Source organism: Mucilaginibacter sp. CAU 1740, from assembly GCF_039839285.1.
Taxonomy (GTDB): domain Bacteria; phylum Bacteroidota; class Bacteroidia; order Sphingobacteriales; family Sphingobacteriaceae; genus Mucilaginibacter.
Genome location: NZ_JBDOQS010000003.1, coordinates 576,713 through 634,383, shown reverse-complemented (window position 1 = coordinate 634,383; position 57,671 = coordinate 576,713). Strand labels below are relative to the sequence as shown.

At 42.7% G+C, this 57,671-nt stretch carries 55 protein-coding genes (2 of these 55 running past the window's edge); 23 read left to right on the top strand and 32 right to left on the bottom strand.

The features are described from left to right. On the bottom strand, positions 1-1,229 hold the 5' portion of the coding sequence (locus AAFN85_RS10240; RefSeq protein ID WP_347527101.1) for a DNA mismatch repair protein MutS. The gene continues 580 nt to the left of window position 1, outside the view; 1,229 of the gene's 1,809 nt are visible here — the first part of the coding sequence; its start codon is at positions 1,227-1,229; its stop codon lies beyond the left edge, outside the window. Between the two features lie 64 nt (positions 1,230-1,293). On the opposite strand from AAFN85_RS10240, the gene rlmH reads away from it, so the two are divergent. From rlmH to AAFN85_RS10210, 6 genes are all read left to right on the top strand, one after another. Further along, entirely contained in the window at positions 1,294-1,767 is a 474-nt protein-coding gene (gene rlmH, locus AAFN85_RS10235; RefSeq protein WP_347527100.1) for a 23S rRNA (pseudouridine(1915)-N(3))-methyltransferase RlmH, read from the top strand. Positions 1,768-1,955: 188 nt separating this feature from the next. Next, on the top strand, positions 1,956-2,900 hold the full coding sequence (locus tag AAFN85_RS10230; RefSeq protein WP_347527099.1) for a cation diffusion facilitator family transporter: 945 nt from the start codon (positions 1,956-1,958) through the stop codon (positions 2,898-2,900). A gap of 58 nt (positions 2,901-2,958) precedes the next feature. Then, positions 2,959-3,243, top strand: a complete 285-nt coding sequence (locus AAFN85_RS10225; protein WP_347527098.1) for a hypothetical protein — start codon at positions 2,959-2,961, stop codon at positions 3,241-3,243. Then, a complete protein-coding gene (locus tag AAFN85_RS10220) occupies positions 3,243-3,524 on the top strand; it encodes a hypothetical protein (protein ID WP_347527097.1) in 282 nt (93 codons plus the stop codon). The genes AAFN85_RS10225 and AAFN85_RS10220 overlap by 1 nt, the downstream gene beginning before the upstream one ends. Before the next feature lie 64 nt (positions 3,525-3,588). Next, complete coding sequence (locus tag AAFN85_RS10215) at positions 3,589-3,996, top strand: Dabb family protein (protein ID WP_347527095.1); 408 nt, start codon at positions 3,589-3,591, stop codon at positions 3,994-3,996. Between the two features lie 87 nt (positions 3,997-4,083). Continuing rightward, on the top strand, positions 4,084-4,800 hold the full coding sequence (locus AAFN85_RS10210) for a hypothetical protein (RefSeq protein ID WP_347527093.1): 717 nt from the start codon (positions 4,084-4,086) through the stop codon (positions 4,798-4,800). Between the two features lie 65 nt (positions 4,801-4,865). On the opposite strand, the gene AAFN85_RS10205 is transcribed toward AAFN85_RS10210, so the two are convergent. From AAFN85_RS10205 to AAFN85_RS10190, 4 genes are all read right to left on the bottom strand, one after another. Further along, positions 4,866-5,372, bottom strand: coding sequence for a DUF5606 domain-containing protein (locus AAFN85_RS10205; RefSeq protein WP_347527092.1), 507 nt, complete (start codon positions 5,370-5,372; stop codon positions 4,866-4,868). A gap of 79 nt (positions 5,373-5,451) precedes the next feature. Next, positions 5,452-5,889 (bottom strand): peptidylprolyl isomerase, encoded by a 438-nt coding sequence (locus tag AAFN85_RS10200; RefSeq protein ID WP_347527091.1) that lies wholly within the window; start codon positions 5,887-5,889, stop codon positions 5,452-5,454. Positions 5,890-6,058: 169 nt separating this feature from the next. Then, on the bottom strand, positions 6,059-8,422 hold the full coding sequence (locus tag AAFN85_RS10195; protein WP_347527090.1) for a TonB-dependent receptor: 2,364 nt from the start codon (positions 8,420-8,422) through the stop codon (positions 6,059-6,061). A gap of 166 nt (positions 8,423-8,588) precedes the next feature. Further along, the gene (locus tag AAFN85_RS10190; protein ID WP_347527089.1) at positions 8,589-9,497 is read right to left on the bottom strand and encodes a serine hydrolase; all 909 of its coding nucleotides are present in this window, start codon (positions 9,495-9,497) and stop codon (positions 8,589-8,591) included. 94 nt (positions 9,498-9,591) lie between these two features. On the opposite strand from AAFN85_RS10190, the gene AAFN85_RS10185 reads away from it, so the two are divergent. Genes AAFN85_RS10185 through AAFN85_RS10160 form a run of 6 tightly spaced genes read left to right on the top strand, consistent with a single transcriptional unit; the run spans position 9,592 to position 14,671 of the window. After that, complete coding sequence (locus AAFN85_RS10185; protein ID WP_347527088.1) at positions 9,592-10,047, top strand: hypothetical protein; 456 nt, start codon at positions 9,592-9,594, stop codon at positions 10,045-10,047. 56 nt (positions 10,048-10,103) lie between these two features. After that, positions 10,104-10,331: a hypothetical protein gene (locus AAFN85_RS10180; RefSeq protein ID WP_347527087.1), complete on the top strand. Its 228-nt coding sequence runs from the start codon at positions 10,104-10,106 to the stop codon at positions 10,329-10,331. After that, positions 10,316-10,711, top strand: a complete 396-nt coding sequence (locus AAFN85_RS10175; RefSeq protein WP_347527086.1) for a type II toxin-antitoxin system VapC family toxin — start codon at positions 10,316-10,318, stop codon at positions 10,709-10,711. The genes AAFN85_RS10180 and AAFN85_RS10175 overlap by 16 nt, the downstream gene beginning before the upstream one ends. 15 nt (positions 10,712-10,726) lie before the next feature. Continuing rightward, entirely contained in the window at positions 10,727-11,770 is a 1,044-nt protein-coding gene (lpxK, locus tag AAFN85_RS10170; protein ID WP_347527085.1) for a tetraacyldisaccharide 4'-kinase, read from the top strand. Further along, a complete protein-coding gene (locus tag AAFN85_RS10165) occupies positions 11,754-12,569 on the top strand; it encodes a purine-nucleoside phosphorylase (protein ID WP_347527084.1) in 816 nt (271 codons plus the stop codon). The genes lpxK and AAFN85_RS10165 overlap by 17 nt, the downstream gene beginning before the upstream one ends. Then, entirely contained in the window at positions 12,569-14,671 is a 2,103-nt protein-coding gene (locus AAFN85_RS10160; RefSeq protein WP_347527083.1) for a putative porin, read from the top strand. Before AAFN85_RS10165 ends, AAFN85_RS10160 begins: the two co-directional genes overlap by 1 nt. A gap of 115 nt (positions 14,672-14,786) precedes the next feature. Here AAFN85_RS10160 and AAFN85_RS10155 read toward each other — a convergent pair whose 3' ends face one another. Beyond that, positions 14,787-15,968 (bottom strand): asparagine synthetase B, encoded by a 1,182-nt coding sequence (locus tag AAFN85_RS10155; RefSeq protein ID WP_347527122.1) that lies wholly within the window; start codon positions 15,966-15,968, stop codon positions 14,787-14,789. A gap of 257 nt (positions 15,969-16,225) precedes the next feature. Between AAFN85_RS10155 and AAFN85_RS10150 the strand changes: the two genes are divergently transcribed. The 4 genes from AAFN85_RS10150 (at position 16,226) to AAFN85_RS10135 (ending at position 20,500) form a co-directional block, all read left to right on the top strand. Continuing rightward, positions 16,226-16,753: a hypothetical protein gene (locus AAFN85_RS10150; protein ID WP_347527082.1), complete on the top strand. Its 528-nt coding sequence runs from the start codon at positions 16,226-16,228 to the stop codon at positions 16,751-16,753. A 152-nt stretch (positions 16,754-16,905) separates the two neighbouring features. Next, positions 16,906-17,649: a 3-oxoacyl-[acyl-carrier-protein] reductase gene (gene fabG / locus AAFN85_RS10145; RefSeq protein WP_112575821.1), complete on the top strand. Its 744-nt coding sequence runs from the start codon at positions 16,906-16,908 to the stop codon at positions 17,647-17,649. 237 nt (positions 17,650-17,886) lie between these two features. Further along, positions 17,887-19,968, top strand: coding sequence for a hypothetical protein (locus AAFN85_RS10140; protein ID WP_347527081.1), 2,082 nt, complete (start codon positions 17,887-17,889; stop codon positions 19,966-19,968). Positions 19,969-20,077: 109 nt separating this feature from the next. Beyond that, positions 20,078-20,500, top strand: a complete 423-nt coding sequence (locus AAFN85_RS10135) for a DUF559 domain-containing protein (RefSeq protein ID WP_347527080.1) — start codon at positions 20,078-20,080, stop codon at positions 20,498-20,500. A 79-nt stretch (positions 20,501-20,579) separates the two neighbouring features. Here AAFN85_RS10135 and AAFN85_RS10130 read toward each other — a convergent pair whose 3' ends face one another. The 8 genes from AAFN85_RS10130 to AAFN85_RS10095 all read right to left on the bottom strand — a co-directional run bounded on the left by AAFN85_RS10130 (position 20,580) and on the right by AAFN85_RS10095 (position 28,596). Next, positions 20,580-20,906, bottom strand: a complete 327-nt coding sequence (locus tag AAFN85_RS10130; RefSeq protein WP_347527079.1) for a septum formation initiator family protein — start codon at positions 20,904-20,906, stop codon at positions 20,580-20,582. Between the two features lie 161 nt (positions 20,907-21,067). Next, the gene (locus tag AAFN85_RS10125) at positions 21,068-22,435 is read right to left on the bottom strand and encodes a DEAD/DEAH box helicase (protein WP_347527077.1); all 1,368 of its coding nucleotides are present in this window, start codon (positions 22,433-22,435) and stop codon (positions 21,068-21,070) included. A gap of 265 nt (positions 22,436-22,700) precedes the next feature. Further along, positions 22,701-23,243 carry a signal peptidase II gene (lspA, locus tag AAFN85_RS10120; RefSeq protein ID WP_347527076.1) on the bottom strand — a complete coding sequence of 181 codons (543 nt, stop codon included), beginning with the start codon at positions 23,241-23,243 and terminating at the stop codon, positions 22,701-22,703. Positions 23,244-23,527: 284 nt separating this feature from the next. Continuing rightward, the gene (gene eno, locus AAFN85_RS10115) at positions 23,528-24,823 is read right to left on the bottom strand and encodes a phosphopyruvate hydratase (protein WP_347527074.1); all 1,296 of its coding nucleotides are present in this window, start codon (positions 24,821-24,823) and stop codon (positions 23,528-23,530) included. A 381-nt stretch (positions 24,824-25,204) separates the two neighbouring features. Next, a complete protein-coding gene (locus AAFN85_RS10110; RefSeq protein ID WP_347527073.1) occupies positions 25,205-25,942 on the bottom strand; it encodes a DUF2490 domain-containing protein in 738 nt (245 codons plus the stop codon). 107 nt (positions 25,943-26,049) lie between these two features. Beyond that, complete coding sequence (locus tag AAFN85_RS10105) at positions 26,050-27,174, bottom strand: ABC transporter permease (RefSeq protein WP_347527072.1); 1,125 nt, start codon at positions 27,172-27,174, stop codon at positions 26,050-26,052. A gap of 111 nt (positions 27,175-27,285) precedes the next feature. Next, positions 27,286-28,050: an ABC transporter ATP-binding protein gene (locus AAFN85_RS10100; RefSeq protein WP_347527070.1), complete on the bottom strand. Its 765-nt coding sequence runs from the start codon at positions 28,048-28,050 to the stop codon at positions 27,286-27,288. 339 nt (positions 28,051-28,389) lie between these two features. Beyond that, a complete protein-coding gene (locus AAFN85_RS10095) occupies positions 28,390-28,596 on the bottom strand; it encodes a DUF2945 domain-containing protein (RefSeq protein ID WP_347527069.1) in 207 nt (68 codons plus the stop codon). A 440-nt stretch (positions 28,597-29,036) separates the two neighbouring features. Between AAFN85_RS10095 and AAFN85_RS10090 the strand changes: the two genes are divergently transcribed. Further along, positions 29,037-30,632: a hypothetical protein gene (locus tag AAFN85_RS10090; RefSeq protein ID WP_347527067.1), complete on the top strand. Its 1,596-nt coding sequence runs from the start codon at positions 29,037-29,039 to the stop codon at positions 30,630-30,632. A 39-nt stretch (positions 30,633-30,671) separates the two neighbouring features. After that, positions 30,672-31,148: a T6SS immunity protein Tdi1 domain-containing protein gene (locus AAFN85_RS10085; RefSeq protein WP_347527066.1), complete on the top strand. Its 477-nt coding sequence runs from the start codon at positions 30,672-30,674 to the stop codon at positions 31,146-31,148. A 63-nt stretch (positions 31,149-31,211) separates the two neighbouring features. On the opposite strand, the gene AAFN85_RS10080 is transcribed toward AAFN85_RS10085, so the two are convergent. The 4 genes from AAFN85_RS10080 to AAFN85_RS10065 all read right to left on the bottom strand — a co-directional run bounded on the left by AAFN85_RS10080 (position 31,212) and on the right by AAFN85_RS10065 (position 35,703). Further along, positions 31,212-32,795, bottom strand: coding sequence for a CotH kinase family protein (locus tag AAFN85_RS10080; protein WP_347527064.1), 1,584 nt, complete (start codon positions 32,793-32,795; stop codon positions 31,212-31,214). Between the two features lie 823 nt (positions 32,796-33,618). Beyond that, the gene (locus tag AAFN85_RS10075; protein WP_347527063.1) at positions 33,619-34,332 is read right to left on the bottom strand and encodes an SIP domain-containing protein; all 714 of its coding nucleotides are present in this window, start codon (positions 34,330-34,332) and stop codon (positions 33,619-33,621) included. Between the two features lie 77 nt (positions 34,333-34,409). Beyond that, a complete protein-coding gene (locus tag AAFN85_RS10070; RefSeq protein ID WP_347527062.1) occupies positions 34,410-35,261 on the bottom strand; it encodes a helix-turn-helix domain-containing protein in 852 nt (283 codons plus the stop codon). A gap of 64 nt (positions 35,262-35,325) precedes the next feature. Continuing rightward, positions 35,326-35,703, bottom strand: coding sequence for a DUF6686 family protein (locus tag AAFN85_RS10065; RefSeq protein ID WP_347527061.1), 378 nt, complete (start codon positions 35,701-35,703; stop codon positions 35,326-35,328). A 499-nt stretch (positions 35,704-36,202) separates the two neighbouring features. On the opposite strand from AAFN85_RS10065, the gene AAFN85_RS10060 reads away from it, so the two are divergent. Beyond that, positions 36,203-38,740, top strand: coding sequence for a hypothetical protein (locus tag AAFN85_RS10060; RefSeq protein ID WP_347527060.1), 2,538 nt, complete (start codon positions 36,203-36,205; stop codon positions 38,738-38,740). A gap of 18 nt (positions 38,741-38,758) precedes the next feature. Here AAFN85_RS10060 and AAFN85_RS10055 read toward each other — a convergent pair whose 3' ends face one another. Further along, complete coding sequence (locus AAFN85_RS10055) at positions 38,759-39,280, bottom strand: DUF892 family protein (protein WP_347527059.1); 522 nt, start codon at positions 39,278-39,280, stop codon at positions 38,759-38,761. A 652-nt stretch (positions 39,281-39,932) separates the two neighbouring features. Here AAFN85_RS10055 and AAFN85_RS10050 point away from each other — a divergent pair. Both AAFN85_RS10050 and AAFN85_RS10045 read left to right on the top strand, forming a co-directional pair. Further along, positions 39,933-40,487, top strand: coding sequence for a hypothetical protein (locus AAFN85_RS10050; RefSeq protein WP_347527058.1), 555 nt, complete (start codon positions 39,933-39,935; stop codon positions 40,485-40,487). 139 nt (positions 40,488-40,626) lie between these two features. Next, positions 40,627-42,813: a TonB-dependent receptor gene (locus tag AAFN85_RS10045; protein WP_347527057.1), complete on the top strand. Its 2,187-nt coding sequence runs from the start codon at positions 40,627-40,629 to the stop codon at positions 42,811-42,813. 229 nt (positions 42,814-43,042) lie between these two features. On the opposite strand, the gene AAFN85_RS10040 is transcribed toward AAFN85_RS10045, so the two are convergent. Further along, positions 43,043-43,411 carry a response regulator gene (locus tag AAFN85_RS10040; protein WP_347527056.1) on the bottom strand — a complete coding sequence of 123 codons (369 nt, stop codon included), beginning with the start codon at positions 43,409-43,411 and terminating at the stop codon, positions 43,043-43,045. A 123-nt stretch (positions 43,412-43,534) separates the two neighbouring features. After that, positions 43,535-44,110 (bottom strand): thymidine kinase, encoded by a 576-nt coding sequence (locus tag AAFN85_RS10035; protein ID WP_347527055.1) that lies wholly within the window; start codon positions 44,108-44,110, stop codon positions 43,535-43,537. 72 nt (positions 44,111-44,182) lie between these two features. Between AAFN85_RS10035 and AAFN85_RS10030 the strand changes: the two genes are divergently transcribed. Next, positions 44,183-45,250 carry a hypothetical protein gene (locus tag AAFN85_RS10030; protein ID WP_347527054.1) on the top strand — a complete coding sequence of 356 codons (1,068 nt, stop codon included), beginning with the start codon at positions 44,183-44,185 and terminating at the stop codon, positions 45,248-45,250. A gap of 283 nt (positions 45,251-45,533) precedes the next feature. On the opposite strand, the gene rodA is transcribed toward AAFN85_RS10030, so the two are convergent. From rodA to AAFN85_RS09985, 9 genes are all read right to left on the bottom strand, one after another. Beyond that, positions 45,534-46,802, bottom strand: a complete 1,269-nt coding sequence (gene rodA, locus AAFN85_RS10025; RefSeq protein WP_347527053.1) for a rod shape-determining protein RodA — start codon at positions 46,800-46,802, stop codon at positions 45,534-45,536. Further along, positions 46,799-48,835 carry a penicillin-binding protein 2 gene (mrdA, locus tag AAFN85_RS10020; protein WP_347527052.1) on the bottom strand — a complete coding sequence of 679 codons (2,037 nt, stop codon included), beginning with the start codon at positions 48,833-48,835 and terminating at the stop codon, positions 46,799-46,801. Before mrdA ends, rodA begins: the two co-directional genes overlap by 4 nt. Then, positions 48,832-49,350 carry a rod shape-determining protein MreD gene (locus AAFN85_RS10015; protein ID WP_347527051.1) on the bottom strand — a complete coding sequence of 173 codons (519 nt, stop codon included), beginning with the start codon at positions 49,348-49,350 and terminating at the stop codon, positions 48,832-48,834. Before AAFN85_RS10015 ends, mrdA begins: the two co-directional genes overlap by 4 nt. Beyond that, the gene (gene mreC, locus AAFN85_RS10010) at positions 49,343-50,176 is read right to left on the bottom strand and encodes a rod shape-determining protein MreC (RefSeq protein WP_347527050.1); all 834 of its coding nucleotides are present in this window, start codon (positions 50,174-50,176) and stop codon (positions 49,343-49,345) included. Before mreC ends, AAFN85_RS10015 begins: the two co-directional genes overlap by 8 nt. A 119-nt stretch (positions 50,177-50,295) precedes the next feature. After that, entirely contained in the window at positions 50,296-51,318 is a 1,023-nt protein-coding gene (locus AAFN85_RS10005; RefSeq protein WP_109606865.1) for a rod shape-determining protein, read from the bottom strand. Between the two features lie 228 nt (positions 51,319-51,546). Beyond that, a complete protein-coding gene (gene purH, locus AAFN85_RS10000; RefSeq protein ID WP_347527049.1) occupies positions 51,547-53,073 on the bottom strand; it encodes a bifunctional phosphoribosylaminoimidazolecarboxamide formyltransferase/IMP cyclohydrolase in 1,527 nt (508 codons plus the stop codon). Positions 53,074-53,376: 303 nt separating this feature from the next. Further along, a complete protein-coding gene (locus AAFN85_RS09995; protein ID WP_347527048.1) occupies positions 53,377-53,724 on the bottom strand; it encodes a hypothetical protein in 348 nt (115 codons plus the stop codon). A 54-nt stretch (positions 53,725-53,778) separates the two neighbouring features. Further along, on the bottom strand, positions 53,779-54,357 hold the full coding sequence (gene purN, locus AAFN85_RS09990) for a phosphoribosylglycinamide formyltransferase (protein ID WP_347527047.1): 579 nt from the start codon (positions 54,355-54,357) through the stop codon (positions 53,779-53,781). 113 nt (positions 54,358-54,470) lie between these two features. Then, positions 54,471-54,980, bottom strand: coding sequence for a hypothetical protein (locus AAFN85_RS09985; RefSeq protein WP_347527046.1), 510 nt, complete (start codon positions 54,978-54,980; stop codon positions 54,471-54,473). Positions 54,981-55,072: 92 nt separating this feature from the next. Between AAFN85_RS09985 and yiaK the strand changes: the two genes are divergently transcribed. Further along, positions 55,073-56,068 (top strand): 3-dehydro-L-gulonate 2-dehydrogenase, encoded by a 996-nt coding sequence (yiaK, locus tag AAFN85_RS09980; protein WP_347527044.1) that lies wholly within the window; start codon positions 55,073-55,075, stop codon positions 56,066-56,068. On the opposite strand, the gene AAFN85_RS09975 is transcribed toward yiaK, so the two are convergent. Together AAFN85_RS09975 and panB are read right to left on the bottom strand one after the other, a co-directional pair. After that, positions 56,069-56,797 (bottom strand): RluA family pseudouridine synthase, encoded by a 729-nt coding sequence (locus AAFN85_RS09975; RefSeq protein WP_347527042.1) that lies wholly within the window; start codon positions 56,795-56,797, stop codon positions 56,069-56,071. Between the two features lie 90 nt (positions 56,798-56,887). Further along, positions 56,888-57,671: the 3' portion of a 3-methyl-2-oxobutanoate hydroxymethyltransferase gene (panB, locus tag AAFN85_RS09970; protein WP_347527041.1), read on the bottom strand. 32 nt of this gene lie beyond the right edge of the window; the window shows 784 of its 816 coding nt (coding positions 33-816); its start codon lies beyond the right edge, outside the window; the stop codon is at positions 56,888-56,890.

The following is a 57,671-nucleotide window of genomic DNA, read 5'->3' as shown; positions in this document are numbered from 1 at the left end:
TTGGCAGCATTAATAAGCGGGTGGGCAATAGCTTTAGCGCTTAAAGTATAGCCCTCGCGATCATCAATAGCCGGAAAATACCATTCGGGATAATTGATAGCGAGGCTGCTCAGGCTCATTAACGCTTCTAACTCTGCAATTACATCGAAGGCGGTTTCGAGACTCTCCTGGTTTTGGCGCTTCCAGTTTTCGATGGCGATGATCTGGCGGATATCCCATAAAAAAAACAGGTTAAGGGCAAAGCCAACTATCAGGTTGAGGTGATAATTGAGCTTGTTAATAAGCTCTGCAAGTTCTTTTATTTTGGCCGATGTTTTATTGGTTTTTAGTTCTTGTGCCAGCGAGTTATTATAAGCCGCTTGCCACTGCTCATCTTCAATGCTTTTAAATGCTTCGGCATAATTGGTTAAGGTGCTGCCTATTTTTCCAGCAATTAGGTCGGCCTTGCGAATGTAGGTCGCTTTTGAAAATACGAGGCCCATATTGGCAAGCCCAACAAATATAGCAGCGAGTTTTGCAGGGGAATAAAAGTAAGCTACTATAAGCAAGCCGGTAAATAGGTAGGGCGCAATTTTAGTGTAAGTGTTCAGCCATTTCTCGCCGGGCATATCCAGCGGGATGCGCAGGTATTTAAACAGGTTTTTAAGCTGATCAGTATCCTGTTTAATGGCGAACACCAAACGTGTTTGGAGGTCGAGCTTCCAGTCGTTTTTAGTAGCTATTTCTTTTACCGCCTCCTGGCGCTGTAGTACGGTAGGCTTGTTTGCAGGGGCGTTAAGCCAGGCCGCCAGTTTATCATTTCCCGGTGTAGTTGCTGTACGATTGATAAGCTGATATAGGGAGGCTTTGCCGTAAATATCCAGATCGGAGGTATAGAAATGTTTTTCATCCGCATATCGGGCACCATCGTTATAAATATTAGCGTGGGTTTGGATGCTGGCTATCTCGTTTTCATTTACGCGCTGCAGGTCATCGTAATATTGTTTTTGCTTTTCAAAGCGGCTTTGGTGTGCCACCAACCGGGCAAAGGCAAGCACAAGCAAAACAAAAGCTACGGCTATAATACTGAAATCATCGTTATGGATGCCAATTGCGATACTTATTGCCATCAAGGCGAAAATGCCCAGGCGAAAAAAGGAATAAGTATTGGCCAGGTTTTTATATTTTGCGACTTCGGCTGCTGCCGCGCTTGCGCGTTGGGTGTAATCGGTTATAATTGGTTGTTCCATTTGCAGATAAAAATCAACCTAAATAAACACATATATTTTAAATAAACGTTTATTTGTTTGAGATATGAAGATCACGTTCCTTACCGTTGGCAAAACCGAAAATGCCTACCTGAAAGAAGGCATAGATAAGTATGTAAAACGCCTTAAACATTACACCAAGCTGGAGCTTGCTGAGATACCCGAACTTAAAAACACCAAAGCGCTAAGCCCCGAGCAGCAAAAAGCCAAAGAGGCCGAACTGATCCTGAAAAAAATTACCCCGCTTGATTTTGTGATACTGATGGATGAGAAGGGGAGCGAGTTTACCTCCACCCAGTTTGCTGCTTACATTAATAAAAAGGAGGTAACCACATCGGCTAATCTCATTTTTATTATCGGTGGCCCTTATGGTTTTGATCCTTCAGTTTATCAGAGGGCAAATGATAAGATATCTTTATCAAAGATGACATTTTCGCACCAAATGGTAAGGTTGTTTTTTGTGGAGCAGCTATACAGGGCTTATACGATTATGAAGGGTGAGCCGTATCATCATGAATAACCGTTGATTTGTTTGATTACGTTGATTTCGCTGATTTCTGAACCGGGATTTGAGGGGATTTACAGGATTTTTAAAATCCCATAAATCAAATAAATCCCCCCAAATCCCGGTTCGGACAAAATGAACAATCCATGAATCTACACATTCCCACATCCGCATATCTGCACATCTTTCCCTACCTTTGCTAAATGTCAGCAGGTCACGATCATTCACACTCACATTCGCACGGGCATGGACACCATCACCATGATCATGCGCCCAAGTTAGATCATTTAAATTCGGCTTTTATTTGGGGTATTGTGCTTAACTCGGTATTTGTGGTTGTTGAGGCCGCTACGGGTTTCTTTACACACTCGTTATCACTGTTAACTGATGCCGGCCATAACCTGAGCGATGTTGCTTCGTTGGCGCTTGCTTTGCTGGCTTTCAAATTATCTAAAGTAAATGCTAACAGCCAGTACACCTACGGCTATAAACGCTCAACCATTATCGTTTCGTTTTTTAACGCGGTGATATTGTTTGTAGCGGTGGGCTTCATCATTTATGAGGCGGTAATGCGCTTTATGAATCCGGAAGTGGTATCGGGTGGTACCATGGCCTGGGTTGCTTTTATCGGCATTGCCATTAATGGTTTTACCGCCTGGTTATTTGTAAAAGATAAAGATACCGACCTGAATGTGAAAGGTGCTTACCTGCACATGGCTGTTGATGCCATTGTTTCGCTGGGGGTAGTGATATCTGGTGTTATTATCTATTTTACTAAGCTATATTGGATTGATAGTGTAGTGAGCCTCATCATCGGCTTCGTGATCCTACGAGGAACCTGGGGTCTATTAACTGCCAGTTTACGTTTAGAAATGGATGGCGTACCCGCCGAAATGGATGTTGAAAAGATCCGTGCCGAATTGATGAAATGCGACGGCGTGATCAATGCGCACCATATCCACGTTTGGGCTTTAAGTACCACCGAAAACGCGCTCACCGCCCACCTGCTCATCAAACCCGAGGCAATGGCTAAATTTGATGATATTAAACATGACCTGCGTCACCGCATGGAGCATCTTGAAATTACCCATTGCACTTTCGAACCTGAGTTTACGGAAGAAGAATGCAAGCAGCCGGAGTGTTTGTAAGCCCGTATTTTATTAGATAGCTTGATATGCTTATATTTATGGTACACAATTACCTTAAATGAGCAAAGCCAAAACCTTAAATGTACTTTTTATCATCACCATTCTGGAGGTGGTGGGTATGATAGCCTGGCCCATTATATTAGGCTGGGGGCAGTTGCTTGGTCCGGCAGGGATACTTTTAGCCGTGATATTTGCTGTTCCGTTTGTTTATTACATTCTTTTTGCCGCATACCTGACGCGTTATTACTCAAAGCGTAAACCCGAAGATCAGAACATTGGGTTGGTGGTGTTTTTGAATGTTTTGCCGATTATTTTTTTGGTTTATATTTTGGATATCTTTTAATGATAGACAACGCACAGATTGCTTCAAGGCTGCTGGTACGTTATTGGTTTGAATTTGACCTAAGCGTTGCCAGTAAAGATATTCCACCTGGCATCAGTATGGGCTGTGGAATAACAGCTTTTAATTATGATGATGCGCTGCTTATTTTAAGCATCACCATTTTTAAAGGGAAACAGATGCCACCAATAAAAAGGATTATTGAAAACGTTGATATATCAAAGTTAGATGAGGGACATGTTTTGCCCAATATCGTTAATCCTCCAGTAAACAGAGGCGTTTGATATCCCCAAGGCTATAGTTTTCTTTAATAATTCTCACTATCTTAATGGCCAATTATTTCCTTTTATGAAATCAACCCGAAGAAAATTTATAGCAACTTCCGCTGCTTTAGCCGCGGGCACCGTTTCCGCATCGGCAATATCATTAAACGCGCAAAAAGAAGAATGGCCTGTAATTCACCACGTGTTTTTCTGGCTTAAAAATCCTGGTTCGGTTGAAGACCGCGATAAACTGGTGGCCGGTGTTAAAACCCTTGCTAAAATTGAAACCGTGCGTAAACTACGGGTAGGCGTTGTAGCCAGTACCGAAAAGCGTGATGTAGTTGATAACTCATGGGCAGTATCCGAGTTGATGTTTTTTAGCGATCTGGCAGGACAGGCTACCTACCAAACGCATCCCATCCACCTTGAGTTTATAAAAAACTGCAGCCATCTGTGGGAAAAGGTTATTGTTTATGATGCTGTAGATGCTTAAGCGTTAACAGAATCTTAATCAACTATGGCCAAACCAATCATTAATGTTTTGGGTTAATTAATACAGTTAACCAAAACATTAAATGATATGAAAGTTAAACACCTGGCAATCTGCTTTGCCGTTTCAAGCTTCACATTACATTTAAGCGCTGCTGTTAAAGCTAAAGATGGCGGTGCTAATCACAAACCCATACCGGCTGCCCCTGCTATTGAAGGCTGGTATTTCCGAGCCGTAAGCGGCTACCCTGCAGCCATCTCGTTCGAGCCTGTTGTGCTATTTAAAAACGGTGAATATTTTGACGTTGGCGATGAACCGCTCGAAACATTAAATGTATCTGCCGCCAAAAGCAGCCGACCAAAAGCCTGGGGAACATGGAAAAAAACAGGTGCAACCTTCACCCTAACCAATAGCGACGGCAAACCGCACGATTATAAATTAGGCGCGGGTAACTGGTTTCCGGCATATGCTTACACAGGCGCTATCAAACTTAAAAAAGGTTACGAAAAAGTAAGTGGAGGCGATTACGGTAACGGCACCAACGCCCTGGTAATAAAAAAGATCAATTTTATTGATGATACCCACTTTACCGAAGGATCAAACGGCGGCGTGATGACACCCGGTGCAACCGCTTGGAAAAAGACTGCCAACGGCGGCACCTATAAAATATCCGGCAACACCATCGAACTGAATTACGGAACTAAGGTGATCAAAAAATCATTCGCATTGGGAGCAACCGGTTCGCCCGCGCATGCTACAAATACCATGATATTTATTGGGGGAGATGCTTACACGGATACGGAATAGGGGTATTATTTAGAATATTATACCAATAACGTTTGTTTAAAGAGGGAGTCCACAAAAAAAGCCGATTATTCGGCTTTTTTTGTGGTTTTTTTAGCTTTTGCTTTTGGGGCGGCAGGTTCCGTTTCCGGCTCCACTGCCACTGCTTCTGCAACCGGCTCTTCTGCTGCGGGCGCTGGTGCCTGTGTTGGATCGGCCTCGTCAAAAAGTGGCAGCGGTTTCAGGATGTTGAACCAGGTGATCACTTTTTTAATATCAGATGAGTAAACTTTCTCTTCATCATGATCGGGTGCTACTTCGTAAAAGAAGGTGCGTAATGCTTTTCCGTCGGCTTTAACATCCGGCACGTTAGCTGCTGATTTTATGCGCTCTAATACATCGGTTAACCTGATGTCGTCATCAACGCCAAAAATGGTGATCTCGGCCAAGGCAGCTAATTTAGCTGTTGAAAGATTGGCGATCAGTTTGGTTTTTTGAGCGTCTAAACTTTCCAGTACGTAACCGGTTTTGTTTTGCGCTAATGCTCTCCATAAACCCGGTTTGCCCGATACGGATACTATTCCCTGTAAATTCATATTTTATGTTGATTGGGTTGATTGGGTGAGTGGTTAGGTGGTTAAAACCATTCAACCACTCACATGATCAACCATTCACTTAGTCTTCTATAACTTCGATGCCTAAAATTTTGTCGCCCTGACGGATAGCGTCAACAACGTCAACGTTCTCGATCACTTTACCAAACACGGTGTGGTTACGGTCAAGGTGAGCGGTGTTTGTACGGTTGTGGCAAATAAAGAATTGTGAGCTACCAGTGTTACGACCTGCGTGTGCCATTGAAAGCACGCCACGGTCATGATATTGGTTGTTGCCTGTAAGTTCGCAATCAATTTTGTAACCTGCACCACCGGCACCAGTACCAGTTGGATCACCACCCTGAACCATGAAATTAGGGATAACGCGGTGGAAGATCACATTATCATAAAAGTTTGATTTTGCTAATTTTTTAAAGTTAGCAACGGTATTTGGGGCATCCTGATCGTAAAACTCAACGGTCATGTCGCCTTTTTCGGTTTTGATAATTGCTTTGCTCATTTTATTTGTTTTTTATGAAAACAGACGGCAAAGGTAATAATTACATGTGAAAGCGGTAAAGTACTGATTGTAAAAAAAATCGAGATAAAAACTAATCACGTTTTAATAACAACGCCTGCGTAAACCGAAGGCTTACACAGGCGTTGAAAAATTGAAAAATATCTTATAATTAAAATGAAGTACTTAACGATACGCCATAAGTGCGCGGGTTGCCTAAGTGCGTTGCGCCAAAATCATAGGCATAATCAATATATTTTTTATTGGTGATATTGCTCTCCCAGAAAAACAAACCGAACCTTTTGGTGCTAACGCCAACACGCGCATTGAACTTACTATAGTGCTTTTGCTCAATTTGATTGGCCAGGTCAAAGTATTGGTCGCCAAGGTAACGCCATTCGCCACGGGCAATCAGTTTGGTTTTTAGCGGGCCACCAAGATCATAGCCATATTGCAAGGCCAGCATGCTGGTGATGTTAGGGGTGTAAATTTGCTTATTGCCTTTTAAGTTTACTTCTTCGCCATTGCTGCCTACAACTAAGGTTGTGTAACGTGCATGGGTGTAGCCAAAATTGTAATCAACTTCAAGGCCTTTAACCGGGGTGGCGTTAATTTCGGCTTCAACACCTTTGCTGCTTAGTTTTCCGGCGTTCTTGGTGATGGTGACAGCATCGGGCAATACCAAGGTTGGCACCTGAGCATCGGTTACGCGGGTGTAAAACGCGGTTAAGTTTACGCGCAGGCGGTTATCCAGGAAATCATTCTTCGAACCGATCTCGTAGTTGTTGCTATACTCCGGCTTGAACGAATACAATGGAGGAGACGATACAGGATCAGAACCCAACTCGGTAATACCACCTGCACGGAAACCGCGGCTGTACGATGCATACAGATTATTATGTGCCGATACATGATAGGCTAAACTAAACTTAGGGGTAAAAGCTTTGTAATGCGCGGTTGATGAGGTATCTGAACGGGTAACAATAGCATCGGCACCATCGGGCTGAAACTCGCCCAGGATGCTTTCTTTTTTGTGTTCGTAATCGTAGCGTAAACCGGCGGTGATATCAAACTGCTGGGTTACGGCTAAAGTTGCCTGGCCGTACCAGGCTATGCCATAGTTTCTGTCGGTATTGGTGTTGATGCTGGTGAAGTTTGTCATAGGTGAGCCAACCGCGGCGGCATCCGCGCCAAAGTAAGTTCCCTGGCGGTTAGGGGCATAGTGGTAAAAATTATAAGCGCCTGCAGCCCATTTCAGTTTTGAGGTTGATGAAGCAGGCGAAGTAAACCTGAACTCCTGGATTGTAGTTTTTACTTTGTTCCATTTGCCGCCATAATTGTTTACGATAGATACAGCATCGATAGGTGAAAAATCGCCATCGATAGGTGTGGTGTAATAGCGGTTATTTACCTGGTAAGATGTTTGATAGGTGAAATTAAAATATCTGCCACTGTAGTTAGCCGTTAATGACGATTGAAAAGTATTATCGATCATTTTGGTGGTAGCGTTCTGGTTAACCTGGAAAGGATGCTCCAAAGCATCATCCGGTGAGCCCGCCAGTGTAAACGCGCCGTTATTGCGGTTGTTGTAATTTTTTACGTTGAGGGTAAATGCCAGTTTTGAGGTAGCCAAAAACTTAAGGTAATAGTTACCTAAAAAGTAGTGCTGTTTATCAAAATGGGTGTTATTAAAAGTATTGGTATAAAAACCGTTGAAGCCAGAGTAGATGCCTGCCACACCGAGGTACAATTTATCTTTTACCAGTGGTGCTTTAATACCTAAAGTATAACGCTGTTGGTTATAGTTACCGATATCGATACCCGCGAAACCACTAACGGTATTTGACGGCTGCTTAGTGATCACATTGATAACACCGCCGGTAGCATTACGACCATACAACGTTCCCTGCGGACCGCGTAATACCTCAATCCTGTCAACATCTAAAAGCGCCGGGATATAAGTATCCAAACCATACTGGTTAACACCATCTACGTAAGTTGCCACGGCAGGATCGTACGAGGTAGTAACAATACCGCGCATACCGGTAACCGTGCGACCATCGCCCGGTGCACCCGAGTTTAAGTTAGGTACAATGGCTGTCAGATCTTTCAGATCCCAAAGGCGATAATCCTGAATTTGTTTGGCCGATAATGTGGAGATGCTGAAAGGCACACGTTGGGCTTGTTCCTCAACTTTTTGGGCAGATACGGTAACTTCATCAAGCTGATTGCCGGCATCATTAAGCTGAAAAGTTATAGGGCGGGCGGTGCCTATCATGTTTACGGGAACATTTTTAGCTGCATAACCCACCGCGCTGATATGCAGGGTGTATTTACCGGTGCTGATATGCTTTAAAGTAAAATTGCCGTTTTTATCGGCGCTGGTACTGTAGTTAGTATTAAGCAGGTAAACCGTTGCCCCGGCTATAGGCTGACCGTGGGCATCAGTAACAGTGCCGGGCAAATCGCCGGTGGTTTGGCTTTGGGCCGTAAGGGCGGTGATGAATAAAAGTAAAAAAGTAAATAATTTACGCATAAATAGGTGTGTTAGGATGTGTAAGTTCTACACATTGTAATCGATTGCCCAATAATAATAAATGCTTGTCAATTAACCTCTACAGCTGTGCAAATAATGAGAAGAAATCGTTTACTGCTTCACACCTCAAAGGTATCAGCTGTCCACCTTTAATGGAACGAGTTATCTACTCGTTCAACATAAATTTATCCACCCCTTCAGCTGGTTCCCATTTATCGCCCGGCTCAAAATAATGCCATAGTAAGGCCGAGATCTTTTTAATAAGCAAGCCGGCTTCATTGTTAGCTGTCCAGCTTGTATCCGTGTTATGATTGGTAATTATAGAAAACACATAGTCGCCATGTGGCGCGTTAACCAACACCGTTTCCGAGCGTGATTCATCAACAGCGCCTTGCTTGGATATAGTATGCACGTATGGAGGGATTTGCGATAACGCGTGCTCATCCCAATAAATGCGGCCCATGTTGCGGTACATCCTTTCGCTGGCGGCGGCGCTTACGGCTTTCCCCTGACGGATCAGGGTGAACAATCGGCACATTTCGCGTGGAGTAGTCACTCCCCAGCCATAAATTTTACGGATCGCCTCCCGACCTGCAACACGCGAGTTCACCCGCATTACTTTAAAGCCATTTTGATCGAGCCAATTGTTGATATATTCACCACCCACCAATTTTTGGAGCCATAAGCTGGCGGTATTATCGCTCATAGTGATCATCAGCATAGCTACTTTGCTTAGCTGTACGGTGTCTTTATCTTTAAACGAGCCTAAAATATCTTCGCCGGCATATAGCAGTGAATCACGATAAACCAGTTTTTGGTTGTACTTCAAATCACCCTTTTCGATTTTGTCCATTACGCCGCATTGGATGCTCACTTTGATCATGCTGGCTGTTGGGAATAGGGTATCAGCATTAATTTCAGCCGTTTTTCCCGTCTTTAGGTTTTGCACATAGATGCCAACCTGGCCACGGAAACCTTTAACAGCATCCTGCAGCCTGGTGGTAAGTTTTTGATTTGTTTGGGCAAAAACGGCGGATGTTACTAAAAGCGGCAAAAAAATGAGCATTCGTTTCATGTAATGAATCATATTGAATGAAAATAAACAATTTAAATTGAAAGGCGACCTTAGGCCATTCAATTAGGTAATCAGCTTCATATATTTGTTGTTCATGAACCAATTTGTTGATATCACCAATCGAAGAGTATTGTATAGAATGCTGTTGATGCTTGACCCATTAGCCCAGCCGCTTTGGGGCAAAATGAAACCCCAGCAAATGATAGAACACTTGATTACCGAAGTACAGTACACCAACGGAACCAAAATACCAACCTGGGATGGGCCAAACGAAAATACTGAAGCACGCAAGCAAAGAGGCATTTATACCGATGTGGAAATACCCCACAATATTTATTTGGAAGATCTGCCGGATACCCTGACCTATCCCGACCTGGAAACGGCCATCAACCAGCTAATGAAAGAGCTGGAGACATTCGACAGGTATTTTAACACCAATGATGTTAAGGTGATCCATGGCGGTTTCGGTCCGTTAGATTATTACGAATGGATCATTTGGCATGGTAAGCATTTTACGCACCATTTAAAGCAGTTTGGGGTGATTATGTGATTAGGCTTATAAGCTTGTGATATTGAAAAACTGATTAAAATTTAGTAAATTTGATTATGCAAGTTCAGGTAGATATAGGGTTTGATAATTTGGTTAAGATTGTAAAACAGCTTCCCAAAGATGAGCTTATGCGATTTAAGAACGAATTGGATAAGGAACTTGTTGAGGATACTGAATTGAAAGATCTTAAAGCTTTTTTATTGCAAGCGCCGGTATTTTCTGACGAGCAAATAGCTATTATAGAACAGACCCGCGAAGAGATTAATAAATGGCGGACAAAATAGTATTGGTCGATACATCAATCCTTATCGATTTTTTCAGAAAATCTAATAAGCAAAATTCAAAATTGGTTTATTTAATAGATGAAGGATATAAATTTTGTATTTGTTCTATAACTGAGTATGAACTTTATACCGGGGCTGGAGAGTCGCAAGTTGCTTACTGGAAAGCTTTTCTTGAAAAAGTTAATGTGTTAAGCTTTGATAGTAATGCAAGTGAAAAAGCGATTGCTATAAATAAGTCTCTAAAAATCAAAAGAAAGCAAATAGCCATTGCCGACCTTTTTATTGCCGCTATCGCAGTTAGCAATAATCTCCCTATAGCAACCCTGAACTTAAAGCATTTTGACAGGATCGATGAGCTATCTTTGCTTGATTTTAAATAATCATAGCCAACCCCTATGAAATACCTTCGCCGGCTTTTACTCCCTTTTTCCCTGCTTTACGGCCTTGTTGTGCTTATCCGCAACTGGTTTTACGATAGGGGAATATTTAAAAGCACCGGCTTCGATATGCCCATCATCGTAGTAGGTAATCTGGATGTAGGCGGCGCAGGCAAAAGCCCTATGACTGAGTATCTAATTCGGTTATTAAAATCGTCATACAAAATAGCCACCCTTAGCCGGGGCTACGGCCGTGTAACAAAAGGATTCGTAATGGCATCGGAACAAAGCAAAGCTTCAGATATTGGCGACGAACCTGCACAGTTTAAACACAAGTTTCCGGATATTGATGTAGCCGTTTGCGAAAAACGTGTAGAAGGTGTTGAGCGCATCAAAGATGATCATGACGTTATTATTTTAGATGATGCCTACCAGCACCGCGCGCTTAAACCGGGGCTAAGCGTTTTACTGTTTGATTACAGCCGGGTAAATGAACCTCATTGGTTGCTACCGGCCGGTAATTTACGCGAACCTTTTGCCGGGCGCAAACGGGCCGATGTTATCATTATCAGTAAATGCCCTTCAACACTTACCGATTTGGAACAGGGTAGGGTTATCAAGCGTATCAAACCATACCCGCATCAGTCGCTATTTTTTACATCGATAACTTACCTGCCACTGCAAAATATGGCGGGGCAAGCGGTTGCTGATACTATTGATGCCGAAACTACTGTATTCCTTTTAACAGGTATTGCCAATCCTACACCTTTGTTAGCGCACCTGAAAAAGCAAACGCAACACATTGTACATCATAATTATCCGGATCATCACCGGTTTAGCTTAAAAAATATCAGTAAACTTGCCGATGAATTTGAGGCCTGTTCCGCACAAAAAAAAGTGATCATCACAACAGAAAAGGATGCGCAGCGTTTAGGGGAACAGGACTTGCTTGCCGAGGTTAAAAAACTACCCGTTTGGGTGTTGCCCATAGGTATCAGTTTTTTAAACAATGGCCAACAACAATTTGACATACTCATACAAAACTATGTTAGACAATATTGAAAGCACCGCCAGGTACATTAAAAACCGTATTGGCGATTTTGAACCCGAAGTGGGTATAATTTTAGGTACCGGCCTTGGTGGCCTGGTAAAGGAAATTGAGGTTGAAAAACAACTGATGTATTCCAATATCCCTGATTTTCCGATCTCTACCTTAGAGTTTCACTCTGGTAAACTGATATTCGGTACATTGGCTGGTAAAAAAGTGGTTGCTATGCAAGGCCGTTTGCACTATTACGAAGGTTACAATATGCAGCAGATCACCTTCCCGGTTAGGGTGATGAAATACCTGGGCATTAAAACACTTTATGTATCAAACGCCAGCGGATCATTAAACCCTGAATTTAAAAAAGGTGCCTTGATGATCATTGAAGATCATATTAACCTGCAGCCGCAAAACCCGCTGATCGGGCGTAATTACGAAGAGCTTGGTCCGCGGTTTCCGGATATGAGCGAGCCTTACCGTCATGATATGATAGAAAAAGGTTTGGCCATAGCGCAAAAGAATAATATTACCTGCCATAAAGGCGTTTACGTTGCGGTAACCGGCCCTAATTTAGAAACCCGTGCCGAATACAAGTATCTGCGCATTATAGGCGGCGACGCGGTAGGCATGAGCACTGTGCCCGAAGTGATAGTAGCCAACCACATGGGCATCCCGGTATTTGCTATTTCGGTTTTAACAGACGAGGGTTTCCCTGAAGTATTGAAGCCCATAACGCTTGAAGAGATCATTGCTATTGCGCAGGAAGCCGAACCAAAAATGACACTGATACTTAAAGAACTGATAGCCGGTAATTAATGCGCCAAACGCTCAAATACTTTTTTTTATTGCTGATGTGCCTTTCGGTGCAGTCCGCGTTCGCGCAATATGGTAACCGTACTAATCCACGTAACCTGCCTACACGTGATACCAGCACACGCCGCCAGGAAAAGGCATTAACAGACGATCAGTTATTGGATAGCCTTCGCCGTAAGGAAGAGAATAAAAAGGATTCGGTTGTTTTCAGTTCTAAATTTGTGCGGATCACTAACGAGCGTTTACTGAACGACAGCACGCAGATGTTTCCGCTGGATACCGGCATAACCAATTTCGAAATTTACAGTCCGGTGGTTAACCCGTACAACCCGAGGATCCATTTAGGTAGCGTAGGTTTGGCCCAACGCCCACTGTTGTTCGAGCCTAATAAAATTATTGGCTTTGACATAGGCATGCACTCGCTGGATGCTTATATATTGCAACCGCAGGATATTAATTATTACAATACAAGGGTACCTTATTCAAAGCTTACGCTTTATAATACATTTGGTAGTTCGGCAGTGCAGTTGTTTAATATAGTCCATACCCAAAACATCAAACCCAATTGGAATATAGGTTTTAACCTTAATTTTAATGGGTCGAAGGGTTTTTACAGCTATAATAACGTACTTGGCCAAAATGTGAGCGGACTTAATGCTGCCATTTTTACCTGGTACGAATCAAAAAGCAAGCGGTATAACCTTTTGGCCAGCCTGCTTTTCAATAATGTTAAAGCGCCCGAAACGGGTGGTATCCTCAACGATTCGGTATTTACAGCATCTGTTGTCAGTAACTCTTTCTCGAAAGACAGGGCACAGGTGCGCCTGCCATATAGTTACGAAAACTGGAACGATAAAGGGCTTTACCTTAAACAGTTTTATTACTTAGGCAGGATAGATAGCTTGAATAAAGGAAAAGCCGATTCAAAAATTCTGCCTACGCAGCGTGTATCCCATACCCTGCATATCCAAAACAGCAGGTACCTGTACAAACAAAGCGGTGTGGATACCTACAACGTATTTCCCGATTACTTTTACAGCAGTAACCGATCGCGCGATTCGACGGTGGTAACGCATATCCAGAACGAGTTTTCGTATAGTTTTTATCTCCGCAGTAAATCGGTAAAGTTTGTTAAAAATGAGCTGAAGCTTGACCTTGGTTTGGTACACGATTTTTACAGCTACAACCAGTACGTGAGCGATACCACCATGAACGAGTATGGGTCAAAGTACGTTCACCAGGATAAGGTTCAGCACAATACTTTTCAGGATATCACACTGAAAGCTAAAGCGGGGTACCGGTTTAGTGACCGGATCGCTTTGGATGCCGATTTCAGGCAGATTGCCCAAGGCCGCGATTTTGGTAACTATTTTTACGATGCCAAACTAACCCTTGCCGGCGGAAATAAAACAGGGAAAATTGTTTTGGAGGCTTACTCGCAAAATAGTTCGCCGCCATTGGTTTATACCAACTGGATCTCGAACCACTATATTTTCCATAACGATTTCAGCAACCAGAAAACAACCAGCGCGTCGTTCAATTACATTAATGATGCCCTACAGGTTGATTTAAAGGCCGAATATTTTTTAATAAGCAATTACCTGTATTTCACAGCTCAGGCAGGCGGTACAGATGCCCGCCCGGCACAGTTAAACAGTTCAATAAACCTGCTTAAAATAAGCCTTGCTAAAAACTTAACTTACCGCAGTCTGCATTTTGACAACTTTGTGGTTTATCAAAAAACAGATTACCAAAATACACTGCGCACGCCCGAAGTTTACGCGTACAGTAAATTGTACCTTAACCGTTTGCTGTTTAATGTACTGCACTCAAGTTTTGGTGTAAATGCAAGTTACAATACCGAGTACGTCGCGCCTTCATACGCACCGGGCCTTGGCCAGTTTTATAACGGTGCTAACGTTACATTTTCATCGTACCCTGTATTTGGCTTATTCTTTAAAGCTACCCTACAGCGTACCAACCTGTTTGTAGCTTATGATTATGTTAACCAACGCGCCTGGAGCAAAGGATACTATACAGTTAACAGGTATCCTCAACAAGATGCGATCTTGAAATTCGGCGTTTCTTGGACGTTTTATAATTGATAGGGGAGAGTTGTCTGAACTCGAATTTTAGGAAATTTAAAGAATTTATAGAATTTGCTTAGCATTCTGTTTATTCCTTAATTTCCCCAAATTCGAGTTCAGACAAAATCCAAAATCAAGTCTTCTGTTTCTTCTTCTTAGCAGCAGGGAAAAGCACATTGTTCAATATCAACCTATACCCCGGAGAGTTAGGGTGTAGTTTCAAATCTGTTGGCGGATCATTCACCGCGTGCTGATAATCTTCCGGGTCATGCCCTCCGTAGAATGTCCATTGGCCTTTGCCATATTCTCCGTGAATATAGCGGGCTTCGTTGCCTGTTTTCATCTCGCCCATAATGGTAACGCCGGGTTTCAGCATGCTTTTGTTATAGGCAGTGGTGAGGCCCATAAAGCCTTTGATCACCTTATCATGATCTTGCGTAAGCATGCTGGGTACTACATCCCATTTAGCCGAAAAATCAAACAATGTGAAAAAGTCGCGGGTACGGTCGACCTGGCGGGTGGTGGTTACATCGATATTACTGAATGAGTGCGAAGTAGGGTTCATATCCAGCGAGAAATTCTGGAAGGCGAAGGTTTGCTTAAAATCAAGCCTTGATTGGGCATCCTGATCGGCGGCATCGCCATCAAACATGCGTTCGCAGATATCGGTATTGGCTGCGGCGAGGGCTATATCGAAAGTATCGGTACCAGAACACATCGCGAACAAAAAGCCTCCACCCGCACAAAAATCGCGGATGTTTTGGGCTACGGCCAATTTCATTTTTGATACTTTGCTGAAGCCAAGCTTGTGGGCCATGGCTTCCTGAACTTTTACATCATCGGTGTACCATTGAGCATAGCGGTAAACGCCGTAAAACTTGCTGTACTGGCCGGTAAAATCCTCGTGGTGCAGGTGCAGCCAATCGTATTTGGGCAGGTCGCCGTGGATTACTTCTTCGTCGTAAACCAGATCGTATGGAATCTCGGCATATTTTAAAACCAGGGTTACAGCGTCGTCCCAGGGGAGTTTGTTTTTGGGAGAGTACACCGCCATTTTGGGGGCTTTTTCCAGCTTTACCAGGTCCATGTTTACTGATGGATCGCTTACCTCGGTAATGATCTCGTTGGCTTTGGCATCGGCAATAACTTCATAACTAACCCCGCGAATTTTGCATTCTTCTTCAATTTTAGGGCCGTACTTCAGCATAAAACTTCCGCCGCGATAGTTAAGCAGCCAATCAACCTCTTCGCCATTTTTCAAAACCCAAAACGCTATGCCGTACGATTTTAGATGGTCATTTTGCTCATCATCCATCGGGATCAGTATCGAAGCAGCCCTTGTGAAAAGAGGCAAAAGGAGAAAGGCGAAAGGCAAAAGGGATCTTAAAGTTAGCAGGTATTTATTTTTTGATTGGTTATTCACGATGCCTGATATTTTGTTAAGCCGGTTTATCAAATGTAACGAATAAACATTTAATGTATTTTGATGGATGCCCTGATCGATGAAGATTAGTTATTTCGCCCTATAATATCTCCGGTATTTTTTGTTAATTCAATCAAAATCTTATCGTTATGAAAAAGAATATCCTGCCGCTGCTCATCTCTGTTATCACCATTGCCATGATCTTCCCGGCCAAGGCGCAAGTGATCACTAAGCATGGCGATAATGTAAGCACGCTCGATGGCATTATGAAGGCCTACTACGATGTGGTTACCGTTAAAAAAGGCGAAAAGGTAAGTTTTGAGCGCGATAGCCTGCTGCATATTCCCGATGCCCACGTTGGCTCAGGATATATTGATAAGCAGGGTAAGCAGCAATTCAGTTACATGACATTGAAGCAATATCATAAGCTGGCCGATCCGTCGCTTTCAAAAGAAGGTTTCGACGAACGGGAAATAGCCCGCCGGGTTGAAAAGTTCGGCAGTATTTACCACGTGTGGAGCACCTATGAATCGCGCAATACACATGATGGCCCGGTAACCGAACGGGGTATTAACAGCATCGAACTGTTTTATGATGGTACCCGGTTTTGGATTTTAGGTTGGTTTTATGATGGCGAGCGTAAGGATAATCCAATACCTGAAGAATATTTGAAGTAAGTCGTTAGTCTTAAGTTCAAAGTCTTAAGTAAGGATTATGCTACGGTTTGAACTTTTGACTTAAGACTTTGAACTTCAGACTTACGACTCAACACTTTAGACTTTCCAACTAAATCCCTAACTTCACCGCCCTAAAATCATATACTTTAATTATGAAATTATTAGAAGGAAAAACCGCGCTGGTTACCGGTGCGTCAAAAGGAATAGGTCGTAAAATAGCCGAAAAATTTGCCGAGCACGGCGCTAACGTAGCTTTTACTTATTTATCATCTGTAGAAAAAGGTCAGGCCCTTGAGCAGGAGCTGCAAAGCTTCGGTACTAAAATAAAAGGTTACCGCTCCGACGCTTCAAAATTTGACGAAGCCGATAAACTGATCACCGATATTGTTGCAGATTTCGGTACACTTGATATCGTAGTGAACAACGCCGGCATCACCAAAGATGGCCTGCTAATGCGCATGACAGAAGAGAACTGGGACGAAGTACTTGACGTAAACCTGAAATCAATTTTCAACGTTACCAAAGCAGCATCGAAGATCATGATGAAAAACCGCAAAGGTGTATTCATTAACATGAGCTCGGTAGTTGGTGTACAGGGTAATGCCGGTCAGGCTAACTATGCTGCTTCAAAAGCAGGTATTATTGGTTTCTCAAAATCAGTAGCTAAAGAGTTAGGTTCACGTAACATCCGTACCAACGTAGTTGCACCAGGCTTTATCCGCACTGAAATGACCGACGTGCTCGATCCTAAAGTTGTTGAAGGTTGGGCAGCGGGCATCCCGCTTAAACGTGCCGGCGAGGTTGAAGACGTAGCTAACGCCTGCGTATTCCTTGCATCAGATATGGCAGCTTATATCACCGGTCAGGTTATTCCGGTTGATGGTGGTATGTTGTAGATAAGATTATTTAGCTTCGTTCCTTAAACATTTGTCATGCTGAGGAACGAAGCATCTTCTTCGCCCTGTATGACCGCCCTGCTTATTGAAGAAGATCCTTCGCTGTCGCTCAGGATGACAAAAGAGTCTCAACCAATAAACCAAAACTTATTCCCCTCTTCTCACAATAATTTCGCATTTTGCAGTTAATGTTATCGGGCCTGGTTGTCGGCGCCTCAATCTATACTATAGCTACAAATGTTTTCACTTACATGGGGTTCTGTTTCGGGATGGTGGACACCGGTTTGCCTGTTATTAGGTTTGGCCTATGCCTGGCTCATGTACCAGCAACCCGTCGAGATCGGCCGGAATTTACGTTATGGATTAGCTGCCCTTCGTGCTATCGCGGTTTTCCTTATCGCGTTACTATTGGTTTCGCCTTTGGTTAAATCAATTAAATACGAACCTCAAAAACCTTTAGTGCTCATCGCTCAGGATAACTCATCATCCATCAATACTTTTAAACCTGCAGGCTTTAATTCATCAGCTTTTGTTGATGATCTGGCTAAGTTGAAAGAACAGCTTGGCGATAAGTACGATGTGCATGAGTTTAATTTTGATAAAGATCTGCACGCCGGTTTATCGAAAAGCTTTGGCGGTAAGCAAACAGATATTGCAGGCGCGCTGCATCAATTGAACAATCGCTTTACTAATCAAAATATGGGCGCTTTGGTGCTGGCTACCGATGGTTTATATAACCAGGGCAATGATCCGCAATACGAAGCCAAAAACATCAAAACCAGTATTTATACCGTTGCCCTTGGCGATACTACAGCCAAACGCGATCTGCTTATCGGCAATATCAACTATAATAAAACAGCCTTTTTAGGGAACGATTTTATTATAGAAGTGCTTGCCACAGCTTACCAGAGCAAAGGCGAAAACATGAACATCGCGGTTGCCGAAGATGGTAAACAGGTATATCAGCAAAGCATCCCGGTAACTGCAGCCGATTTTAAAAAGATCATCCCCATAAAATTAAACGCAGCTAAAAAAGGTTTAAGGAAATATAATATCAGCATAGCACCGATTAAAAACGAGCTATCCACACAAAACAATACCGAAACTATTTATGTAGAAGTGCTTGATGCCCGCCAAAAGGTTTTGTTGCTATACAATGGGCCGCACCCGGATATTACGGTGATCAGGCAAGCTATTGAAACTAATAAAAATTACGAGGTTAAAGCCGCTTCAATTACCAATGCCGCGGATATTAAGCCTGCGGATTATAGCCTGGTTGTTTTATACCAGATAAGCGCGGCGGATTATCCACCAATTAAAAACTTCATCGCTAAAAGTAGAACGCCCGTATGGTATATCGTTGGTTCGCAAAGTAATTTACAGGCGGTTAATAGTGAACAAGGCGTGGTGAAAATCAGTGTTGGTCGAGCTGAAACGCAGGAAGTATTGGCTTTGCCTGCCAGTGATTTTACTGCGTTCAACTTATCAGATTCCGCACGAAGAAAGATCAGTGCCCTGCCACCGTTATTGGCTCCTTTTGGTAGTTATGGCACTTCAACCGGTACTTCGATTTTATTGCGGCAGAAGATAGGGGCAGTAGCTACAACTTATCCGCTGTTGGCTTTTGGCGATGAGGCTGGTCGCCGTACTGCTGTATTAACCGGAGAAGGCATTTGGCGCTGGCAGCTTTCCGAATATCAAAACTATGGCAACCGCAACGCTACCGACGAGTTGCTAAGTCAAGCCGTTCAATATCTAACGGCCAATTCCAACCGTCAACGCTTCCGTGTTTACCCGGCCCGTAATGTATTTGACGAGGGCGAGAACGTAATACTCAACGCCGAGTTATACAACGATGCCCTCGAGCTGATCAATACGCCCGATGTGAAGATCGAGTTGAAAAACTCGGCCGGTAAAAATTATAGTTACCTGTTTACGCGTACCGGCCAAAGCTATCAGCTTGATGCAGGCGCTTTACCTGTTGGAGAATATACCTACAACGCATCCACCCAAAACGGAAAACAGGATTTTAAAGCAAGCGGGCAATTCACCATAAAGCTATTAAACCTCGAAACCCGCCAAAGCGCGGCTAACCATGTGCTATTAAACACCCTTGCCAAACAAAGCGGTGGACAAATGATCAAGCCATCTGATGTAGCCAAGCTTGCCGACCTGATCCGTAAAAATGAGAATGTGAAAACTGTTGTTTATGAAGATAAGCACTACAGCGACCTGGTTGATGTGAAATGGTTGTTTGGGTTGATTTTGGTGCTATTATCTGTTGAGTGGTTTTTGAGGAAACGGGAAGGGGAGATTTAGAGGAAAGAATCAAGATTGTAAGAAGCAGGAAGCAGGAAAAAGCGGGGGCTTGCGCGATTCCCTCCCACGGGAGGGTGTAGGGAGGGGTTTCTAAAAGCGACTAAACAAAATGGCAAAAATCATCCCATATAATCCCACACTAAAAGAGCTCGCCAAGAAGCTTCGAAAGAATATGACTTTCGGTGAACTTATATTATGGAATGAACTAAAAGAAGATAAACTGTTAGGTTTCGATTTTGACCGTCAACGTTGCGTAGATAATTACATAGTTGATTTTTATTGTAAGGAGTTAATGTTGGCTATCGAGATAGATGGCCGATATCACAATCACGAAGATATTTTAATTAAGGACGAAGCAAGACAAGCGAAATTGGAGAGCTTTGGTATTAGGTTTTTGCGATTTGCTGAGGCTGAGTTGAAAGATGATTTGGATAACGTTTTGCGGGCTATTGAAGGATTGGTAGTAGGAATTGTTAAAGAAGATCGTTCGATTAAGCTGCCTGAAGGATTTGATATGAGCTTGTTGGAGTAGCTGGGTGTAGAAACCCCTCCCTACACCCTCCCGTGGGGAGGGAATCGCACGAGGCCCCGCTTTTGCTTTAATTTTTCCTTTATTTCTTATCCGTCGAATCCGGCACCACCACATAAACATCTTCATTTGCTTTTTTCATGAGGTATTTTTCGCGGGCGAATTTTTCCAGTTGTTGGGGGTTGGTGGTGAGTTCGTTAAGCTCTTTATTCACCTGGTCGGTTTGCGCTTTGTAGAAATCGCGCTCTACGCGGAGTTTTTTAACCTGCTGGTGGTATTGGTATTGCGAGAAAAGATCGTTCCTATCGAAAAATATCATCCATACAACAAAAGCCAGCGTAACAAGGAAGAATTTATTCTTGAAAAGGTCAATAAGGCGTTTCATTGATATGGGCTGCGTAAATTTCATTTAAAGCTATTTGATTTTTTCTACAGTCGCAAATATGGTTATTAACTTATTAACAGGGAAATTTTGTTTAGGTGAGTAGTTGATTGGGTTTGTTAGGTGAGTGGTTGATTTGAAATTCTTAAACCACTCACCTAATCAACCACTCACTTAAGCCACCATTCTTATCCTCTTCTCGATCCACTCATGCCACTGGCACCACCCGGGCGACCGGCTTCTGAACGGCTACCGCCGGATCTTTTGTTGCCTCCAGAACGGCCATTACCGGCAGAGCGACTGTTTCCGCCACCACCGCCAGATTTGCGATTATTACCACCACGGCCGCCACCGCGCTGACCACCGCCCGAGCCACCTTTTTTAGGTGCTTCGTTTATTTTGGCAGCCATAGCTGCCGGGCTAAGCGGGTAAGGGTGACCTTCTTCTACCGGGATCTGTTTGGCTATCAGCTTGTGGATATCTTTCAAAAACTCCAATTCTTCGGCATCGCAAAATGAAAATGCTATACCGTTTGCACCTGCGCGGCCCGTACGGCCAATGCGGTGTACATAAGTTTCGGGTACGTTAGGTAACTCGTAGTTAATAACGTGGGTTAACTCATCAATATCAATACCACGGGCCGCGATATCAGTAGCGATAAGCACACGTGTAGTACGATTTTTAAAGTTGGTTAACGCGCGTTGCCTTGCATTTTGTGATTTATTGCCGTGAATAGCTTCGGCAGTGATGCCAACGCGGTTCAAATCTTTCACCACTTTATCGGCACCGTGCTTTGTACGGGTAAATACCAGTACGGTTTTGATAGTTTTATCTTTCAGGATGTGGATCAGCAGGTTCTTTTTGTCGCCCTTATCCACGTAATAGATGGCCTGTTGAATAGTTTCTGCAGTAGATGATACTGGTGTAACTTCCACTTTTTCAGGGTTGTTCAGGATGCTATCCGCCAAGCCCTGGATCTCTTTTGGCATAGTGGCCGAAAAGAACAGGGTTTGCCTTTTTGCCGGTACTTTGGCAATGATCTTTTTAACATCATTAACAAAGCCCATATCCAGCATGCGGTCGGCTTCATCCAATATCAGGAATTTAACATGCTCCAGGTGAACATAACGCTGGTTCATTAAATCCAACAAACGGCCCGGAGTTGCTATCAAAATATCAACACCCCTGCGCAATGCATCAACCTGTGGGTTTTGCGATACACCACCAAAGATCACCAGGTTTTTAAGTCCGGTGTGTTTGCCATAGTTAGTGAAACTTTCGCCAATTTGCAGGGCCAGCTCGCGGGTTGGTGTCAGCACCAATGCTTTAATGGTTTTTTGCTCTTTATGGGCAATCCTGTCCTGGTGTAAAAGTTGCAGGGTAGGGATAGCGAATGCCGCGGTTTTGCCGGTACCGGTTTGGGCGCAGCCAAGTAAATCCTGGTGGTTTAATATAATAGGGATGGCTTGCGCCTGGATTGGGGTAGGTGTAGTATAGCCCTCTGTTTTTAAAGCCTTGAGGATAGGCTCAATTAAATTTAAATTTTCGAATGACATTTGATCTTTTGTAATATATAATGTGCTAACGCGAAAGCATAAGCGGATCTGAAGAGTTTGCGGTGCTCAAAACCGTAAGCGAACGGGTACTTGTTTGCAAAGATACGCTTTTTATTGTTAAGAAGATTTTAAGGGATATTTGGAAGAAAGCTCGAGAACTTTCATCATGTCATTGCGAGGCACGAAGCAATCGCACGTAGGCATGTTCGCCGTGTATACTTCGCGATTGCTTAGTTCCTCGCAATGACGATATTATTATATTTACTTATGCAGGCGTCGTTTCTGCATCGGCTTCTTCCTGCTGTTTCTTTTTGGCAGCTTTGTCTTTTTTCCACGATTCAAGGAGGATCAGGCCCATCCCAACCATAATAGATACATCGGCCACATTGAATACTCCAGTTTGGAAGATCTGGAAATTCATGTGCATAAAATCGGTTACGCTGCCGTACATCATCCTATCGTACAGGTTACCCGCGCCACCGGCAATTACCAATATGATACCAATGGTAGTAAGGTTGCCGATAGACGGTTTAAACATTACATAACCGATACCAAATGCAAGCGCTATTAACGGAAGTAATGAAAGCAAAATGAAACGCCACGGATTCTCCAACGAATCGCCAAGGCTTAAAAACGCGCCTGTATTTTCGGCATGAAGTATGGTGAAAAAGTTTTTGATCACAAAGATGTTATCACTGCCAACGTGAACATGCTCGCGGATGTAAACTTTTGTAATCCTGTCTAACCCTACGCTTGCAATAAATATCAGCACAATAGCCAGTATCCTCAAAATCCCTTTTTTGTTCATCAGTATTATGGTAACAAATTTTATAACGTGGCTGCCATGGTTTAATTATCCGGTTGCCGGGAGGCAAAGGTATAAAAATATGTGTTGATCGATAATATCAAAATTACCGTCGTGTTGAACTTGTTTCAACACCCCACGCGCTAAGCAACCATGCTAAGCAAAGTGGATACCTGTCTTGTGGGATGCCGAAATAAATTCGGCACGACGGCGGAGAGAATGGGGGATATACAAACAAAAAAGGCCACCTGTTTACACAGATGGCCTTTGATATCATCAATCAGAAATTACTTTTTCAAAAATTTGAAATCTTTACCGATAAATTTAGCGTTAGCGCCTAATTCTTCTTCAATACGTAATAACTGGTTGTATTTAGCGATCCTGTCTGAACGCGAAGCCGAACCGGTTTTGATCTGACCGCAGTTTAATGCTACAGCAAGATCAGCAATGGTAGAATCTTCAGTTTCGCCCGAACGGTGGCTCATTACTGAGGTGAAACCGTTAGTTTGAGCTAAAGTAACCGCGTTGATAGTTTCGGTTAATGAACCAATTTGGTTAACTTTTACCAGGATCGAGTTAGCAATACCTTCGCTAACACCTCTTTGTAAACGTTTAGTGTTAGTTACAAACAAATCGTCACCTACTAATTGTACAGTTTTGCCAATTTTTTCGGTCAGGATTTTCCAGCCTTCCCAATCGTCTTCGGCCATACCGTCTTCGATAGAAATAACAGGGTATTTAGCAACTAATTCGGCAAGGTAATCAGCCTGCTCAGCGCTGGTGCGGATAGCACCTTTTTCACCTTCAAATTTAGTGTAATCGTATTTGCCGTCTTTGTAAAACTCAGATGCAGCGCAATCAAACGCGATGAAGATATCTTCACCTGGTTTGTAACCAGCTTTTTCGATAGCTTTTAAAATGGTTTCAACACCATCTTCAGTACCTTCAAAAGTTGGAGCGAAACCACCTTCGTCACCTACAGCGGTTGATAAACCACGGTCGTGAAGAATTTTTTTCAGGTTGTGGAATACTTCAGTACCCCAACGTAAAGCTTCAGAGAATGAAGGAGCGCCAACCGGCATGATCATAAATTCCTGGAAAGCGATAGGGGCGTCAGAGTGTGAACCACCGTTAACGATGTTCATCATTGGGATAGGTAAAGTGTTAGCGTTTACACCACCAATGTAGCGGTATAAAGGCTGACGGCTTTCCTGAGCGGCAGCTTTAGCTACAGCTAATGAAACACCTAATATAGCGTTGGCACCAATTTTACCTTTGTTTTCGGTACCGTCAATCTCGATCATTAAAGCGTCGATAGCGTTTTGTTCAAACACGTCGATACCTTTTAATTCAGGAGCTAAAATTTCGTTTACATTTTCAACGGCCTTTAAAACGCCTTTGCCCATGTATTTTGATTTGTCGTTGTCGCGAAGCTCAACAGCCTCGTGAACGCCGGTTGATGCACCAGAAGGTACAGCAGCGCGACCAAATGCGCCATTCTCGGTTAAAACTTCAACCTCGATAGTAGGGTTACCGCGCGAATCTAAAATCTGGCGGGCATGCACATCAATTATTATGCTCATAATGAATTGTCAGAGTGTGGTTTGAATGAATACTATTAATAACGGCGGCTAAGTTAACGTTCAAAACAGGAAAACGCAATTGAAATTTTGTATTTGTAACGATTATTGGCTGGTTACCGTACGATTTAACATGAATTTAATATAGAATGGCCGATTTTTTTATGAGAATGAGTGCCTGAACCGGGATTTGGGGCGATTTTTGAGATTAGTTGGATTTTTCTTGTCTCTCACCATTTGTATGAACTCGAATTTTGGGGAATTATTGGAAGTAACAGAATGCTAAGCAAATTCGACAAATTCTCAAAATTCCCCCAAATTCGAGTTCAGACAAAAAAATCTGTTTATCCCAAAAATCTACCCAAATCCCGGTTCAGGCAAAAATCAATCACTCGTTGTAGGCACATGCTCACGCTGCACAGCGTTCTTACGATGGATGCGGTACATCAGTATCAGCATAATATTATTCTTATCGCTCTTAGTCGTGGCAGAATAATTGTATTGATTGATCCAGCCAGCCTGTAATATCAGCGATTTATCAAACTGGTAACCCAATGCGGCCGAAACACGGTTACGCTCAAAGTTAGGCACTTTGTTGTTCAGGAACACCTCATCAAAAACCGAAAGAAACCATGTTTTAGCCACAATTTTTGTGTTGTTGAATGGAACAAATACGTTAAGCCTGTAGCGGAAGCGATTGCGGTAATCGCCGTTAACCCAGCGTTGTTCCACACGGTAACGATGCTCGAGTTTTAAGCGGTACAGGAATTGGTTACTGGTGATCTGTTCCCAAAAACGGGTTTCGGTAATGGTTGGACCTCTGCCTACGTCCATGTAATCGTATGTGGTATAACGGCCAGTACCCAACAGCGCGGTGAAGTTTTTATCAATATCGTAGCTTACGCCGCCTTTTATCTCAAAGTATTGAAATTGGCTGAAAACATTGTTGGTTCGGGTTTGAAATTCGGTGTAACCACCCCACTTATGTGCACTGTCGCCTGGCAAAACAAGGGTAGTTATGCCCCAAGTACCTACTTTTGAATCTTGTGCCTTAACATTAATTGAACATATTAGTAATGTTACCAAAATGAAAGAGGCGATTGAAAGCTGTTTAAATCTCATTTAGGAAATAATTTGTACAAAAGTATTTCCTAAATGTTACCTAAATGTTAATGTTAACTTAGTTAATGTTAAGATATTGTTAAGTTTCACAATAAATTAACATTGTGTTATTCCCATTTAAAGGTTTTTACCGCTACAGCATATATTCCCACAAACCAGGCCAGCAAAATCAGTAGTTGGTGAGTAACATCGCCCAGGCCTGCACCTTCAAAAGCTACTTTACGCATAGCATCATTTAAATGGGTGAGGGGTAGTACTTTACTGATGTATTGCAGCCAGGTAGGGAAGGCTGTAATAGAGAAAAAGGTACCCGATAATAAAAATTGTGGCAAGGTAATGATATTAGAAAGCGGCGGTACCGAACTCTCATTTTTAGCAATGCCCGATACGGTAAAACCAAAGCCCATAAATATAATTAGCCCAATGGCCGAAAGCACCAGCATGTTCAACACCGTTGTAACGCCATGAATAAGCGTAAAGCCAAACATATAATGGCCAACTAAAATAATGAACAACGAGCCTAACAGCGAAAAAGCTAACCTTGCGATGGCCTCGCCTAAAACGATACTGTAGCGTTTAACCGGCGTAGCGAAAAAGCGTTTGATAACCAACGTTAAACGCAGGCTCAGAAACACGAATGCTGTGCCAAAAACGCCGCTGCTCAGCAATGAAAAACCCAACTGACCCGGTAATATAAAATCGATGTATTTATAAGGGCGGCCGGTTATGGTTTCTTCCTTCAGGTCGATTATTTTAGGGATCTGTACCGTAGTGTATGATTGAATGCGGGAAAGCTCTTCCGACTGGATCCTATAAAAAATATTGTTCAGAGCCGATTTTAGTACGCTTCCCTTATCGCCTGATGCCTGGCTGTATTGTACATGCACTGTCATGGCAGCAGGTGGAGCAAACGGTTTCAGGTCTAAAATAGCATCAATATTTCCTTTAGATAGATTGCTGCTCATTTCTTCGGCCGATTGATCGGTAATGAGGTGCATGATCTTGTTGTTTTTCAAGGCCATGTAAACCGGGTTTTTTGATGAGGTATCACTGCCTTTGGCAACGCCTACATCTATCTTCATACCGCCTCCGCCAATATTGGCAAAAACGATAATAAATATCAATGGGAAGGCCAATGTAAACACCACTGCCGAAGGGCTGCGTAATATCGACCGGAAACTGGCTTTGGCAATGGCCAGGGTTGCTTTTGTATTGCTGTATTTTTGGTTCATTTCATTTAGTCATTTTGCCGATGGCGTCATTGGGTCATTTACCTGCGGTGTCATTGAGTTATTAGTTCATTTTCAGAGTGCTAACTGCAAACTAAAAACCGCCAACTGCAATTAACCTTCCCGCCATTCTTTACCTGTTAGGTTAATAAACACATCTTCGAGGTTGGCAAGTTTAACTTGCTTTTTGCGTTCGAAGCCGGAGGCAACCAACTCGTCGATAAAATGATCGGGGGTATCTATGCCTATAATATGGCCGCCATCAACAAATGCTACGCGGTCGCATAGTACTTCAGCTTCGTCCATATAGTGGGTGGTTATTACCACGGTAGTGCCCTGGTCGCGGATCTGGCGGATCAAATCCCAAAGGTTGCGGCGGGCCTGTGGGTCGAGGCCGGTGGTTGGCTCATCTAAAAAAATGATCCTTGGGTTGTTGATCAGCGTTGTTGCGATAGAAAAACGCTGTTTTTGGCCGCCCGAAAGATCTTTGTATTTGGCTTTAGCTTTATCGGTAAGGGCTACTTTCTCCAGCATCTCCATCGGTGTTTTGTCTATTCCGTACAAGCCCGAAAACAGCACTATCAACTCCGAAAGGTTAAGGTTTGGATAATAACCCGCGGCTTGCAATTGTACGCCAATGCGTTTTTTGATGTTATCAGCATCGGTTTCAATATCAAAACCATCAACGGTAATGCTACCTGATGTTTTCTCGCGAAGGGTTTCAATGATCTCGAGCGTGGTGGTTTTACCCGCACCGTTGGGGCCAAGTAAACCGAATATCTCGCCTTCATAAACTTCAAAACTGATGCCTTTTACGGCTGCAAAATCGCCGTAGTTTTTTACCAGGTTATTTACAGTGATAATGGGTTGTTTTGCCATAGGGTAAAAATGCATTTCATTAATGAAATAACCATGAGTTTTTCGGTGAGTTACGTAATTTTTACGGTGAATGTACGTTAGGGGAGGTTTTTCATGTTGGTGGTTTGGGCACGCAAAGATGCAAAGGTTTTTAATGTTAAATAGTTTTAGATTTTTAGACACGCAAAGACGCTAAGACGCAAAGATTTTTAAGGGTGAATAGTTTTAGATTTATAAGTATGCAAAGTATTGAAATTCGTAAATTTTTTGTTGTGTTCTTTGCGGCTTAGCGCCTTTGCGCGAAATAAAAAGCCCGGATAATGATATCCAGGCGTTAAACATTTTTACAAAAATAGGCGTTTAGGAAGCCTTAACTTCACTTTCAGATTTCAGCACTTTGTTGCCGTTATCCTGCTCAATTTCGTAAGCTGGCTCCTGTTTGCTGGCGTTCCGTTTTACCTTTGCGCCTTTTATAGTTTTGCTTACAGGTTCGGTGTGCTTTTTAACAACCTTGCCTTCAGCTTCTGATTTTCCCCATTTCCAGGTTACTTCATCTCCCTTTTTCATTGTGTCTCTCTCTTTCAAGGATAACACCTGTTGCAGGTTATTGATTTAACAAAGATGAACTAACCACTCCACCGGGGTGCCGGAGCTTATTTAATCAAGTGACCAATTGAATGGGCTATAGCAACTGCATGTTCGGCGGCTTTTACTATCAAATGGAATAATTGTACTGCAAGTAGAGTTTTCATGGCATTTAATTGTTGTTGTTTAGTGATCCAAAATTGCATACAAATGGCACCCTACCGTTAGTATTATTAGGTAAAGCAGGTTCAACTTCCGGTAAACGGGGGTAAAACATCGGAGAAATAGCGGTTAATGGATGGCAGAGTCGGTAAAACTTCCGGGAGTAAAATAACTTGGGTTTTGTTTTGTACGAATATTTTAAATGTATATGCTTTTGTTACATTTGTGCTAATAATAAAACCCTAATTAATTATCACAAAATGAAAAAGACAGCGCTCTTAGTCGCGTTAATGCTATTGTGCGGCATTACTCTCCAGGCACAGATCAAACAAATTGCAGAAGGCCCCGTATTTGAAGAACCTGAAGATGGATTTGCCAAAATGCTCCAGTTTAAAAACGGTACTACCATGTTCGCACATATCGACCCTAAAAAAGGCATCGATGTACGGCGATATGACGCCGCGCACAAGGAAACTGCTGTAACCCACATCGACCCCTCGTATGGAAAATTGAAAAATGGCAGTATTAAAGGCTTTTTTGAAATAAATGGTAACGCGGTATTACTAATAAGCGAAATAGATGGGCGTGTACCTTCCCTTTACCGGATTATTATTGACGGTAAAACCGGTGACTTGGCTGATGATCAAAAAATAGCTGAATTGAATAAAATGAGCATGTTTTCGGGCTACTCGATGGTGTTTGGGAGCGTGCCAATGCCTGATTTTTTTGTACGTAAAGATCCGGACAGCGACAATTATGCTATTGCCTCATTTAACTCATTCGAATCGGACAGGAACAAACGCATAGAAATAGTAGCATACGGTGCCGATAATACAGAAAAAAGTCGGGCATATTATAACTCGCCCGATGATAGGTATAAGTACCTGAAGTATTTAGATATGGCCGTAATAGGCAGCGAAAAGGTTTGTGTTTTGGCTTACGCTTCCAACTCACAATCGGGCGGTAAAGATGGTGAACTGATTTTGGCCGGGTTAGATAAAGGTGCCAAATCAGTTACTTTAAATGAACTTGATTTTGCGAGGAATGAAGCTGTATCGTGGGGATTGGCCAGGTATAGCCCAACTGTTAAGCAAATCATTATATCAGTAACAATTAAAGGCAGGGGTAACAAATATACCCCGTTGCTGGCCTTTGTAAATCCGTATGATAAAAAAGTGAACAGGGTTGACGCCGCAAGTCCATCTGCACGGATCATTGATTATCCTAAAGATGAATTTGATGGTGTACCTGTAAACCTGTTTTTAAATGCCGATGGAACATTTAGCATCGTGTTTGAGCAGATCAGTGTTTCGGTTGTTAGTTATTCGGGCATTAACATTGGTCCGGTAGCGCCCGGAAGTTCAACCAGTTGGCTCCGCAACATCGCCATAGTAAACTACAGCAAAACCGGCGAGTTTATCAATGATTACATGATCAGAAAAAGGCATGATGTTAACGCGGCCTACCTGCAGCCTTATTATCAATCAACAAGGCACGATATGGGGCAGATGCTTTACAAAGGCAACCAATATAAATCATTTGATTTTATAAGTGCAGGCCCACGTAGCTATGTAGTGTTTAACGATACCGAACGCAACAACGACGCGCAGGAAAAAGGCGGAGTAATAACTATTGAAGGTGTTAGTAATTGCGACGCGTTTGTTTATCCGCTAAAAGGCACCGATTTGATCCCTAAACGCGATTATCTTTTCGGTAATCCCGAAAGCAAAAAAGAGCATAACCTGGCTTTGTTCACCGTGTCTGATTATGATAAACAAAGCAACGTTTACGCTACCTTGAAGCTGGAAAATCAGCATGGTAATAAAGGAGTAAAAGTTATTTGGTTGCAACCATAACTATCTGGCACAATTGGCAAATAAATAGCTTCAATTTATATGGACTTTTATCTTGACGATTTAACAATAAAAACTACAGGTATTAAGGTGGATAGCCTTCTGGAAACCTGGAAGTGGCTGGTAGATGACTTTGCCGAGGTATTGGTAATATCAAAATTGGGCGATGTGTTTTTCACTAGCCGGCAAGGGCAGGTGTACTGGCTTGCAACAGATACATTTACCTTAACACAAATTGCTGCTGATAAAGCCGACTTTAATAGTTTGTTAAATGATGCGGAGAATGTAGATAATTGGTTTTTGCCGCAACTATTGCAACAGCTTGAACAGGCCGGGATTTTTTTAAATGATAACCAGGTTTATAATTTTAAAAAGATGCCTGTTATGGGAGGCGAGTACTCGGCAGATAATATTGAGCCGATAGATATAGAAGTGCATTTTCACTTAACTGGCCAAATTGGCAAACAAATAAAAGACCTACCCAACGGTACAAAAATCAAACTTAAGATTGTTGACTAACAGTAATTAAAATAGAAAAAGCCGCTTTATATAATTAAAGCGGCTTTTTCATTTCATCTTCGGTTAATATCCATTCGCCGGATCATTAATTGCGGCATCTATCCAGGCAACGCGTTTATTTAGGAAATCTTTAATATAGGCTACCTCGGCCGAATAACTGCCCAATACTACGTTATTTGGCCAAACGTAGGTGTTCAGGATATCCCATTTCTGAAAGTTTTGCCTTTGGGATAGTTCGAGGTAAGCAGCCTGGCTGTCAATATCAGCAAGGATCTGTTTAATGATCTTTCCTTTAATGTCCTCATTCCAGCGTTTTTTAACTTTCTCCCTAAAATTATAATCCTGGTGCAGGCGAATCATCCACTTGGCATTGCGGGTGTACCACTCCAACGGCTGACTGGCAACCGAGTAGTCAACATTGCCTAAACTCAAATCAAAATCCCAGGCCGGGCCCATGCCCAGTTTGCCGCCGCGGTCTTTATAATAATATATACTGCTAAAATCCCAGCTGTCCTGGTTTTTCATGATCTCGGCAGTAAAGTACCAGTTTATAAACGAATCGGTGTTGATGTATTTGGCATATCCTTTAGCCGGATCATCAAAATCAGTACTAAAAATTGCGTTTTCGGTATCCTGTATGTAGGTTTTGATATAATCAAGTTGGGCAGTGGTGATAGCATCCGGCGATTTAATGGTGATTGGCAGCCCCTTTGTTGTTTCAAACCAAAAATCGGCATCGCGGCGTTCATCAAGTTCAAGCAGGTAGCCGCCGGTTATTTTATCGGCCGAATTATCGCTGCTTTTAAGTTCGGTGATGTTAACGCGGTTTTCATTCACCTCAACCTGTGTGGTGAGCATATAGTTGCCTATAAACTCGCCGTTCATCACCACTTCAACAAAGCGAGCAGGGGGAGTAAAATCAGCTCCGAGGCGACGAGCCAAATCAAAAGCTACCCAGTTACGGATCAGGGTTTTATCATCATAGTTGGCCAGCAGTACCCAGTTTTTAGCGGCAGGCATTCCCAGCATAGCCGCTTTGCTGCTAAACTTCATGCGGTATGGCTTTTTCGGGAATCCCCAGGTAGAGTTACCGCGCCCTTTAATTTGCAGGGGAATGGTTAACTGATCTTGCTGAAAATCAACGTTAGGGTCAACAGTAAGCGAGCCTGTTACATAATCATCTTTTGATACTACAGGGCCATTGGTAGTTAGATAAAGTATAGGCAGGCCGGTAAAGTTTTTAACTTTTACCCTGTAGCTTTTGCTTAAGCCTTTGGGCGTAGCTATGTTTAATGTTACCGGTTTACTATAATCAATAGCCGTAGTACCACTAATTAGAATGGTATCGCCTACTTTTACAGTGGTACCGGTTGTTTTAGCTGCGAAAGTGATCACCAGTTTTTTTGATGATTTCATGGCCGGGATAACGCCGGTTATTGAGTCGCCTGCTATGGTAAGGTTCAAATCCGAAGTGATAATTCCAGCATTGTTTTTAACTTCCAGCTTTACCGAATTGAAATCGGCAGTATCTTGCTTAATAGCAACGGTATCTTTAGGGGGCTTTGGAGGTACTACAATAGCTTTCTCTTTTTTACAACTCCAGGCAGCTATTGCCAGTACAATAATTAGCAGGTATGGTTTTCTCATTGGTTTGATAAGGAGCGTAAATGTAGTTATTTATCAATTAATTAACAATTTGTTAATATCGAGATAGGTGATCGTCTTTTAAAGCAGGTACTGATCACAGGGCTACAAATAAGAAATTTCCACACGGATTTTTTCGAATTATCGAATCAAACCAATTTTGGTTTGGTAACCGGTTTGTCAGCTTACCAAATTAGCCAATGCCTGGATAACCGTTACTGTATGCTCTTGCAGGGTAAGCATCATGGCTATTATAGGTGTGTAAAATGTTTTCATGATAATGTTATTTGCCACAAAGATGTGCAGCTAACCAATTATCAAACAGATGTTTTAGGTAAAACGGCATAAAATGTCGGTGAATGGCTTTTTTTATAAAAAGAAAGCCCTTTCACGGATGTTTGCAATAGCCGTTAACTTAAGAGGTTAATTTGGCGCAAGCATTTTAAAATCCCCTCTCGAGAGTAATAGCCTATGAATTGACAAACGGCAAAAAATGGCTGGATAGCATGCCGAAGAATTACTCACCCGGTCTACGCTACGCTGGACCACCCTCTTCGGCAAGCCGCAAAGAGGGTAGGAAAAATAAAAACAAGAAATCCCCTCTTTACGCGCAGCGTAGAGAGGGGTGGCGAGCGTAGCGAAGTCGGGGTGAGTTAATATGCAGGCGATAATCTTGCAGATTGTCTAATGATGGGCTATTACTCTCCAGAGGGGAATCGCACAGTCCCTCGCTTTTCCTTAAGTTAACGGCTATGGTAACTTAACGGGAAGGCGCTTGAAAATACATAGACAGATAACCCCTTTACAAGAGAAATTTAGAAACCTTTTACGACCAAAACCCATGCGCCTTGATCTGGTTTGAAGCATAACCCTGCAGTTTTAAAAGTTTGCGCAATTCGCTTACCATGGTATTGTTACCGGCCAGGTAAAATACCGAATGCTCCAGGTTATAATGTTGCTCCATTACCCAGCGCATAAGGCTGTTGTGCCCAAAGGCGTCCCTGCGCTCGATAGGTTTTATGGGCGATTTAAAATACTGGTCGAATAAATTGCGGTGGTCATCATTGGCCATAATAATAGCGCCCGAAAACCTGGTGGAGGGTAACACCATTTGTTGCAGTGCCAACATGTGGCCCATGCTGCTTTCATCGCCAAGGCCTATAATGGCAGGGGTGCTGGCTGGGGCATGCCGGGTGGTGCGGATCTTGAAATAGCGTATGGTATCGCCGTTTTGCAGCTCCCGGGCCCATTTACTGCCCGGGCCTTTGTGCGCTGCATCTATATAAAGGGTGCAGGTACTTGTTTCTGCATCCCAGCTTGCGGGGGTATAATCGCGGTAAGTGAGGTTATCAACCTTTACTTTTATATACGGTACCTCGTGCCAGCTCTGCATATCAACCTGTGGTAAATGCAGGTCGATCTCGATCATGGTTGATGGTTGCCAATGACGCACTTCAAGTACGCGGCCGCTCTGTAAAAGTTGGTTTTCGAGTATGTTCCCCGCCGATCTTTTTATTTTATTTAGAGTGGATGTTTCCATGTTGTGTTTGATTTGATAACACAAAGAAACTACGTATCCGTCTGTATTAAAATAGAGTGTTTGCGGTAATGATTGGATTATTTACGGCTCCTGTCCCGGAACTCGAGAGGGGTGATAGTAGCCGATTTTTTGAATAATCTTGAAAAATAAGTATGGTCATCATAGCCTAATGTATGGGCAATTTCCTTTACGTTGAGGTCGCTGTAAAACAACAAGCGCTTGGCCTCCAACATCACCTCCTGCGTGATCCAATAACTTACCGGGAAGCCGGTTGTTTTTTTAAGCACCTCGTTAAGGTATGACTCAGACACATTAAGCAAAGCTGCGTAAGCCGATGGGCTTTTGATGATCCGAACTTGCTCAAGCAATAGCTTTTTAAACATCAGCGAGATCTGCCCGGGACGAGACAACTGTTTTTCCGGGTTATGCACTTTACTGAAGTTTGCCGCTACCATACCCGCGAATGATTGTACAAGCGATTGCAAAATAGGTGCGTAAAAAGGGTTCTGCGTGTTTTCGGCGTGTTTTTCGTTAATAAGGTGCAGTACTTGCTGGTACTGGTTCATCTCGCAGTCGCTTAGCTGGCAAGGCTGCTGTAACACCAGCTGATTTTCAAATACTGCGCGATAGCCAGGAGGGATATGCTGAGCATCCAACGCTACAAACCATCCGCCGGCAACCTCATTACGGATGCGGTGATGTACCTGCCCGGGTAAAATATAATACAGTGACCTTTCCTGAAACCTAACTTCGTGAAAATCTATCATCAGCGAGGCTGTACCCTTTTCTACCAAAAAAAATAAATAATGATCATCGCGATGTGCCCCCAGAGGTTCTTTTTCTTTGGGCTGATCGCCGAAGGCGAAATAGCTGATATCCAAGCCCGAGCTTGTGCGTTCAAGTAGTTGGTGTACAGGGATATCTTTCATATGGCGGGGTATTTATTTTAGTTTAGATAAAGTTTTATTTAAGAAAATGGGCTAATACAGCTATTTACCTGTCGCCATCAACCAGCATATAAATTTCGTGCATGTAGGCGGCCTCGTCCATAGCCGCATGGAAATCTTCCCACTCGTCAACGCTAAAGGTAAGCTGGATATCATTAACCGGGGTGCGCATTACCACACGCTCCTGCCCATCCGGAAAAGGGAAGGAGTGATCGCCAAATTCAAGGTCGACAGTAAAGTTTTTAAACTGTATAAACTGGCTGGGTGTAAAGCTAAGGATCAGGTTATGGTGCCATATAAATATACACTGGCATTCGGCACACCTGCTTATTACTGAGGTACCTTTTTGACTAAGTATTTTCGCGTCGCACATAAAAGCTGATTTATTAATTTTTAGTTGGTGCCTGCTCTGTTGGTGTACCATTTTTTTCAGAATAGCCTAACCACAGAACAGGACTTTATATTTTAAACATGTTGTATCAATAGTGTATTGCCAAAATTTATGTGTTACAGCTTAGCTGCCACACATGTTCATCGGCTTTGATGCAACAAAGGAATATCTTATTTAGAATAAATCCAAATAAAAATAAAAAAAGCTTGTGTTCAGCCACTTAAATATTAGCGATAGAGATGGGCTATTGCATGCGCTAAGTACTCATAGTATAAAATAAATAAACTTTATTATATTAATTGCATGATATTAGCCGTTGCAACAGCCTTTTATAAGGCTATATCAACCGTTAAATTTTTGTTCATTTTATTCATTATGGCAGTTTGCTGCTGTAAAGGGTATATTTAAGGATGTAAATTAATCTGACAGAAAAATAGCTGTTATGAATAATATATAAAAACAATATATTATATTTATTGTATTATTGGCATGCCCCTACCAATAATGCATCTACTGAGTTGAAACGCCAATTATGACCAGTTTTTCTAAATATTATTTCGAGGGGTTAAAAAAGTCTGTGCTGTTGGTAGCGGGGGTTGCAAACATAGCGCCTGCCGATTGCAAAACACTTGAGGCCTATATTTTGGAAAAAACCAAACAACGGGTAAGTGAAACTACGCTTAAACGTATATACGGCTTCGCGTACAGCAAATTTAATCCATCAATGTTTACTCTTAACACCCTGGCACGTTATTGTGATTTTGAGGGCTGGGACGATTTTTGCAAAAAGCAGGAAACCGAAAATACTAAGCAAGCAACTACAGCAGTTGATTGGGACCTGCTAAAAATAAATGCCGGTAAAATAACTTCATTTACGTTGCAGGCACTTAAAAATAAAACAGGTATCCCTTATCCTCAAACCATCAGGCGGCAGTTTATTGATGATCATTTCGCGGCCTTTTTACAGGGTAACTATACTGCCACTGTTATTGCCGCACCTGCCGGATACGGAAAAACAGTTGCGCTATGCCATTGGGTTGATGAAAAGGTGCACCAGAACAGTAACGATATTGTACTCTTTTTTAGCAGTAACGCCCTCATGAACGTTTTTTTAAGCGGGCGCGATATTAACGATTGGATGCTGGGCTTGTTGGGCTACTCGGTTGAAGAAGATATTATGGCCCTGCTTGATCTGAAGCAGCGCAAAGAAGGTCGCTTTTTTTTGATTGTTGATGGTGTTGACGAGCACATGTTTAAAAGTGATCAGTTTCAGCTGGTATTAAACCAACTGGTTGATATATTTTCGTTCTATCAATCGCACGATTGGTTTAAGCTGGTTTTAACCATGCGCTCATCAACCTGGATCAATTATAACCACACCATCGAAATGGGTGAAAGTCCCTGGTTTGAGGGCTTCTTTAGCACGCATGATCAGCCTTCAAACGTGCCGCTTTTCAGTATCCAGGAAATTAAGGAGCTTTGCCTTAAAATAAACCCGGCTATACAAAGCTATGTGGCCGTAAATGTTGTTGAAAATTTTAATCACCCGCTATATTTTCAGTTTTATTACAAGCAGCATAAGAAGAATTTTTCGCTTAATGATATCGACCACGTAAGCGTTTACGAGTTGATATCAAACTTTATCCTCAATAAAGTTTACATGGGCCAATACTCGGCCGATAAAATATATGTGATCCAGGCCATTGTTGAGCAAATGGATTTTGGCGCGGGCGTGTTTGAGGCCGGCAAGCTGCGGCTTATCAATATCATTAAACATTATAACCATGCCTACCTCGAGTTGTTGAGCATCGGCTTTATCCGCGAGCAAAACTACAGCAACGATTTTGAATACAAGGCATCGGTTGAGTTTAGCAACAATCATTTCCTGGAGTTTTCAATAGCACGCTATTTACTGCAACAAAACAGTAACCGTTTTAATGCCGACCTGGTGGCTATCATCAACCGGAACTTTACGGGCGAACGAAAGCTATCCATATTAAAATGGAATATTATTTACGCTATAAAAAGCGGGCAGCACGAAAGTTTTCAGTTGTTATCACAAACCCGCTTATCAACTAAAGAAAAATCAGATCTGATCATTTTTCTGGGAGATTTGCTTGATAAGGAGTTTAGTACCTTACAGGATACTGAATCATTGGTACAATACTTTAAGCAGGATTGTGGTGATGAATTATTTGATTATTTGTTTGGGTTGGAGTTTGTTAACAACGATTACGGCAAAACCCTGCATACCCTGCTCAAATTTGAGTTGAGCGATAAAAAGAGAATATTGGTTTATACCGCGCTGGCTACATTAAGCGCCGTGCGGCTGGAAATGAACAAGCTGGAAGAGTACCTTAAAATAATGACCAATTTTGGGGCTGTAAGCTTTTACGAATTTCCGGTGAACCCGCTGAAATGTTTGAATGCCTTATTTCAATATTTAAAATACGGTATTATTAATAAGGAGTTTTTTAGGGAACTTACCCGGTTTTATTTCCGCCCTCCGCTGCACCTCGAGGCCAATACCTCTAATGATCTGCTGTTTTTACTTTCGGCGCACACTTTAAAAATATGTAACCAGCCTTTAAAAATGTTGCGTTTTGTAAAGGCGCTCGAAAAGCATTACCGCCTGGTTAACAGCACAACCTGTGTTTATAACTTTTTTTTAAAGCTGATAAAAACAGAAGAGTTTTTGGCGTTGGGGCAGGTAAAGAAAGCCATTGTACTATATTTTGAGCTTGATGAAGCTTATAAAAAAGAAGCGGAATCTTTTACCCCCTTAATGGTAGCATTAATGAATGGGATAAAAATTATGGTTAGTTTTAATAACAGGCAGCTTTCGCTTACTAACGATTCGATAGAAGAGTGGGCCAATGTTATTATTAACGAAATGGATTACAAGCTGCTAAAGGTATATATGCTTGCCTATTTATTGCGAAACCAATATGTAATGAAAAACCCGCCAGAGCGGGTTTATAAACATATCAGTTATATATTTTTAAAAACGATGAGCGAAAGCGGTTTGCGGGCCGATATATTTTTGAAGCAAAACAGCTTTGTAAACTAACAATAGTTAGTTACGGGCTTAAATATATTTAGCCTTAATAAAATTATAAAGCGTTCGCTTGGCTGTTATGCGATTTAAATGTTGATGCAAATACAGGTTTAGCTGCTGGTTGTTTTCATTAACCGCGGCCAGTTGTAGTATTTGGATAGAGTTTTCTTCAACGTTCTCAATGTTTTGCAGGTACAGCAAAATGCTCATATCGCGCAGGTTGATATCATTGCTTTGTTGCTGAATGGCGCTGAAATCATCCTCAAGCATGGCGATCATGCTGGTGCAGTTATCAAACGAATAGCGTTTTTCCAACAGGGCGTATATACCGTCCATGCGGGCAATTTGCTCTTCAGTTTCGTCTATGGTATCTTTAATGGCTTGTTGCAGGTCTTTAAAATTGTCGGTATCAACAATTTCTAAAAGGCGTTCGGCCAGGTGCGCCCGTGTGCAATAGATCCTGTTAAGGTGTTCTGTAAAAAAAATCGTCAACTTGTCGGGCGCCCATTGTGCTGGGTGGGGGTGTACCGTACCGGGTGTTTTCTTTTTCATTAATAAAAATCAGTCATAGTAAGTATGATGCCGCTTTTTCATGCAGATACCTTTTCGTTTAAAGGCATGTATGACCGATAACAGAAAACACAGGAATGAAAATGATAAAGCAACTGGGACCTAAATAACATAAAAAGGGTGGTAGAATATAGCTTTTAAGCTACAATACACTTTTCTTGTTTGTGAAATGACACAGTTTAAACAATCTTCATTCTTTAATGTGATCGTAAATTAAATTAGAGTTCTTTTTGGGACGTCTTAAATTCAATCCATTTAATCATCAGGGCATTATCAAATAAATGTATTTGGCATAGTTCAAAACCCGTACCGATTTTGTTACAATTTTTCTGAAACCAGCAATTGTAATATATAAGTTACTATTTTGATATAGCAATTTGGAATGTTTATGCGTGATTTTCGTTGTAGTTATAAAAATATACTGAGTGTCAGGCTTTTGTTTTTATGTCTATTCGGCATAGTGTACATAGTGTCCAAATAATTGTTTAGTATGTATATCTGAAGATTTTGGTCTGATTAATGACATTTCTACAGAATTTCTCCAGATTTAATAATTTTTATTTAATGTTTTTAACACACTAATTATTTCTCGTAAATTTTATGTAGCATTGCTGTTACCAACATTGATTATTGATTGAAGAAGCTTTTTGCCATAGTAATGCTTATTACGCACCTGCTTAATTTGGTGGGGTACATGGCGCTTAATCAATATTTTACCAATAAATCAAACAGGGTTATAGCCCGGCAGATCAGTACCGGGAAATACGATACGCGCGAACTTATCGAGATCAAAATAAAACAGAACCTTCCTGCTATTCATGATTGGGCCGGGTATGAAAATATCTCCGGGCAAATCCAACTAAGTGGTGCATCCTATAATTACGTGAAAATGAGGGTAACCCGAGATACACTTTACCTGCAGTGTATCCCTAATTATGAAACCACCAAACTCCTCGATCAAAATATTATTTGCGCTAAAAACCTTGATAAAGCACCGGTAAGCAAAAAAACGCACGAATCGACAGATAAGAAGCTGGGGAGCGATGCCAAATATAACTGCCCTGATATTGCCTATTCATTTGTAAAGCCCGAAGAGCTTATTCAGCAACCCGATACTTTTGTATATATCAGCATACCCGATCCTGTGGTACCTGTTGGCGGTCAGCCTCCTGAAGCAATTGTTGCTTAACTCAGTATTTTATTAACAATTAATCTGTTTGTTTAATCGGTTTCCGGTGGGCTTTTGTCGCATGCATTTTTTGCTTTGCGCTGATACCTGTATGGTGCCTGATCAAACAGCATTCCCCTATTTTTTTCAATTTGAATAAATGAATACTCTTTATAAAATTTCATTACCGGCGTTGCTTATGCTTTGCGCCGGGGCGGCACATGCGCAAAAAAATAAAAGCGTGAAAGATACCCTGCAACTGGATAGCGTTATCATCCGCGAGAGCAGGCCGAAGTTTCTGCCTAACGTATCGGGCACCAATATTTTTGCAGGAAAGAAAACGTTTGATATTTTCCTTGATGCAGGTAAGGCAAACTTAGCCGATAATAATGCCCGTATGGCTTTTGCTAAAGTACCGGGCGTTAACGTATGGGAAATGGATGGCGCTGGCTTGCAACTTAATATAGGCACACGCGGTACAGATACCCACCGATCTATCGAAACCAACATTCGCCAAAACGGTTACAATACTAACTCGGATATGGCCGGGTATCCTGAAAACCACTATAATGTACCATTCCAGGCCGTGAGCGAAATTCAGATCGTTCGTGGCTCGGCGGCTTTGCAGTTTGGCAGCCAGTTTGGTGGCATGCTTAATTTTAAGATAAAAGAAGGGGATAGCACCAAAGTTTTTGGCTTTGAAAGTGAGCAGTCTGCAGGTTCAAACCGGTTCTTCAATTCATACAACGCTATTGGCGGCAAGGTTGGGAAGATAAGTTACTACGCCTTTTACAGCGCCCGCACCGGCGATGGCTGGAGGCCAGACGCAGCATTCAATTCGCGTGCTTATTATGCCAATATCAAATACCAGTTTAATGATAAAGGTAGCATCGCGTTTCAATTTTCAAGGTCCGATTACCGCCAGCAAATTGCAGGCGGCTTAACCGATGCGCAGTTTGATGCCAATAATCGTCAGTCGACACGTACGCGCAATTTCTTTAACCCGGAGATCAATATCCCGGCGTTATTGTTCAACTACCAGTTTGATAAAAATACCAAATTCGAGGTTACATCACATTTATTATCTGGCCAGCGTAACAGTGTGCAGTTTATTAATACAGCCAATATCCCCGATACTGTTAATGCCAGTTTGAAAACCTTTAACCCCCGCCAGGTTGATAGGGACTATTACCGCGGCTTTACTACCGAAGCACGTTTGGCCCATACCTATAAACTGGGCGATCTGAATAGCTCGTTCACCGCAGGTGTTAGGTATTTTGAACAAACTACTAAACGCAAGCAAAAAGGTGTAGGTACGGTAGGATCAGACTTCGACCTGAGCCTGGTTAAAGATTATGGCATCGACCTAAACCTGCACACCCTTAACTATGCCGCCTTTGCCGAAAACATGTTCCAGGTCACACGCGAGTTCACTGTTACCCCCGGTGTAAGGTTTGAGGATATCCATACCAAAACCTCAGGTGTTATTGTAAACCGTACTGTACCTGTAAGCTATAAAAACGACCGTAACTTCCCGCTGTTTGGTACCGGTTTGCAGTACCAGTTTAAAGATGGCAACCAGCTTTATGGCAATATTTCGCAGGCTTACCGCCCATTCCTTTACGCGGCAGTTACTCCGGCAGATCAGCTGACCATTGTTGATCCTAACATGAAAGACAGCAAAGGCTATAGCGCCGACCTGGGCTACCGCGGACATTTCAGTACCGTATTCAGCTTTGATGTAAGCACGTTTTATGTTTTCTACGGAAAACGTGCCGGTACTTTAACCCAAACCGATGCTAACAATGTAAACCACCTTTACCTTACCAATATAGGTGATGGTGTTGCAAAAGGCGTAGAGGCTTACACCGAGGTATCGCTGATTCGTTCGTTCGATAAAACAGCAGGTAGCGATCTGCGGTTGTTCAATTCCTTATCATACACTCACGGGCGTTATACCACAGGTGCTATCAACCAAAATGGCAAAAACATAAGTTTGGTAGGTAACCGTTTGGAAGGTACTCCCGATTGGATCGATCGCGCAGGTTTAACCTTTTTAAGTGGTCATGTAAGCAGCACGCTGCAATACAGCTATGTAGGTAAAAGCTTTAGCGATGCCAATAATACGCTTGTAAACCCAACAGGAGCTACCGGTGTAGTACCGGCCTATCATTTATTTGATTGGGCATTTAACTACGGTTTCCTTAAAAACTATCATTTTACAGCCAACGTGAACAATATTTTTAACGCTAAATATTTTACGCGCCGTATTAACATGTATCCTGGTCCGGGTATTTTACCTGCCGATGGGAGGACGTTTAATGTTGGTTTTGGGGTGAGGATATAAGGTTTAGATTGCAGGTCGCATAATCTACTCACCCGGCCGACGCTTCGCTGGGCCACCCTCTCTATCCTTCGGATAAAGAGAGGAGAGAAAATAAAATCAAAAATCCCCTCTTTACGGCTTGCCGTAGAGAGGGGTGACAAGCGCAGCGATGTCGGGGTGAGTAACATAAAAAAACGGCCTCCTGTGGTTATGGGAGGCCGTTTTACATAAAGAAATTAGATAAGGTTTTTTACCTGATATGTTTTTTAACCAATTCGGAAAGTGAGGTCAGATCAAAAGGTTTGGCCAGGTAGCCATCAGCATTACCGGCTTTCGCCACTTCTTTAATATTACTTACTGCCGAAATTATTACAACCGGGATATCGGCTGTTGCGGGATCATCTTTTATTTTTTTACTTAATTGTGCGCCGTTGGCGTCGCTGCTCCAGTCGGTAAGCCAGTTATCAAGCAGGATCAGGTCGGGCTGAAGCGTAACCAGCGAATTGAGTATGCGCGAATTGTCGGAGTGGATCACTTCGTAACCTTCCTCTTCCAACACGTACACTACCGTATCGCGGATATCTTTATCGTCTTCTATAACTAAAACCTTTTTGGCCATGATTGATATATACTTGTTAAACCAGGCTTTAATGTGCCTTAGTTTACAGATATAACAACCCAATACCCTGTATTTGTTTTAGTATCAGTATTAAATAAATAAAATATTATTCGGTAAAAGCAATTAAGGCTTGTTGTAGCAGACCCTACAACGTGGCTCGTAGCTTTCTTTTTCGCCTAATAAAATTTTGGCTTCATCAGGAATGAGGCGATAAGAGTAAAGCGCCGGGTTACCGCATTGAACGCAAACAGCCTGGAGTTTGGTAACGGATTCGGCAATGGCCATAATGGATGGCATTGGGCCAAATGGGCGACCTTTAAAATCCATATCCAAACCGGCAACAATTACACGGATACCGCGATTGGCCAGTATGCTGCAAACCTCTGGCAGTTCATCGTCAAAAAACTGGGCCTCGTCAACGCCTATTACATGGGCATCGCTGGCTAACAGTAAAATAGCCGAAGCGCTATCAACCGGGGTAGAGGTTATCTTGTTGGCATTGTGCGATATAATGGCCTCTTCGCCGTAGCGGGTATCGGCTTTAGGACTGAAGATCTCCACTTTAAGTTTAGCTATGCGGGCACGACTTAAGCGCCTGATCAACTCTTCGGTTTTACCCGAAAACATTGATCCGCAAATAACTTCGATGCTGCCCCCTAACTCACTTTTACGCCTGAAAACCTCTTCGTGATATACCATTTATAGCTTAATGAGGGGCAAATATCAGAATTTAATCCTATTTTTGAGAAGCATTTTCCTAACATTGAGGCCATGAAGCAAATGGATGTATTTAAAAAGATAGGTGGGATTTTAAAAGAGCTTAATGATCAATATAACTACCTTGCAGCCGATCCCGGCGAATTAAATGAGCTCGAATTAGAGCTTTTTGTAGCCAATGCCCATTTTTTAAAAGACCATGCCGAAATACTGCGACGCATTAATGAACGCGCCGCAGCCCCTGCTCAACCTGCCGAAAAACCACAAGCGGTAGTTGAGCAACCCAAGCCAGAGCCTGTGCCACCAACTCCACCAAAACCTGTAACTCCGCCAGCACCGAAAACTGAAGCCCTGCACGAGCAACGTTTTTTTGAACCTGTAGTTCAGCAGCAGCATATCCCGGTGCCTGTGAATAAGATAGAGATAACGGCAGAGAAAGAGGCTGAGCCAGTTGCTCCCGTACCTTTCAATAATCCGGTTAAAATAGATATAATAGCCGCTGAGCCGGAAAAGAAAACTGAACCGGAACTGCAAATCGATTTGACCGAGGCGGTTGAAAAAGACAGCTATTCTTTTCAGCAGGAAATACCCGAAGGTAAAAGCTTTGAGCTTGATTTGAACGAAGCCGAAACATGGGATGATGGTGCCGATGAGTTTGAACAGGAAGAGTTAATAAACGAGGAACCTGAAAAGTTAGCTGAACCTGCACCGGTTGCAGTACCCGTAAAGGTTGAGCAGGAGGTGAAGCAACCAGAAGTACAGCCGGTAACAAGCGCTAAAGGAGATACCGATGCTCAGCAGGTTTTAACCTTTAACCAAAGGATTATGGCGCAAAAGGCCGAGAAAGCTGCAACCGCAACAAGTACCCCTGTCGAGCTACCGGTTACCGACCTTAAATCGGCCATTAACCTAAACGATAAGCTGCTTTATATTAAAGACCTGTTTAACGGCTACAGCCTGGCCTACAGTGAAGCTATCGAGATAGTGAACCGCTTTAATACTTTTGAGGAAGCTGAACGTTTCCTAAAAACCAATTATGTGGTAAAAAACAATTGGGAAAGTAAGGCTTCAACTACCGAGAAGTTTTATGCTTTGTTGAGGAGGAGATACCCGAACGGGTAATTAAGAGATTTATATTTAAAATTCGTCATTGCGAGGTACGAAGCAATCGCACGCTGGCAGGTTGTTCGTGCCGTTGTTGGTGTTGTCACCAACAACTGTTTTGAATCCTCGTGTCGTCAGGATTGTAGAAAGCCGTTTGAAGATCATGGCGTAGAGTTGTTGGTGACAACACCAACAACGGCAAAATTAAAGCAAAGAGCCTTATCGCATCGCAATAAGGCTCTTTGTATTTTTGAAGATTTGGAACTTTCTACTTAGGGCTTAGAACTTAAGACTCCCGACTTTAAATAATCCCCATCCTATTCGAATCCAATTTAATCAGCACAAACAGCAACATCGTAAAACTCAATAACGATGATCCTCCATAACTGATAAAAGGCAACGGAATACCAATAACCGGTACAACCCCAATAGTCATCCCGATATTAATTACCACGTGAAAGAAGAAAACCGAGGCCACCCCATAGGCATACACCCGTGTGAAAGGTGATCGCTGTCGTTCGGCCAGGTAAATGATGCGGAGGATGAGGAACATGTACAGGCCGATAACCGTTATTGAACCGGCAAAACCCCATTCTTCACCAATGGTACAAAAAATAAAGTCGGTGCTTTTAGCCGGTACAAACGAATATTGAGTTTGGGTTCCACGTAAATATCCCTTGCCCCAAAGTTTGCCCGAACCAATAGCTATTTTTGATTGGTTTACGTTATATCCTTCCCCCTTTAAATCGGTAGTGATGCCTAACAGAATATTGATGCGCTCGGTTTGGTGCTGTTTTAATACTTTGGAGTAAATGAATTTAACGCTGAATATAAACGCTATACAAATACCCAGCCCTATTACCATAGTTGTTATTAGCTTTCGGTTCCGCCTCACAAAATATATAACCAAGGCCGTAATTGCCGCTAACGTAAGTATGATGTAAAGTGGATTATAGAGCAAGGCCATTACAAATAGTGTAATAAAGAGGCCCTCAATAATTAGGAAGTAGGGGGATAAGCCTTCACGGTACAATACAAATATCAACGAGCAAAATACCAGGGTTGAACCCATATCGGGCTGCCTCAGTATTAATAACATTGGGAAGCCGATAATACCGGCTGCCATTAAAAACGATCTGGTTTCTGTTACGCGGATGTTGGTGCCGCTTAAATACCTGGCCAGTAATAAACAGGTAGCCAGCTTAGCAAACTCGGAAGGTTGGAGCCTGAAGCCGCCCCCTATATCGATCCAGGCCTGGTTACCGCCTACATTTCGCCCTATGACGAGTACAAGTATAAGTAACAAAACTACTATAGCATAGAAAGCTGGCGCGAGCGCCGCTATAAACCTGCTTTCAAGCAGCAGGATCACAATGGCTATCACTATCGATACGCAAATAAAAATAAATTGCTTACTGTATTCGGTTGACGCGTCGATGAGGCTTGGGTGAGTGGGATCAAATACCGCGGCGCGGATATTTAACCAACCGATGGCGCAAAGTATCAGATATAGAAGAACTGTAAGCCAATCAACATTAAAAAAGAAACTACGTTGTTGTTGGTTACTCATGATCGTGTCCTCCGGCCTGTTAGTATGCTCATCAGGCTACCCCCTTTATTGTTACCGGCTGTTTCCTGTTTAGCTTTTTTAATTGAGTCTGCCTTGAATTTTTTGATCGAATCAGCTTTGAACTTTTTGATCGAATCTATCCTGGCCGAACGGATGCTATCACGCCTGCGCTCTTTCTGGAAATCTTTGGCATACAAAGCAAGATCAGGCATGCGGCTTGCATTCGCGAAGTAATCGGCCGTATATCCTGATGCGCGTGTGGTTACCTTGCCAGTTAAATATTTTTCGACAATAAAGCTGGCTATCGGGGCAGCCCAATGCGCGCCCTCGCCCGAATTTTCGACTACAACAGCTATAGCTATTTTAGGGTTATCGCGCGGCGCGAAAGCGACAAACACCGAGTGGTCTTCACCATGCGAGTTTTGGGCGGTACCGGTTTTACCACACATAATAATGCCCGGAATTTTTGACCGGATAGCTGTCCCGCTTTCAACCACCGCCTGCATGCCATTAATTACCGGTTCAAAATAACCGGAATCGATACCTACATAATTCTTTTCAGTATATTCTTTTTTGATCACATTTTCGGTGCCGATAGCTTTTATTAGGTGTGGTTTGTAAAAGAAACCACGGTTTGCTATGGTACACTCCAGGTTAGCCATTTGTAAAGGAGTTGCTAAAAGCTCACCTTGACCAATAGCCAGTGGTACTACCGTACTTGAACGCCAGCCGCCTTTGTGGTAAACGTTGTCGTAATATAAAGGCGTAGGTACGTTGCCACGGCTTTCGGCCGGCATATCCAGATCAAGTTTTGCACCGAGGCCAAACTTCATCACGTTGGCCCGCCATGCCTTAAAGTTAGCTTCAGTGTTTTTTACTCCGTACCTATCAACAATACGCTGAAAAACCATCGAAAAGTAACCGTTGCATGATTCGGCCACTGCCCTGGCCATATTTACTGTGCCGTGTGCTTCACCATGGTTACAGTGTACTATACGGTTGCCTGCACGGTAATTACCGGTGCAGTAAAAAGTCTCATTAGGGCTGATAATCCCTTCTTGTAATGCTATAAGTGCACTCAACGGCTTGAACGATGAGCCTGGAGGATATTGCGCTTGTATGGGCCTGATGAAAAAAGGCTTATACGGGTTGTTGTACATTTTAGCAAGGTTGTTGCCACGCTGGCGACCAACCATCAGGTTTGGGTCATAAGTAGGGCTACTCACATAGCACAATATCTCGCCACTTGATGGTTCGATAGCTACAATACTGCCCAGTTTATTTTGCATCAGCTTTTCGCCGAGCCTTTGCACGTCGATATCTAAAGATGATGTTAAACGCTCGCCCGAGCGGGGAACCGTATCCAATGCGCCGTTGGCAAATGATCCTTTCGGGATCCCCTTCGAATCTACCATTTGCACCTGTACGCCACGCTGCCCGCGAAGTACATTTTCGTAAGCTTTTTCAACACCGGTAACGCCGATATAGTCGCCAAGGCGGTAATAATTGTTTGATCGTTTGATATCGCGATCTGTAACCTCACCAATAAAGCCGAGGAATTGTGCCGCTATCGAATCGGGGTAAGTGCGTATGGTACGTGGCACTACCGAAAAGCCCGGAAACTCAAAAAGTTTTTCCTGTAAAGCGGCATACAGTTGTACCGAAAGTTGTTTTTCGAAGATGAATGGCTTAGCAGGCGATTGCTTTTGGGCTTTAATAAAGCGTTTATCAAAACCATCTTTATCGATGCCTATCATTTTACAAAGCAATAGGGTATCAAAGGGTTTATTAACATCCTTTGAGTTAACCATTACATCGTAAATAGGTTCGTTTTGTACCAGGATCTTGCCATTGCGGTCAAGTATCGGTCCGCGGGCGGGGTAAAGTATGGTGGTGCGCCTTACGTTACTGTTGGCATATATCTCGTACTTATCATCCACTATCTGGATGTAGTAAAGCCTTGCCAACAGGGCAAATATGATAACTAAAAAGATACCGGTAATAACGTAGCGGCGTTCAAAAAAATTATTCATTTACGTTCTTTCCTCCTGAAAAATAGCAGGCCCGAAATCAGTATTAAAAATACTGTAAATAATGAACTCAAAACAACACGGCTTAGTGTATATTGTATTTCAGAAAAGCTAAATACTTCCAGGTTAAGCAGGAAAAAGTGGTGAACAAGCGTAAGTACAATAGCGTAGGTAAAAAACCACCTGAAACCCATAATACTCAAAGTGGGTTCGGGCTCGTTATCAAAGCCATCTTTTTGTACGGTGATGCTGATAAATAATGTTCGTACCAGGGCCAATACTATGCTGGCCGCGGCATGTAAACCGGGGGTATCATAAAAGGCATCGATAGTTAATCCTAAAACAAATGCCAGTACAAACAACAAAATGTTTGGCACTTCAAAAGGCAATAGCAGGATAAAAAGGATATAAAAATACGGCGTGGCCAGGTTGTAAAACGTTACGTTTTTTAACAGGAATACCTGTATAAAAACCAACACCAAAAACCTTAAAACGTTAATCAGGATAGTCCTACTCATTTTTGTTTTGAACGGCCTCCAGTCCCGTTTGTTCGGTGGCAAACTTATTGTTTATCACATATACGTATTGCAGCTTGGTAAAATCTACCGCTAATGAAACTTCTACATTGAGAAGCAAACCTCCACCCTTGGCATGCAGATTGGTTATTTTGCCGAATGGGATACCGGTAGGGAACAGCGAGTAACCCGATGTCACCACCAGTTCGCCAACCTTGGGTTGCGCATTGTTCTGGATATCAATCAGTACACCTTTGTGTGGGTCCATATCGTTGCCCCAAACAAACGAGCCGATATCTTTGGTATTGGTAAGCATGGCGCTAAATCGGGTGTTTTTATGCAATACCGATTGAATGATGGCCAAATGTTCGGTAACATCAATTACCTGCCCAACTACGCCGGCACCGGTTATTACGCCCATATCTTTTTGGATGCCATCTTTACTGCCCCTATCTATCGTAATATAATTGCTGCGTTTGTTGAATGAGTTATTGATAACCTTGGCTACAATGTAGCTGTACTGCTGCTTGTAAACGGTATCATTAACCTTGCGCTTATCAACACTATCAACATACATTGATGTTTTGAGTTGGCCGCGCAACTTTGCATTTTCGCGCGCCAAACTATCATTTGTTTCACTAAGCGACATGTAGCTTTTCAGCCCATCCACCTGTTTAAACAATGTACCGGTAACGGCATTGGTAGAGTTTAAAAACGAGGCTTTTTGAAACGAATTATATTTAATGTAAATGATAAGCGAGCTGATTTCAAAAATCAGGAACAAAAAAAACGCGTTATACTTAGTTATAAAAGCCCAAAGGTTACGCATTAGGAGATCAGATTTGAAGTTAGAATCAAGATAACAAGAACCAGGAAACAAGAAGGGGCGAGCGCAACGCTCAATTTATTTCCTTCTTGTATCTTGATTCTTGATTTCCTGCTTCTAAATTACTGCATTAAAAATTTAAAGTTACCAATGTTTTTAAGGGCGGTGCCTGTTCCGCGTACTACGGCGCGAAGAGGGTCTTCGGCTACGTGTACAGGGAGTTTGGTTTTGGCAGCCACACGCTTATCCAGGCCGCGCAGTAACGCGCCGCCACCGGTTAAGTAAATACCGGTTTGGTAAATATCGGCCGAAAGCTCGGGTGGGGTGATCTCGAGTGCTTTCAGTATCGCTTCTTCTATTTTAGAGATCGATTTATCTAAACAGTGTGCAATTTCGGTATAAGATACCATGATCTGTTTTGGTACACCGGTCATCAAATCCCTGCCTTGAACAGCGAAATCGCCCGGTGGCTCGCTCAGTTCAGGAAGGGCGGAACCAACCTCGATTTTAATTTTCTCGGCAGTACGGTCACCGATCATGATGTTATGCTGGCGACGGATGTATTGAACAATGTCCGAATCGAAGTTGTCACCCGCTACGCGGATAGATTGATCGCAAACGATACCCGATAACGCGATAACCGCGATCTCGGTAGTACCACCGCCAATATCGATGATCATGTTGCCCATTGGTTCTTCCACATCGATACCAATACCTACGGCTGCTGCCATTGGCTCGTGGATGAGGTAAACCTCTTTAGCGCCGGCGATCTCGGCCGAGTCGCGTACGGCACGTTTTTCAACCTCGGTAATGCCCGAAGGGATACAGATTACCATACGCAGTGAAGGGAAAAACCAGCCTTTACCCTGGTTAATCATTTTGATCATCCCGCGGATCATGTGCTCGGCGGCGTTAAAGTCGGCAATTACACCGTCTTTAAGCGGGCGCACGGTACGGATGTTATCATGCGTTTTACCTTCCATTTGCATGGCCTGGCGCCCAATGGCAATCACTTTGTTGGTGGTCCTGTCGAACGCCACGATAGACGGTTCGTCAACAACAACTTTATCGTTATGTATAATGAGGGTATTTGCAGTACCCAGGTCGATAGCAATTTCTTGTGTAAAAAAGTTAAATAAACCCATCTGGTATTTCTTTCAGTATGTTATGCAAAGTTTATAAAAATACGCTTAAATAGTTTAGCATTTTGCAATCTAAAGCGTTAAAAAATCACATTTATTGTGTTGTGAACAGGTAGAAAGGTTGAATAGGTTATTTTTCAGGTTGATTAAGTTAAAAGAAAATCATTATTTCCAATCGCCCGCACAAACCTCTCACTCAATGATCCAATTAACCTAATCAACCTTTAAATTTTAGTGTTTAAAGTGACGCACACCGGTGGTAACCATGGCTAAACCTTTCTCGTTACACATAGCAACCGAAAGTTTATCATTGATCGATCCACCTGGTTGTAAAATGGCGGTGATACCAGCTTCAGCAGCAAGTTCGGCACAATCCGGGAACGGGAAGAAAGCATCAGATGCCATTACCGCGCCATTCAGATCAAAGCCAAAGCTTTGTGCTTTGATCACAGCTTGTTTCAAAGCGTCAACCCTTGAAGTTTGACCAACGCCGCTTGCCATCAACTGGTTATTTTTAGCAAACACAATGGTGTTTGATTTGGTATGTTTTACAATTTTATTAGCGAAGAACAGGTCTTTCAACTCTGCTTCTGCAGGAGCTTTTTCGGTAACGGTGGTCATTTGGGTTGGGCCTTCAATAACCGCGTCTTTATCCTGCTCAATAACACCATTTAATAAAGTTTTGAAGTGTTTAACCGGTAACTCAACAGGCTGACGAACCAACAGGATGCGGTTCTTTTTGCCCGAAAGGATAGTAACAGCCTCATCGCTGAACGATGGAGCGATAAGCACTTCGTAAAATAACTTGTCGATCTCGGTAGCTGTTTCAGCATCGATCTCGGCATTGGCAATAATTACACCACCGAAAGCTGAAACCGGGTCGCAAGCCAAAGCATCAACCCAGGCTTGTTTAATGGTTGGGCGTGTAGCCACACCGCAAGCGTTGGTATGTTTAAGGATGGCGATGGTTGGCTCGGTAAACTCGTCGATAATAGCAACGGCCGCGTCAACGTCAACCAGGTTGTTGTATGAAAGCTCTTTGCCGTTCAGTTTTTTGAACATGGCATCAAGGTTACCGTAAAAAGTACCTTTTTGGTGCGGGTTTTCGCCGTAACGTAAAACCTGGCTGGTTTGGATACTTTGTTTAAATACCGGAAGCGGCTCGGCCTGGTTAAAGTAGTTGAAAATATGGGTATCGTAGTTCGATGATATATTGAACGCTTTTTGAGCGAACGAACGGCGCTGATCGATAGTGGTAACACCATCCTGTGTTTTCAGGATGTTTTCTAAACCGTTGTAGTCGTTTTTTGACGCGATGATCACAACATCTTTAAAGTTTTTAGCAGCTGCGCGGATCAACGAGATACCGCCGATATCGATTTTTTCGATGATATCTTCGGCACTGGCACCTGATGCTACGGTTTCTTCAAACGGGTACAAGTCAACAATTACCAGGTCAATTTCAGGAATTTCGTATTGGGCTATTTGCTGTTTATCGCCATCATGATCTCTGCGGGTTAAAATACCACCGAAAACCTTAGGATGCAGGGTTTTAACACGACCGCCAAGGATAGAAGGATATGAAGTAAGATCTTCTACCGGGATCACATTAACGCCTAAATCGCGGATGAAAGTTTCGGTACCACCCGTTGAATAGATATTTACACCAAGGCGGTTTAACTCATGAATGATGGGCTCTAAATTGTCTTTGTAGTAAACAGAAATTAAAGCATTTTTTATTTGAACTGACTGGCTCATGTACACGCTGTTTTTAGAGCCGCAAAGGTAGTGATATTTAGTTAATTGGAGGTTAGTTAATTAGAGATTAGTTATTGGCATCGATTGGATTATTTTTCCACAATAAAATTTAATTTAGGAATATGGAAAAATTGGATATTTCGGGGATGCAACCGCCAAAAAAGAATTATCCGCCGAAGATATTGCGAAAGGTATCGGAAGAAAGGCAACCGACAGCGAATTGATTGAATACTTGAATAAAGGTATAGACGATGAAGGAATAGATATTGAAACCGCATTTGCTAAATACTCCAACAAAAACAGCTAAAAGGAAAATCCGGGTGTTTTTATTTTATGCTGATTAACCCAATCAACCCAAAGCAATAATATATCTTTCAAATCATGAGTGGGAATTGAACAGTCTGCTTCGGCTTCGTTTACGGATGAGAAAGTACAGGTCGGAGTTCCAATTGTAAGAAAGCTTAAAAAGCCGCCGGCATCCTCGTCGAAAGGTTTTCCTGATATGGCTTTATCTATTTCGGGCAAAACATCTTCAGATATAAACTCAACGCTTTGCCCCATTAAGTAGCCACTTAGATGGCCACCTAAGGCTGAAGGATTATTGAGCTTTTTTGAATCGAATGATAAACCGTATTTATTTAGAACCGACATGGGTGAAGCGATTAATAAATATCTATTTAAATTTTGTCACCCCAATCACTCAACTCAACTTTTCATCTTCTTAAGCAACGCCTCAACTACTTTTGGGAAATGGTTATGCTCCAACTGCTGTCCCTTAAACTTCACAACCTCCAAGGTATCTCCCGGTTCAATTTTAAATTTTGATTGGTGGATGATCTCACCCTCATCAAAATTCTCGTTTACAAAATGGATGGTGATACCGCTTTCTTCCTCTTTATTCTCTAAAATGGCACGGTGCACGTTATCGCCATACATCCCTTTGCCGCCGTATTTTGGTAACAGGGCAGGGTGCAGGTTGATGATCTTATTTGGGAATGCTTTTAATAATGATTGCGGTACAAGCCATAAAAAACCAGCCAGAACAATGAGGTCTACCTGTAAGTTTTTCAGCAGGCGGACTACATCATCGGTTTGAAAAAATTCCTGGCGGGTAAATATGTGCGATGGGATCTCGAAGTTATCCGCGCGTTGTAAAACGTAGGCCTGTGGGTTGTTGGTAAGTATAATCACTACCTCGGCATCGGCATTGCGCTTAAAATGCTCCATGAGTTTTTGAGCGTTCGAGCCGGATCCTGAAGCAAAAATGGCAATTCTTTTTTTCATCGGTGTTTGTTTTTCAACGAAGATGAAGCCGTAATAGTTTCATCAACATTTGTATTAAGCAGAATGGAAACTATTATACTAAAACCATTTTACAATTTAAAATCAATATTATTCTATTGGGTTGTGGTGGGCTTTTTTACCCTAACAAACCCATAACGCATAACTCGGCGTTTTTTAGTGGCCGAATAGTTGGGTTGCACATCGCCGGTTTCCAACACCAGCCCGTAATTACCGAGGGTAACTATTTTGGCGTTTTCAAAAGGTTTTGAACTGCCGCCAGATGATTTGGTGCTATCCTTGCAAACCATATCCGACACTAAAAACAGCTTATTTTGTGTGAGCGACCAACGGCCTTTAACGCTATCGCTGCCGCATTGAAAACGGGCATACCCACATGAATTATCTGCGCTGAATGCAAAGATCTGTGTAGTTTGGCAGGTTTGATTTAAGGTATCAAGCGAAGTTTGTGTATCACCAATGTAATTGGTAACCGTTAAAGAAGCCAACTGCCAGTTGCCCACAAATAGATCAGGAATATGGCTCAGATTATCTTTTTTGCACGAATTAACAATCAACGCGATACCAACCAGGCACAAACAAAAAAGCAGCGGGATTTTTTTCATTTATTAATGTAACAGCAAAATTATAAAATATGGTTGATTACCTTGCATCAACCCTCTGTAATAAACGTTATAAATTAAATTTATTTCAACCTATGATGCGTGTTCCCTTCGAAAAACTAAAAGCCGAATTTAAAAAAGTACTATTTGCCATTAATTTTACTGACGATCGGGCCGACCAGATAGCAGCCATATTTGCCGAAAACAGCCGCGATGGTGTTTATACCCATGGGCTAAGCCGCTTTCCTGTTTTTGTTGATTTTGTTAAGCAAGGTTTGATTAATGTTGATGCGCTGCCAACTCAAATAAACGGCATTGGTGCTTTAGAACAATGGGATGGAAATTTAGGGCCGGGGATGTTGAACGCCCGGTTTGCTATGAGCAGGGCCATGCAACTGGCTGGTGATAACGGTATAGGTTGCGTGGCCATCAAAAACACCAACCATTGGATGCGCGGCGGCACTTATGGCTGGCAAGCCGCCGAGGCCGGTTTTATCAGCATATCTTTCACCAATACTATTGCCAATTTACCGCCATGGGGCGGACTTGAACCACGGTTGGGTAACAATCCATTAGTGATAGCTGTTCCCCGCAAAAATGGGCATGTTGTACTTGATATGGCAATTTCGCAATATGCGGTTGGGAAGTTAAAACAATATGAAAGTAACGGCAACGAACCACTCCCATTGCCCGGCGGCTATGATAGCGCGGGCGAATTGAGTACAGATGCCCATGCAATTCTTGAATCGAAAAGATTGTTACCTGTTGGTTTTTGGAAAGGCTCGGGCTTATCTTTAGTACTTGATTTGCTTGCTACGGTATTAAGTGGCGGCAACTCTACTGCACGTATCACACAAAACGAACACGAATCCGGAATATCGCAAGTATTTATCTGCGTTAAACCTGTTAACAACGAGCAAACGGAAAGCCTGATTAACGAAATAATAAATTATACCAAAACGAGCACGCCGGAACATGAAGGTGCTTCGATCTCTTACCCTGGAGAAGGTACATTGAAAACAAGGGAGAGGAATTTGAAAGAGGGTATTCCGGTAGATGATAAGATCTGGGCGCAGGTTTTGGGAATGTAATCATTCCCCAATCATCATCCCCTCAAACTTCTCCCAAAAACCATCACGCGGCACAGGAGCAATAATAGCAACCGGCTCATTTTTTACAGGGTGCACAAAGGTCAACTTACGTGCATGCAAGCAGATGCTTTTGCGGAGGCTGCCACGAGGGTAACCGTATTTATTATCGCCAACAATAGGGGTGCCGAGGGTTGAAAGCTGCACCCTGATCTGGTGCGGCCTGCCGGTTATTGGGTCAACTTCAATTAAGTAATAGCCGTTTAGTTCGCCAACAAGTTTATAACTCAGTTCAGAGCGCAGGCTGCCCTGTACTTCCTTATCATGCGCTTTGGTTACGTTTTTTTGTGAGTTTTTAACAAGCCAGTGTACCAGCGTTCCTTCTTCAGGAAAAGGTTTTTTGCGCACTACTGCATAGTAGGTTTTATGCATTTCGCGGGCTTTGAACATTTTGTTGATCCTGTCAAGCGCCTTGCTGGTTTTGGCGAAGAGGATCACACCGCTTACCGGTCTGTCCAATCGGTGTACCACGCCTAAAAATGCCCCATTGGGTTTGCTGTATTTTAGGGCGATGTATTTTTTTACCTTCTCATCCAAAGGCTCGTCGCCGGTTTCATCAACCTGCACAATATCGCCCGCCCGCTTATTTATAGCAATAAGGTGGTTGTCTTCATAAAGAACATCCTTATCGGTAATTTCGTTGCTACTATAATTAAATTCGGGACGAGGCATTGTTTATTTTGGATTGCGGATGTGCGATCTCGGATTTTGATTTGTAGATCAAATAATCATCTGAAATCTGCACATCTATAATTTGCACATTTAATATTGTTCTTTTTCGCTCGGGAAATCATTTCCTTTCACGTCGGTATTGTAGTTTTTTATCGCGTCGTGCATAATGTCATACAGATTTGCGTACTGGCGTAAAAAACGTGGTTTAAAACCTTTGTTTATGCCCAGCATATCGTGTATTACTAACACCTGTCCATCGCAATGCTGGCCTGCGCCTATACCTATGGTTGGGATCTGCAGGCTTTCGCTCACTTCTTTTGCTAATTTGGCCGGAATTTTTTCAAGTACAACCCCGAAGCATCCTAACTCCTGTAGCTTCAACGCATCTTCCCGCAGTTTTTGAGCTTCCGCTTCGTGCTTGGCGCGTACGGTGTAAGTGCCAAATTTATAGATAGATTGTGGCGTTAAACCCAAATGCCCCATTACCGGGATTCCCGCGGTAAGAATGCGACTTACAGATTCTGCAATTTCAACACCTCCTTCAATTTTTACTGCATGGGCACCCGCCTCCTTCATAATACGGATGGCGGAGTTCAAGGCTTCTTTAGAGTTACCCTGGTATGAGCCAAATGGCAGATCGACCACAACCAACGCGCGTTTAGCGGCGCGAACTACTGATGATGCATGATAGATCATCTGGTCCAAAGTTATCGGCAAAGTAGTTTCATGTCCGGCCATCACGTTCGAAGCCGAATCGCCTACCAGGATAATATCAGTTCCGGCATCGTCAACAATGGTAGCCATCGAATAATCGTAGGCGGTAAGCATGGTTACTTTCTCGCCACGCACCTTCATCTCCTGGATGGTATTGGTG

Bases quoted from the DNA above. Each gene is read 5' to 3' on its own strand.
- AAFN85_RS10230 (WP_347527099.1), top strand. From the start codon at position 1,956: ATGTCAGCAGGTCACGATCATTCACACTCACATTCGCACGGGCATGGA.
- AAFN85_RS10100 (WP_347527070.1), bottom strand. From the start codon at position 28,050: ATGGCAAAACAACCCATTATCACTGTAAATAACCTGGTAAAAAACTAC.
- AAFN85_RS09975 (WP_347527042.1), bottom strand. From the start codon at position 56,797: ATGCCTCGTCCCGAATTTAATTATAGTAGCAACGAAATTACCGATAAG.
- AAFN85_RS10075 (WP_347527063.1), bottom strand. From the start codon at position 34,332: ATGGAAACATCCACTCTAAATAAAATAAAAAGATCGGCGGGGAACATA.
- AAFN85_RS10080 (WP_347527064.1), bottom strand. From the start codon at position 32,795: ATGAGAAAACCATACCTGCTAATTATTGTACTGGCAATAGCTGCCTGG.
- purN (WP_347527047.1), bottom strand. From the start codon at position 54,357: ATGAAAAAAAGAATTGCCATTTTTGCTTCAGGATCCGGCTCGAACGCT.
- AAFN85_RS10140 (WP_347527081.1), top strand. From the start codon at position 17,887: ATGTTTTCACTTACATGGGGTTCTGTTTCGGGATGGTGGACACCGGTT.
- AAFN85_RS10225 (WP_347527098.1), top strand. From the start codon at position 2,959: ATGAGCAAAGCCAAAACCTTAAATGTACTTTTTATCATCACCATTCTG.
- rlmH (WP_347527100.1), top strand. From the start codon at position 1,294: ATGAAGATCACGTTCCTTACCGTTGGCAAAACCGAAAATGCCTACCTG.
- AAFN85_RS10090 (WP_347527067.1), top strand. From the start codon at position 29,037: ATGAAAAAGACAGCGCTCTTAGTCGCGTTAATGCTATTGTGCGGCATT.
- AAFN85_RS10205 (WP_347527092.1), bottom strand. From the start codon at position 5,372: ATGAATTTACAGGGAATAGTATCCGTATCGGGCAAACCGGGTTTATGG.
- AAFN85_RS10030 (WP_347527054.1), top strand. From the start codon at position 44,183: ATGAAGCAAATGGATGTATTTAAAAAGATAGGTGGGATTTTAAAAGAG.
- AAFN85_RS10175 (WP_347527086.1), top strand. From the start codon at position 10,316: ATGGCGGACAAAATAGTATTGGTCGATACATCAATCCTTATCGATTTT.
- AAFN85_RS10045 (WP_347527057.1), top strand. From the start codon at position 40,627: ATGAATACTCTTTATAAAATTTCATTACCGGCGTTGCTTATGCTTTGC.
- AAFN85_RS10065 (WP_347527061.1), bottom strand. From the start codon at position 35,703: ATGGTACACCAACAGAGCAGGCACCAACTAAAAATTAATAAATCAGCT.
- AAFN85_RS10060 (WP_347527060.1), top strand. From the start codon at position 36,203: ATGACCAGTTTTTCTAAATATTATTTCGAGGGGTTAAAAAAGTCTGTG.
- lspA (WP_347527076.1), bottom strand. From the start codon at position 23,243: ATGAACAAAAAAGGGATTTTGAGGATACTGGCTATTGTGCTGATATTT.
- mrdA (WP_347527052.1), bottom strand. From the start codon at position 48,835: ATGAATAATTTTTTTGAACGCCGCTACGTTATTACCGGTATCTTTTTA.
- AAFN85_RS10015 (WP_347527051.1), bottom strand. From the start codon at position 49,350: ATGAGTAGGACTATCCTGATTAACGTTTTAAGGTTTTTGGTGTTGGTT.
- AAFN85_RS10070 (WP_347527062.1), bottom strand. From the start codon at position 35,261: ATGAAAGATATCCCTGTACACCAACTACTTGAACGCACAAGCTCGGGC.
- AAFN85_RS10155 (WP_347527122.1), bottom strand. From the start codon at position 15,968: ATGGATGATGAGCAAAATGACCATCTAAAATCGTACGGCATAGCGTTT.
- AAFN85_RS10055 (WP_347527059.1), bottom strand. From the start codon at position 39,280: ATGAAAAAGAAAACACCCGGTACGGTACACCCCCACCCAGCACAATGG.
- AAFN85_RS10105 (WP_347527072.1), bottom strand. From the start codon at position 27,174: ATGAACCAAAAATACAGCAATACAAAAGCAACCCTGGCCATTGCCAAA.
- AAFN85_RS10095 (WP_347527069.1), bottom strand. From the start codon at position 28,596: ATGAAAAAGGGAGATGAAGTAACCTGGAAATGGGGAAAATCAGAAGCT.
- purH (WP_347527049.1), bottom strand. From the start codon at position 53,073: ATGAGCCAGTCAGTTCAAATAAAAAATGCTTTAATTTCTGTTTACTAC.
- AAFN85_RS10215 (WP_347527095.1), top strand. From the start codon at position 3,589: ATGAAATCAACCCGAAGAAAATTTATAGCAACTTCCGCTGCTTTAGCC.
- AAFN85_RS10210 (WP_347527093.1), top strand. From the start codon at position 4,084: ATGAAAGTTAAACACCTGGCAATCTGCTTTGCCGTTTCAAGCTTCACA.
- AAFN85_RS10220 (WP_347527097.1), top strand. From the start codon at position 3,243: ATGATAGACAACGCACAGATTGCTTCAAGGCTGCTGGTACGTTATTGG.
- yiaK (WP_347527044.1), top strand. From the start codon at position 55,073: ATGATGCGTGTTCCCTTCGAAAAACTAAAAGCCGAATTTAAAAAAGTA.
- fabG (WP_112575821.1), top strand. From the start codon at position 16,906: ATGAAATTATTAGAAGGAAAAACCGCGCTGGTTACCGGTGCGTCAAAA.
- AAFN85_RS10135 (WP_347527080.1), top strand. From the start codon at position 20,078: ATGGCAAAAATCATCCCATATAATCCCACACTAAAAGAGCTCGCCAAG.
- AAFN85_RS10110 (WP_347527073.1), bottom strand. From the start codon at position 25,942: ATGAGATTTAAACAGCTTTCAATCGCCTCTTTCATTTTGGTAACATTA.
- AAFN85_RS10085 (WP_347527066.1), top strand. From the start codon at position 30,672: ATGGACTTTTATCTTGACGATTTAACAATAAAAACTACAGGTATTAAG.
- lpxK (WP_347527085.1), top strand. From the start codon at position 10,727: ATGAAATACCTTCGCCGGCTTTTACTCCCTTTTTCCCTGCTTTACGGC.
- AAFN85_RS10165 (WP_347527084.1), top strand. From the start codon at position 11,754: ATGTTAGACAATATTGAAAGCACCGCCAGGTACATTAAAAACCGTATT.
- rodA (WP_347527053.1), bottom strand. From the start codon at position 46,802: ATGAGTAACCAACAACAACGTAGTTTCTTTTTTAATGTTGATTGGCTT.
- AAFN85_RS10200 (WP_347527091.1), bottom strand. From the start codon at position 5,889: ATGAGCAAAGCAATTATCAAAACCGAAAAAGGCGACATGACCGTTGAG.
- AAFN85_RS10185 (WP_347527088.1), top strand. From the start codon at position 9,592: ATGAACCAATTTGTTGATATCACCAATCGAAGAGTATTGTATAGAATG.
- AAFN85_RS10190 (WP_347527089.1), bottom strand. From the start codon at position 9,497: ATGAAACGAATGCTCATTTTTTTGCCGCTTTTAGTAACATCCGCCGTT.
- AAFN85_RS10180 (WP_347527087.1), top strand. From the start codon at position 10,104: ATGCAAGTTCAGGTAGATATAGGGTTTGATAATTTGGTTAAGATTGTA.
- AAFN85_RS09985 (WP_347527046.1), bottom strand. From the start codon at position 54,980: ATGAAAAAAATCCCGCTGCTTTTTTGTTTGTGCCTGGTTGGTATCGCG.
- AAFN85_RS10040 (WP_347527056.1), bottom strand. From the start codon at position 43,411: ATGGCCAAAAAGGTTTTAGTTATAGAAGACGATAAAGATATCCGCGAT.
- AAFN85_RS09995 (WP_347527048.1), bottom strand. From the start codon at position 53,724: ATGTCGGTTCTAAATAAATACGGTTTATCATTCGATTCAAAAAAGCTC.
- AAFN85_RS10195 (WP_347527090.1), bottom strand. From the start codon at position 8,422: ATGCGTAAATTATTTACTTTTTTACTTTTATTCATCACCGCCCTTACG.
- mreC (WP_347527050.1), bottom strand. From the start codon at position 50,176: ATGCGTAACCTTTGGGCTTTTATAACTAAGTATAACGCGTTTTTTTTG.
- AAFN85_RS10160 (WP_347527083.1), top strand. From the start codon at position 12,569: ATGCGCCAAACGCTCAAATACTTTTTTTTATTGCTGATGTGCCTTTCG.
- AAFN85_RS10125 (WP_347527077.1), bottom strand. From the start codon at position 22,435: ATGTCATTCGAAAATTTAAATTTAATTGAGCCTATCCTCAAGGCTTTA.
- AAFN85_RS10035 (WP_347527055.1), bottom strand. From the start codon at position 44,110: ATGGTATATCACGAAGAGGTTTTCAGGCGTAAAAGTGAGTTAGGGGGC.
- AAFN85_RS10005 (WP_109606865.1), bottom strand. From the start codon at position 51,318: ATGGGTTTATTTAACTTTTTTACACAAGAAATTGCTATCGACCTGGGT.
- AAFN85_RS10130 (WP_347527079.1), bottom strand. From the start codon at position 20,906: ATGAAATTTACGCAGCCCATATCAATGAAACGCCTTATTGACCTTTTC.
- AAFN85_RS10150 (WP_347527082.1), top strand. From the start codon at position 16,226: ATGAAAAAGAATATCCTGCCGCTGCTCATCTCTGTTATCACCATTGCC.
- eno (WP_347527074.1), bottom strand. From the start codon at position 24,823: ATGAGCATAATAATTGATGTGCATGCCCGCCAGATTTTAGATTCGCGC.